Below are 57,671 nucleotides of genomic sequence, written 5' to 3'. Positions count from 1 at the left end.
CTTATGAGCGAACCGCCGAAGTCGATGCCCTTGCCCGTAATCACGCCGCTCCAGTCGTGCGTCAGCTTCTTGTACTGCCCAAACAGATAGCCCACTTCTCTTGCGCCTACGCCTATGTCGCCTGCCGGGATGTCAACCTCTGGACCGATGTATCTGTAAAGCTCGTTCATGAATGCTTGGCAGAATCGCATTATCTCGGCATCGCTCTTGCCTCTTGGCGAGAAGTCCGAGCCGCCTTTTCCTCCGCCCATCGGAAGGGTTGTGAGGGCATTCTTGAAAGTCTGTTCAAATCCTAAGAACTTCAGGATGGAGAGGTTTACCGAGCGGTGGAATCGTAGTCCGCCTTTGTAAGGACCTATCGCGCTGTTAAACTGAACGCGATAGCCTATGTTTACTTGTACTTCTCCCTTGTCGTCAACCCATGGAACTCTGAAAGTGATGATTCGTTCTGGTTCGACAAGTCGTTCAATTATTTTGGCTTTTTCAAATTCGGGGTGTTGGTTATAAACATCCTCAATAGAGAGAAGAACCTCTTCTACCGCCTGTAGATATTCTTTTTCGCCCTGATGCTTGGCTTCAAGCTCGGCCATTATCTTTTTGATATTCATAACTACAATTTTTATATAAGGTTTCGTATTTGCAATGATAATATGTAAAGCGTTTGGTTGCACTTTGTCATATATCGTTAATGCAAATATAATCTAAAAAAACGGAATATGCCAAAATAAAATGTAAGTAATTTTTATGTTTTACAACCGTTTCTATGGGGTGGCGATTGCAAAATGTAAGCAAAAGTGGGACTGTACGCTTATTTTTGATTGTCTTTTAAGATTCCACGGTAGTAATATCCGCAATAAACAGGATAATACAATGCTCTTGCTATTGCAACAAGATGTCTTTTTTCTTCGGTGTGAAACAGATAGTTTCGGTGTTTTACACAGAAGAATGAGAATTTTATCATGTTAAACAGACCTTTTTTCTGCTGATAGTGAGCCATCTCGATGGCTGTCTTTTTGTCAGCCGTGTTGAACGGAAGAGCCGAAAGCAACTCCTCGATGGCTGCAAAACGCTCTATGATGTGTTGCTTCAACGCATGTCTGTGCACAATGAGCATCAGCATCGTGCTCAGTTCCTTCTTCAGCCCGAATTTGCTGCTTGTAGGCTTTGTGGCGGTAGATGCGTCGGCGTGCCGGCGGAAGTTCACCAACACCTTATTTATATATACAATATCGTTGTTGGCGGCCGCAATCATTTGCAGTTGCCAGTCGTACATATATTTGTATTTCGGTTTTTCGCCCAAATAATCAAGTATTTTGCGGTTCACGAGCATCGTGTGTCCTGCAAGTTCGCCCAGATAGCAGAGGCGCAGGATGTGATAGTTTGGCTTTCGGCTGTCCCATATTACAGGAAATCCGTCTGAAGAGAAGGGCTTGCTCTGTCCCGAGCAAAGAAGGTGAGTGCCTATCGCCTGCATCTGCCACTCAATTTTCTCTGGTTCCCAGATGTCGTCTTGGTCGGCAATAGCAATAAATTCGCCCTCGGCTTTGTGCAAGGCAGAGAAAAAGTTGTTGTTTATGCCGTGCGCGCCGTCGTTGTGAATAAGTCTGATGACAGGATTATGCGCCGCATATTCGTTCACAATGTCGCAAGTGCCGTCGGTCGAGCCATCGTCTTGAACGATAATCTCGTGCAGCGGATAAGTCTGCCTTAGCAGCGACTCAATCTGCTCTCTGATGTAGCGCGCGCCGTTGTAGGTGCACATCACGACCGATACCTTCTTCATTTCTTTCTTATTTTTTGCATTGCGAACTCTATGCCTTCGTTCAGCTCAGGAATTCTGAAAATCCACAGCAGGGCAGCGTATGCCGATGCTCCTACTATTATCTTAACACCGAGCATTATGTATATGTTGCCAATGGCTATGCCCGAATAGTAGGCAACCGTCATGGCGATGGCTGCAAGCGCGAAGAACCGGCTTATGTCGCCAATCGTTCCCCAGAGCGGAAGTCCTATCTCGCGGTTTACAAAATGATGCCACACGAAAATCCATGCTATGTTTACGCAGATAAAGGCGTAGAGCATCACCTTCAGTCCCATAGGGTAGGTTATGAGTGCGATGCTCAGCTGCGTAACGCTTATGGCTATGGTGTTGTAGAGGAAGATGTCCGACTTGCCCTTTGTCACAATCAGGTTAGAATAAAGCGTGGTTATTGGGATGAACACACCGCCGATGCACAGAATCTGCATCATCTTTGCGCTCTCAGCCCACGCGCTTCCGATGGTAATCTCTATCAGCTCGGGCGCGATGATAGACAGACCGAGCATTGCCGGGCATGCAACGAAGGCGGCAAACCTCAGCATCTTTCTGAAGACACGTGCCTGACGCTCGTTGTCGCCCTCTACGCTGGCAAGGACAGGCTGCGCCACTTGGTTCATCATTCCGGTTATGAACGAGTGTCCCATAGTGTTCCATTTGTTTGCCTGAGTGTAGTTTCCTACTTCCTTGTCTGAATAGAACTTACCGAGAATTACCGTGAAGATGTTGTTGTTTATGTGATTGAAGATGTTGGTTAGCAGAATCTTACAGCTGAATCCAATCATCTTCTTCAACGGGCTGAAATCTATTCGGAACGACGGCATGAACTTGGCAAAATGCCATGCGAAAGCCGTGGTTATGCAGATGTAGATGATGTTCTGCGTAACGATTCCCCAATACGAAAATCCGCAGAAAGCCATCGTAACGCCAGAAATTCCCGAAACGACCATGGCGAAGAACGTGGCGATGGTGCGTTGCTTCACCATCAGATTTCTGAAAAGATAGGCGTAGTGCGCGGTGCTGAAACTGGCAATTACAAAGCTGATGAACGAATAGCGCGCCAGAGCTGTAAGTTCGGGCGTGTGGAAGAAATCGGCTATCAGCGGAGCGGCGGCAAACAGAATGGAGTAGATGACGATGCTCGTGAGGCAACTGAACCAGAACACGGCGTTGTAGTCCTCATGCTTTACTTCCTTCTTGTTCACGATGGCGGCAATGAATCCGCTTTCCTGAATGCTTCCGGCTATGAGCGAGAATATGGTGAGCATTCCCACCATTCCGTATTCCGATGGCGAGAGCAGTCGGCCGAGGAATATTCCGAACACCAGATTGAGCAGTTGCTGTATTCCATTGCTCAGTCCGCCCCAAAACAGACCTTTTGCTGTCTTTTCCTTTAGAGATTCCAATTATCTATATGTTTTCTGTATATTTATAATAGTAGATGGCAAAACTACAATTTTTTATTCTAAAAAGCATAAAAAACGTTCTTTTTTCGTGTGCTTCTCGTCTACAAAGCATTATCTTTGCAACGAAAAACAAAAAAAGCGATATTATGGAGCTGATATACCAACGCCCCGAACTGATGAAGGGCAAGACTATACTCTATGTTCACGGTTTTGCATCGTCGGGAGCTTCGGGCACAGTAAAGAACCTGCGCAACATGCTGCCAAACACGCGTATCGTTGCGCCCGACCTGCCTCTCAACGCACACGAGGCGATGGACTTGCTGCATAATATCTGCGAAACGGAAAAGCCCGACCTCATCATCGGAACATCTATGGGCGGAATGTATGCCGAGCAACTATATGGATTCGACCGTATTCTTGTAAACCCGGCGTTCCAGATAGGCGAGACGCTGAAGACTCTGCATGGAATGGGCAAGCAGAAATGGCTCAATCCGCGCGAGGACGGAGCAACTGAGTTCTTCGTAACCCAAGATGAGGCTGATGCCTTTAAGGAGGTGGCATCGCATTGCTTCGAGAATGTTGATGAGGAAGAGCGCAGAACGCGCGTCTACGGACTGTTCGGCGACAGAGACCCGGTGGTTCACACGTTCGATATGTTCGCCTCACATTATATAAACGGCATAATGTTCGATGGCGAGCATCGCCTTAACGACAGCGTGCTGATAAACTCGGTATTCCCGATAATCAACTGGATTGACGACAGACAGGAGGGGCGCAGCAAACCGGTTCTGTATATTGATATGGACGGCGTTCTTGCCGACTTCGACAACGGATGGCGCAAGATTAAGGACGAGACTCTGCTGGAGCAGTACAAGGGCAGGGTTTACGACATTCCGGGATTCTTTGCCAATCTCGACCCTATGCCGAGCGCGGTGAAGGCTTTCCGTTATCTGTCGGAGCATTACGACACATACATCCTCACGAGCCCGCCTTTCAGCAACCCAACGGCATGGTCTGACAAGCTGATGTGGGTGCAGAAGCATCTGGGAGTAGGTTCTTTCCGCCGCCTTATCGTGAGCCACCACAAGGAACTTAACTATGGCGACTATCTTATTGACGACCGCGATGTAAACGGAGCCGACAAGTTTATGGGCACGTTCATCAAGTTTGGCGAAGACCCTTTCAAAACGTGGGACGACATCATCGTCTTCTTCGAACGACTCGGCGGTCAGTAATACCTTAAGAAAACCAATAAACAAAACGCAAACATGATAGTAGAACGACTTATTATAGCAGATAATCAGCCTCTTACGGCATACGCTATCGAGGCTCTGAGCCGAAGCGTGGCACAGGAAATACATATCGACGACTTGGAGATTGCCTATGCGCAGAACAAAACGCAGTTGAACAATCTGCTTCGCGACGGCAAGAAAACGGCGGTTGTGGTAGATTATACTATGTTCGACTTCACCAATCAGGAGAACTTCACGATTGTGTGCGACCTTTATCAGAACACATCGTGCTGGCTACTTTTGTCAGAAGAACTTACGCCAAACTTCCTTCGCTATGTCGTTTATCAGACTCAGAACGTGGGTGTTGCCTACAAGGACGCATCGCTCGACAGTATGCGCGAGGCTCTTCACTATGTGATGACGGGCGTGCGCTACATCTCGCAGCAGGCAACCCAGATTCTGTTGCAGAAGGCAGCCGAGGCTGAGAACCGTCGCGACGAACTCACTCATACCGAACGCGAGATTCTGAAGGCCATAGCCCTTGGCAAAACGACGAAGGAAATCGCCGCCGACCGATTCTCGAGCGTACACACAATCAACTCGCACCGCAAGAATATCTTCCGCAAACTTGGCGTAAACTGCGTTCACGATGCAATCAAATACGCGCTTCGTGCCGGTCTTGTAGACGAGAGCGAGTTCTTCATCTAATCAGACTTTTCGTTTGCCTGCTTTTGCAAGGTAACTATTGAATACGGAAGAAGGAAGATAGGACGCAACACATCCATCTTCCTTCTTCCGCTTTTTTTCAAAAAATCACGCGAATTCGTGGTAAGGAAATGCGTTTTCTGTGTTAAGTTATTCGAACAAATCGCATTGTGCAAAAATATACAGATGAAAAATGAATCATCATACAGAAAGATAACAAAAAGTCCCTTTCTTGCTAGGTTGATAGTAAGGGGGTAGTAAGGGGATAGTAAGATGGTAGCAAGGGGGTAGCTTCATCATAGGTTCGACTAACGTATATTAATGCATCTTTTCCTGTATCATGAGATGATTATTTGGAATGACGCTGGATGCGTCACCTCTCAGTAACCGCAGCATCCGTAAGATCTGCGGACTAAAACGACACGAACATCATCTACCCTGAAAGTGGTCGCCCATTGCGGCAGGTGATGGAGCATTCTTACTGAGTGCATGCCGTTGATTGGAGTTTGCCGTAGGATTTATTCGGGATAGCTTCGGGTTCCGTTCGGGTTTTCAGAGCCTGTAATAAGTATAATCAACAGTCGGCAATGGTATCCCGAACTCGCAAAAATAATTTAATTCCAAATGATGAATTATGAATTCTGAATTGTCAATTGTCTCCCTACCCATAGAAAACCTTCATAAGATTTTAGACGAACCACCATCGAATCTTTTGTCTACCTTTTGAATTGTTTTCCTATTCCTTCCGGCTTGCTTGGATGTATCTTGGATGTATCTTGGACGTACCTTGGATGTACCTTGGACGTACCTTGCCACCATTTCGTATTTACCAAAAGACAAAAATGCCCCCCTTTCTATAATTTTGAATTATCAATTATGAATTTTGAATTATGATTTTTTCAATTTTCAATTTTCAACTTTCAAATCAGAATTGTCAATTGTTTCTTCAGCATACCATTTGCTATACATAACATAGTGCGAGGCAGTCGTCTTGTTCAGTTGCATCGTCTGTTCGGGGTCAATCTTCTTGATGAATTTCGCAGGGACACCGCCCCAAAGTTCATAGTCGCCCACCTTTGCGTTTTGCAGCACCAACGCGCCGGCAGCAACAATCGCCCCCTCGCCAATCTCCGCGTTGTCGAGAACCGTTGCACCCATTCCCACGAGGGCGAAATCCTTAATCTTGCAGCCGTGAAGCGTCACGTTGTGACCTATTGTCACGTCGTTACCTATTTCAATATAAGCCTTCTGGTATGCGGTGTGCAGACAACTGCCATCCTGAATATTAACGCGGTCGCCAATCTTGATGTAGTTCACATCGCCCCTCACAACAGCGTTGAACCATACCGAACATTCGTCGCCCATCGTAACGTCGCCGACAATTGTGGCGTTCTCAGAAAAATAACAGTCTTTGCCAAACTTAGGCGTAAGTCCTTTTATCGATTTTATTAGTGCCATATTTTTTTAGATTTTAGATGTTGCGTTTGCCAGCCATGCCTTCTCCTCGTCGTTGAGTAGCGGCGCGAGCTTGTCGTAAACCGTTTTGTGATAGTTGTTTATCCACTCAATCTCATCGACGGTTAGCATCTCTCTTACAATCGGCTTCTTGTCGATAGGGCATAGCGTCAGCGGTTCGAACTTCAGGAACTTGCCAAATTCAGTCTCCCTGTCGTCTGTAATCAGAAGAGTGTTCTCTATTCTGATGCCGTATTTGTCCTTCTTGTATATTCCCGGCTCGTCGGTTACGGTCATTCCCGCTTTCAGAACGGCAGGCATGTGGTTCATTCTAATCTGGTGAGGACCTTCGTGAACGTTGAGGTATGAGCCAACACCGTGTCCCGTGCCGTGCAGATAGTTTATGCCGTACTTCCACATAGCCGAGCGTGCCAGCGCGTCGAGCTGAGTGCCGCAGGTTCCTTCGGGGAAGACTGCCGAGCTGAGGGCAATGTGACCTTTCAGGACAAGCGTATAGTCGCGTTTCTGCTCGTCTGTTACTTCTCCGAGGGCGTATGTTCGGGTTATGTCGGTCGTACCGTCCTGATACTGTGCGCCCGAGTCAATAAGCAGCAGACCTTCGGGCTTTATCTCTGCGTCAGTCTCGGGAGTTGCCTCGTAATGGACTATTGCCCCGTGCGACTGATATGCCGCTATCGTGTCGAAACTTATCCCCTTGAACAAGTCCTGCCCGGCGCGGAGTGATGTCAGCTTCTCGTCAATGCTTATCTCCGTAAGATTGCCATTTGCAACATTCTCCTCGAGCCACATCTCGAACCTAACGAGAGCCACGCCGTCGCGAAGCATCGCGTTGTGGAATCCGTCCTGCTCCTGCTTTGTCTTTACTGCCTTCATCGGCGGCACGATAGGCGAGTTGTCGCCCCTCAGCAGACAAAAATTGGCTGAGATGTTGGTGATATAGTCGCGGACGGCATAGTTGCACGAGCCGTCGAGACAGACAGATGTCAGTCTGTCCGTTGGCAGATGAAAGTCGAATTTCAGAAAATCGGCATACTCATAACACTCAACGCCGCATTTTGCCAGATAACTCTCAACCTCGCCCGTAATCTTTCGTTTGTCGATAAATAGATTTGCCTTGCTCTGTGAGATAACAAGATAGCTGATGAAGACAGGATTGCAATGCACGTCGTTGCCTCTCAGATTCAGCGTCCATGCTATGTCGTCGAGTCTTGTCAGAACCGTTGCGTCGGCTCCTCTTTCCTTTAGGACAGTCCTTATTCTCGAAATCTTGCTTTCGGCAGACTCGCCGGCAAAATCCAGAGGCTGTATGACTACTTGGTCGAGCGGCAGTTCTGGTCTGCCTTCCCAAATCGTGTCGAATGGGTCGGAGGTAGCAACCGCGTTGAGGCTTGATGGGATGAAATCGCACGATGTGCAGCACCATCCGTCGAAGCCCACGTTGCTTCCCGGCTTCAGCTCTTTTGCCAGATATTCGGCTATGGTAGGAGTGGAGTCGAGCCCCGCTTTCATCAGTCTTATGCCTGTGCCTTCGAGCTGCTGCTCTGCTTGTATAAAATATCGTGAGTCTGTCCAAACGGCTGCATTACTGTTTGTTATGACGAATGTACCAGCCGAGCCCGTAAAGCCCGAAATCCATTTTCTTGCCTCCCAATGCTGTGGAACATATTCGCCATCGTGCGGATCTGTGCTCGGGACGACAAAAGCGTCGATTTCATTTTTTTTCATCCACGAGCGCAAAGCTTCAAGTCTTCTTTTTATCAACTCCATGTTACAAAATCGTTAGTTATAAAGTGCAAATATACAAATTTATGGAAAAAAGATGTTTTTCAACCGAAATATATTGGAATCATGCTCCAATGTTGTAAGGCTAATTTTATATATTTGCGTGAGAAATTAAAAACAAATAATTTAATATAACATGAATTTTCTTACAAACGAAAAATTAGTTATTGTTGGTGCCGGCGGTATGATCGGTTCTAATATGGTTCAGTCAGTACTTATGCTTGGTCTTACTCCAAACATTTGTCTTTATGATATCTTTGAACCGGGTGTTCACGGTGTAGCAGACGAGATGGCTCATTGCGCATTCCCTGGTGCAAACATCACTTGGACAGTCGATCCAAAGACTGCTTTCACAGGTGCTAAGTACATCATCTCTTCAGGTGGTGCTCCACGTAAGGAGGGTATGACTCGTGAGGATCTTCTCAAGGGTAACTGCCAGATTGCTGCTCAGTTCGGCGACTACATCAAGGAGTATTGCCCAGATGTAAAGCACGTTGTTGTTATCTTCAACCCAGCAGACGTAACAGCTCTTACTGCACTTATCCACTCAGGTTTGAAGCCAAACCAGTTGACTTCACTTGCAGCTCTCGACTCAACTCGTCTTCAGCAGCAGCTTGCTCAGGAGTTCGGCGTACAGCAGGATAAGGTAACAGGCGCTCACACTTACGGTGGTCACGGCGAGCAGATGGCTGTATTCGCTTCTAAGGTTAAGGTTGACGGCAAGCCACTTGCTGACCTTCCTCTTTCTGCAGAGCGTTGGGCTGAAATCAAGCACAACACTATCCAGGGTGGTTCAAACATCATCAAGCTTCGCGGTCGTTCATCATTCCAGAGCCCAGCATATCAGGCTGTAAAGATGATCGAGGGTGCTATGGGCGGCGAGCCTTTCACTCTTCCTGCTGGTTGCTACGTTAACAACGACAAGCTCGGTTACAAGAACGTGATGATGGCTATGCCTACAACTATCGACAAGGACGGCGTTCACTTCACAGAGCCAGAGGGTACTGCAGACGAGATGGCTGCTCTTCAGGCTTCTTACGAGCACCTTCAGAAGATGCGCGACGAGCTTGTAACTCTTGGCATCATCCCTGCAATCAAGGATTGGGGTACACTTAACCCAAACTTGTAATTCGAATCTGATTTTGATTTATAAACATACACAGGCTGTTGGCTACCCGCCGGCAGCCTGTTTTTTATTTAAAAATTTTGTTAAGTCGAAAACTATAAGTAATTTTGCGACCGCTAACAAAATATTTATTAACTAATTAAACAACAACATGATTGTAGTACCTGTAAAAGAAGGTGATAACATCGAAAAGGCTCTTAAGAAGTTTAAGAGAAAGTTTGAGAAGACTGGTGTAGTAAAAGAACTTAGAGCACGTCAGCAGTTCGACAAACCTTCTGTTTTGAACAGACTTAAGAGAGAAAAGGCTGTTTACGTACAGCAGCTAAAACGTAACGAGGAATAATAATTTTCGCCAATTTTCTTTGAATTGTGAATTTTTTTTCTTACTTTCGTTGCATAAAATAAAAGTGTAACGATTGTTTCTATGCTGGAAGATGCATTCTCAATATATCTGAAATATGAGAGGAATTACTCTCCGCTCACTGTTGATAGATATGCTGATGACTTGAGGCTGTTTCATTCCTTCTTCAAAAGCCAGCATCCAGAAATGGAGTGGCAAACCGTAACATCGGAAGCTGTAAGACAGTGGATGATGAGCATGATGGAAAAAGGAGGCAAGGCGACATCGGTTAACCGACGATTAAGTTCCTTGAGAACCTTCTTTAAATTCTTGCTGAGAAAGGAATACATAACAGAAGACCCTACGCTGAAAATCGTAGGCCCCAAGAAAGAAAAATACCTGCCAAGCTTCGTTAAAGAGTCGGACATGAACCGGCTTCTGGATTCTACCGAGTTTGGTTCGGGATTTAAGGCAAGTAGAGATAGACTGATTTTACTGATGTTCTATCTCACGGGAATGCGCCGCGCAGAACTTATCGGACTCGATGTCCGTGATGTGGATCTCTCGGCATCGCAGATAAAGGTAACAGGTAAACGCAACAAACAGCGGCTGATTCCTTTCGCGACAGAACTGAAAGATGCAATCTGCAAGTATCTGCAAGATAGAGACAGCATGTTTCCGGAAGCGCCAGAAGCATTCTTCTTAGATGACAAAGGCAAAAGGATTACGGAATATGCAGTAGGAAATATTGTCAAAATATATCTTTCTCAGGTCGTTACTCTGAAAAAGCGTACACCTCATGTCTTGAGGCACACTTTTGCGACTGCAATGCTAAACAACGATGCAGAACTCGAGGCTGTAAAACAGCTTTTAGGGCACGAAAGTCTTGCCACGACAGAGATATACACGCATACATCTTTTGAAGAGTTGAAAAAAGTTTATAAACAGGCTCATCCAAGAGCCTAAACTAAATTAAAGAAAGGAGATATTATGGAAGCAAAAATTCATGCAATTCATTTTGATGCGTCAGACCAGTTGCAGGCATTCATTGCAAAGAAGACTGCAAAGTTGGAGAAATTCAGCGAAGAAATAGGAAAGGTAGAGGTGTCATTGAAAGTTGTCAAGCCAGAAACATCACTAAATAAGTATGCTGGAATCAGAGTTTCAGTTCCCGGAGAGGATTTGTTTGCAGAGAAAATCTGCGACTCTTTTGAGGAGGCGGTGGACCTGAGCATTGACGCTTTGGTAAAACAAATACAGAAATATAAAGAAAAACAGCGTAGCAAGTAAAAAAAACTGCAAAAAATTTTTGTAGTTCAAAATATTTGACTACTTTTGCAACGCTTTTCGCATCAAGGGATGCTGAAGCGTTGCAAAATAAGCCTCTTTAGCTCAGTTGGCCAGAGCACGTGATTTGTAATCTCGGGGTCGTTGGTTCGAATCCGACAAGAGGCTCAAAAAGCTCGAAAAGAGTGCCGGGTAGGTAGGTAAGTGGTTAAAACGGGCAGACTGTAAATCTGTTGCCTTACGGCTTCGGCGGTTCGAATCCGTCCCTGCCCACTCTTTTTATTTGCGGAAGTAGCTCAGTTGATAGAGCACTAGCCTTCCAAGCTGGGGGTCGCGGGTTTGAGCCCCGTCTTCCGCTCCACTAATGTTGCTGTTATAGCTCAGTGGTAGAGCACTTCCTTGGTAAGGAAGAGGTCCCGAGTTCAACTCTCGGTAACAGCTCTCCACATTTTTTTTTTTAGACTGATTATTCATTAAATAAATAAAGTAAAGCTATGGCTAAAGAAAAATTTGAACGTACCAAACCCCATGTAAATATCGGTACTATCGGTCACGTTGACCACGGTAAGACTACTTTGACTGCAGCTATCTCTGCAGTTCTAAGTAAGAAGGGTTTCGGTAATCAGGAAGTTAAGTCATTCGATCAGATTGATAATGCTCCTGAGGAGAAAGAGCGTGGTATTACTATCAATACTGCTCACATTGAGTATGAGACTGCAAAGCGTCACTACGCACACGTAGACTGTCCGGGACACGCCGATTATGTAAAGAACATGGTTACTGGTGCTGCTCAGATGGATGGTGCTATCATCGTAGTTGCTGCTACTGATGGTCCTATGCCTCAGACTCGCGAGCACATCCTTTTGGCTCGTCAGGTAAACGTACCTCGCTTGGTTGTTTTCTTGAACAAGTGTGATATGGTTGACGATGAGGAGATGCTTGAGCTCGTTGAGATGGAGATGAAGGATCTTTTGACTACATATGAGTTCGAAGAGGATACTCCAATCATCCGCGGTTCTGCTCTTGGTGCTCTTAACGGTGTTGCTGAGTGGGAGGACAAGGTAATGGAGCTTATGGATGCTTGCGATACTTGGATTCAGGAGCCAGTTCGTGCTACAGATAAGCCATTCTTGATGCCAGTTGAGGACGTATTCTCAATCACTGGTCGTGGTACTGTTGCTACTGGTCGTATCGAGACAGGTGTTGTTAAGGTAGGTGATGAAGTTCAGATCCTTGGTCTTGGTGAGGATAAGAAGTCAGTTGTAACTGGTGTTGAGATGTTCCGTAAGCTTCTTGACGAAGGTGAGGCTGGTGATAACGTTGGTTTGTTGCTCCGTGGTATTGAGAAGACTGAGGTTAAGCGTGGTATGGTTATCACACACCCAGGAGTTATCACTCCACACAAGGGCTTCAAGGCTACAATCTACGTATTGAAGAAGGAAGAGGGTGGTCGTCACACTCCATTCAAGAACAAGTATCGTCCTCAGTTCTATCTCCGTACAATGGACTGTACTGGTGAGATCTCTTTGCCAGAAGGCGTTGAGATGGTAATGCCAGGTGATAACGTTGAGATTAAGGTTGAGTTGATCTACCCAGTTGCTTTGAACACAGGTCTTCGTTTTGCTATCCGTGAGGGTGGTAGAACAGTAGGTTCTGGTCAGATCACAGAGGTTTTTGACTAATTCAAACATCAATAATATTTTCCTACCTTCGTAATGGAGGTAGGAATTCTACGGGAATAGCTCAGTTGGTAGAGCACCGGTCTCCAAAACCGGGTGTCGGGAGTTCGAGCCTCTCTTCCCGTGCTAAATCAAATAATATGTTTGAGAAAATAAAAAATTATTGCGGAGAATCTTACAATGAACTTGTTCACCAAACTACTTGGCCAACACGTTCAGAACTTGTTAACAGCGCAGTTGTTGTTTTATATGCTTCCCTACTAATTGCGTTGGTTGTTTTCGCATATGATTGGCTATTCCAGCATTTGATGGAGATAGTCTACCCAAAATAATTCATACTTATGGCTGAGATTGAAAAAAGATGGTACGTTCTGCGTGCCGTTAGTGGTAAGGAAACCAAGGCTAAGGAATATCTCGAAGCAGAGATAAAAAACGGTAGTCTTGGCGGTTACGTGTCTCAAGTCTTGATTCCAACGGAAAAAGTAGTTCAGGTACAAAACGGTAAGCGTGTTGTAAAAGAGAGAAGTTATCTTCCGGGCTACGTTTTGGTTGAAGCTGCGCTTGTTGGTGAAATTGCTCACGAATTGCGCAACACTCCAAATATCATTGGTTTCCTTGGTGGAACTGACAAACCTGTTCCATTAAGACAGTCAGAAGTAAACAGAATTCTTGGAACTGTAGACTGTGTTGAGGACGCTGGAGAAGACTTTTCTGATGTTCCTTATGTTGTTGGAGAATCGGTAAAGGTTAACGATGGTCCATTCAGTGGCTTCAGCGGTATTATCGAGGAAGTCAATGGCGAAAAGAAGAAGCTGAAGGTAATGGTTAAGATCTTTGGACGTAAAACCCCATTGGAGCTTGGCTTTGGACAAGTTGAAAAGGAATAATGTTCTTGTTACAACATTATTCTAATAATTTATCTATATAATAATAAATTAAAATGGCTAAAGAAGTTGCTGGATTAATCAAATTACAGATTAAAGGAGGCGCTGCAAACCCATCACCACCAGTAGGCCCTGCTTTGGGTTCTAAGGGTATCAACATCATGGAGTTCTGCAAAGCTTTCAATGCCAAGACCCAGGATAGAGCAGGTCAGGTTTTACCTGTAATCATCACTTATTACACTGATAAGAGTTATGATTTTATAGTTAAGACTCCTCCTGTTGCAATTCAGCTCCTTGGTGCTACAAAGGCTAAGAAGGGTTCTGCCCAGCCTAACCGTACTAAGGTTGCAGAAATTACATGGGATCAGGTTCGTGCAATTGCTGAAACTAAGATGCCAGACTTGAATTGCTTTACAATTGAGTCAGCAATGAAGATGGTTGCCGGTACTGCACGAAGCATGGGTATTACAGTAAAAGGAGATTTCCCAGGTAAATAATTAAAAACTTCAATTTGAAATGAGTAAACTGACAAAAAATCAAAAGTTAGCTGCAGAGAAGATTGAAGCAGGGAAAGCATATTCTCTTAAGGAGGCTGCAGAGTTGGTAAAGGAGATTACCTTTACTAAGTTCGACGCTTCTTTGGATATAGACGTGCGCTTGGGTGTAGACCCACGTAAGGCTAACCAGATGGTTCGTGGCGTTGTTTCACTTCCTCACGGAACAGGTAAGGTTACACGAGTTCTATGTTTATGTACTCCTGATGCTGAAGCTGCTGCTAAAGAGGCTGGCGCAGACTATGTTGGTCTTGACGAGTATATCGAGAAGATCAAGGGTGGCTGGACCGATATTGATGTTATCATCACTATGCCTTCTATCATGGGTAAGATCGGTGCTTTGGGTCGTGTGCTTGGTCCTCGTGGACTTATGCCAAACCCAAAGAGTGGTACTGTTACTATGGATGTGGCTAAGGCTGTACGCGAAGTTAAGTCAGGTAAGATTGACTTTAAGGTTGACAAGAGCGGTATCGTTCATACTTCAATCGGTAAGGCATCTTTCACAGCTGAGCAGATTCGCGAGAATGCAAAGGCTTTCATGGATACTATCCAGAAGCTTAAGCCATCTTCTGCAAAGGGTACTTATGTTAAGAGTGTTTTCCTTTCAACTACAATGAGTAGTGGTATTAAGGTAGACATCAAGAGTATTGATGAAATCTAATTTGAACTATCATGAGAAAGGAAGATAAAAACATTGTTATTGGTCAGATTTCTGACAAGCTAAGTGAGTACGCACACTTCTACTTGGTAGATCTTACTGCACTTGATGCAGCTGCTACAAGTGAACTGAGAAGAAAATGTTTTGAGCAGAACATCACTTTGATGGTCGTTAAGAACAAACTTCTTCAGAAGGCGTTGGAGGCATCTGAGACTGATTTCTCTTCACTCTACGGCACACTTAAGGGTACAACAGCCGTTATGTTCTGTAACACAGCAAACGTACCTGCTAAGTTGCTTAAGAAGTATGCTAAGGATGGTGTTAACCCATCATTGAAGGCTGCTTATGCAGAGGAAGGCATCTATGTTGGTGCAAATCAGTTGGATGTACTTTCAGCTATCAAGAGCAAGAACGAGGTTATCGCAGACATTGTTGCTTTGCTTCAGTCTCCAGCGAAGAACGTTATCTCTGCTCTTCAGAGTGGTGGCAATACCATCCACGGCGTGTTGAAGACTTTGGGCGAGCGTCCTGAGTAATCAGACACACTTTTTTAATAATAATTATTTTTTATAGTATAAAACTTTTAAATTTTAAATAAAATGGCAGATTTGAAAGCTATTGCAGAAGAATTGGTAAATTTGACTGTTAAAGATGTAAACGAGTTGGCAACTATCCTTAAGGATGAGTACGGTATCGAGCCTGCTGCTGCAGCTGTTGCTGTTGCTGCTGGTCCTGCTGCTGCAGGTGAGGCTGCTGCAGAGAAGGATTCTTTCGATGTAGTTCTTACAAGCGCAGGTGCTGCTAAGCTTGGCGTTGTAAAGGCTGTTAAGGAGGCTTGTGGCCTTGGTTTGAAGGAGGCTAAGGATATCGTTGACGGTGTTCCTGCTACTGTAAAGGAGGGTCTTTCTAAGGCTGACGCTGAGGCTTTGAAGGCTACTCTTGAGGCTGCTGGCGCTTCAGTTGAGCTTAAGTAATTATCAGTATAATCTGAAATCATGGTTAAGAATCCTCAGTTTGAGGGTTCTTAACCTTTTTGCGTCTAAAAATATTCAAAAAAAGAATAATTTTTTCATAGCTGATGGCATCACAAACTATAAACAATCGTGTCAACTTTGCATCTATCAAGAATCCTGTGGCATTCCCAGACTTCTTGGATGTGCAGTTGAAGTCGTTCAGAGATTTCCTTCAGTTGGACACTCCACCAGAACTTCGAAAGAATGATGGTCTGTTCAAGGTGTTCTCTGAGAATTTCCCAATCGCTGACACAAGAAACAACTTCGTTCTTGAGTTTTTGGACTATTATATTGATCCACCTCGCTACTCTATAGCTGAGTGTCTGGAGCAGGGCTTGACTTACAGCGTTCCGTTGAAGGCTAAGCTGAAGCTTTACTGTACAGACCCAGACCACGAGGATTTCGACACAGTTATTCAGGACGTTTTCTTGGGTCCTATCCCTTACATGACAGATAATGGTACATTTGTCATCAACGGTGCTGAGCGCGTTGTCGTTTCTCAGTTGCACCGTTCACCGGGCGTATTCTTCGGCCAGAGCGTACATGCTAACGGTACCCAGCTCTATTCAGCTCGTATCATCCCATTCAAGGGTTCTTGGATAGAGTTTGCTACAGACATCAACAATGTGATGTACGCATACATCGACCGTAAGAAGAAGTTGCCTGTTACAACGCTTCTGCGTGCTATCGGTTATGAGAATGACAAGGACATTCTTGAGATATTCAACCTTGCCGAGGAGGTTAAGGTTAACAAGACAAACTTGAAGAAGCTGGTTGGCCGCAAGCTCGTTGCCCGTGTGCTTAAGAGCTGGACCGAGGACTTCGTTGATGAGGATACAGGTGAGGTTGTTTCTATCGAGCGTAACGAGGTTGTTATGGACCGCGAGACAGTTCTCGACGAGGACAACATCGAAATCATCCTCGACAGCGGCGTGCCTTCAATCCTTGTAAACCACGAGGATGCCAATGCTTCTGATTTCTCAATTATCTTCAACACCCTTCAGAAAGACCCAAGTAACTCTGAGAAGGAGGCTGTGCTTTATATCTACCGTCAGTTGAGAAGTGCTGACCCTGCTGATGAGGCAAGTGCCCGCGAGGTTATCCAGAACCTGTTCTTCTCTGACAAGCGTTACGATTTGGGCGAGGTTGGTCGCTACCGCATCAACCGCAAGTTGGGACTCGATACCGACATGGATGTTCGCGTTCTGACAAAGGAGGATATCATTGAGATTATCAAGTATCTTATTCAGCTGATTAACTCAAAGGCTGTTGTCGATGATATCGACCACCTGAGCAACCGTCGCGTTCGTACGGTAGGTGAGCAGTTGAGCAATCAGTTCGCTATAGGTCTTGCTCGTATGAGCAGAACAATACGCGAGCGCATGAACGTTCGCGACAATGAGGTGTTCACTCCAACTGATTTGATTAACGCCAAGACTATTTCGTCTGTTATCAATTCATTCTTCGGAACAAACGCTCTTTCACAGTTCATGGATCAGACAAACCCATTGGCTGAGGTAACTCACAAGCGTCGTCTTTCTGCCCTTGGTCCTGGTGGTCTTTCTCGTGAGCGTGCTGGTTTCGAGGTTCGAGATGTACACTACACTCACTACGGTCGTCTTTGCCCTATTGAGTCGCCTGAAGGTCCGAACATCGGTTTGATTTCTTCATTGTGCGTATATGCAAAGATTAACGACCTTGGTTTCATCGAGACTCCATACCGTAAGGTTGAGAACGGCGTCTGCAACGTAAACGAGATTGTCTACCTCACCGCAGAGGAGGAGGAGAACAAGATTATCGGTCAGGGAAATGCTCCACTCGACGAGAACGGAAACTTCTTGAGAGACAAGGTTAAGTGTCGTCAGGATGCTGATTACCCAGTTGTTGAGCCAACTCAGGTAGACCTTATGGATGTTGCTCCACAGCAGATTGCATCTATCGCTGCATCTCTTATCCCATTCTTGGAGCACGACGATGCTCACCGTGCGCTGATGGGTTCGAACATGATGAGACAGGCAGTTCCATTGCTCCGTACCGAGGCACCTATCGTAGGTACAGGTATCGAGAAGCAGGTTTGCGAGGATTCTCGTACAATGATTACTGCCGAGGGCGACGGTGTTATCGAGTTTGTTGATGCTACTACAATCCGCATTCTCTACGACAGAACAGAGGATGAGGAGTTCGTAAGCTTTGAGCCTGCACTTAAGGAGTACGTTATCCCTAAGTTCCGCAGAACAAACCAGAACATGACTATCGATATGCGTCCAATCTGCGAGGTTGGTCAGCGCGTTAAGGCTGGCGATATCCTTACAGAGGGTTACGCTACTGAGAACGGCGAGCTTGCATTGGGTAAGAACCTTCTCGTTGCATACATTCCTTGGAAGGGTTACAACTACGAGGATGCCATCGTGCTTAACGAACGCGTTGTTCGTGAAGACCTTCTTACATCTGTTCACGTTGAGGAGTTCTCTCTTGAGGTTCGCGAGACTAAGCGCGGTGCCGAGGAGTTGACAAGCGATATTCCTAACGTAAGCGAAGAGGCTACACACGATTTGGGCGAGAACGGTATCGTTCGTATCGGTGCAACAATCAAGCCGGGCGATATTCTTATTGGTAAGATTACTCCAAAGGGTGAGTCTGACCCAACTCCAGAAGAGAAGTTGCTTCGCGCTATCTTCGGCGACAAGGCCGGTGATGTTAAGGACGCTTCATTGAAGGCTTCTCCATCGTTGAGCGGTGTTGTTATCGACAGCAAACTGTTTGAGCGTGCCGTTAAGAACCGTAGCGAGAAGGCTGCCGACAAGCAGAAACTTGCTGCTCTCGACGAGGAGTTCGAGAAGGAGGCTGAGGCACTTCGCAAGATTCTCATCGACAAACTGATGGTTTTGACCGATGGCAGAGAGTCTGCTGGTGTTAAGGATTACATGAATACTGAGATTGTAAGCAAGGGAGCACACTTTACAAGAGGTACTTTTGCTGGTGTTGACTTCACTACAGTTCAGTTGTCTAAGTGGACTTCAGATGCACGCATCAACGGTATGATCCGCGACCTCGTGCTTAACTATATCAAGAAGTACAAGAAACTCGACGCTCAGTTGAAGCGTAAGAAGTTTGCAATCACTATCGGTGACGAGCTTCCATCAGGAATCTTGAAGATGGCTAAGGTTTACGTTGCCAAGAAGCGTAAGATTCAGGTAGGTGATAAGCTTGCCGGTCGTCACGGTAACAAGGGTATCGTATCTAAGATTGTTCGTCAGGAGGATATGCCATTCCTTCCAGATGGTACTCCGGTTGACTTGGTATTGAACCCACTGGGTGTGCCTTCTCGAATGAACCTTGGACAGATTTTCGAGGCCGTTCTTGGTTATGCAGGTAAGGAACTCGGCGTTAAGTTCGCTACTCCAATCTTCGACGGTGCTTCACTCGACGACTTGTGCGAGTGGACTGACAAGGCTGGTCTGCCACGCTACTGTTCAATGCACTTGTACGACGGTGGTACAGGTGAGATGTTCGACCAGGCTGCAACCGTAGGTATCACATACTTCTTGAAGTTAGGCCACATGGTTGAGGACAAGATGCATGCACGTTCTATCGGTCCTTACAGTTTGATTACTCAGCAGCCACTTGGTGGTAAGGCACAGTTCGGTGGTCAGCGTTTCGGAGAGATGGAGGTTTGGGCACTCGAGGCATTCGGTGCAGCCCATGTTCTTCAGGAAATCCTAACAATCAAGTCTGATGATGTGACAGGCCGTTCAAAGGCATACGAGGCAATCGTCAAGGGCGATCCAATGCCAACTCCGGGCATCCCAGAGTCTCTGAACGTGTTGCTGCACGAGTTGAGAGGTCTTGGCTTGAGCATCACATTAGATTAACAAACTCTTTACAATATAAAGAATTATGGCTTTTAGAAAAGATTTAAAGATAAAGAGTAATTTCACGAAGATTACCATCGGACTTGCTTCGCCTGAAGAAGTTCTGGAAAATTCGTTTGGTGAGGTGTTGAAGCCTGAAACCATCAACTACCGCACCTACAAGCCTGAGCGCGACGGTTTGTTCTGCGAGCGCATCTTCGGTCCTACAAAGGACTATGAGTGCCATTGCGGAAAGTACAAGCGTATCCGCTACAAAGGTATCGTCTGCGACCGATGCGGCGTTGAGGTTACCGAGAAGAAGGTTCGTCGCGAGCGTTCAGGACACATTCAGTTGGTTGTGCCAGTTGCTCACATCTGGTATTTCCGTTCACTGCCAAACAAGATTGGCTATCTTCTTGGTCTGCCAACCAAGAAACTTGATGCCATTATATATTACGAGCGCTACGTTGTAGTTCAGCCGGGTGTTATGAGCGAGAAGGTTCAGCAGAACGACTTGCTTACTGAGGAGGAATACCTCGACATCATGGACTCGCTTCCATCTGACAACCAGATGCTTGAGGACAACGATCCTAACAAGTTCATCGCCAAGATGGGTGCCGAGGCTATCTACGACTTGTTGCTCCGCATCGACCTCGACTCGTTGTCATACGAGTTGCGCGACCGTGCAAACAGCGACTCTTCTCAGCAGCGCAAGAACGAGGCTCTGAAGCGTCTTCAGGTTGTTGAATCATTCCGTGCAAGCCGCGGAAAGAACAAGCCTGAGTGGATGATTGTACGCAACGTGCCTGTCATTCCGCCAGAGTTGCGTCCGTTGGTTCCGCTTGATGGTGGACGTTTCGCAACATCTGATATCAACGACCTTTACCGTCGTGTCATCATCCGTAACAACCGTCTGAAGAGACTTATCGAGATTAAGGCTCCAGAGGTTATCTTGCGTAACGAGAAGCGTATGCTTCAGGAGGCTGTAGACAGTTTGTTCGACAACTCACGCAAGAGTAGCGCAGTTAAGACAGATTCTAACCGTCCGTTGAAGTCACTTTCTGACTCATTGAAGGGTAAGCAGGGACGTTTCCGTCAGAACTTGTTGGGTAAGCGTGTTGACTACTCTGCTCGTTCGGTAATCGTCGTTGGTCCTGAGCTGAAGATGGGCGAGTGCGGTCTGCCAAAGTTGATGGCTGCCGAGCTTTACAAGCCATTCATCATCCGTAAGCTGATTGAGAGAGGCATTGTAAAGACTGTTAAGTCTGCAAAGAAGATTGTAGACCGTCGCGACCCAGTTATCTGGGATATCCTTGAGTATGTAATGAAGGGTCACCCAGTGTTGCTGAACCGTGCCCCTACTCTTCACCGACTTGGTATTCAGGCATTCCAGCCTAAGATGATCGAGGGTAAGGCTATTCAGTTGCATCCACTTGCATGTACAGCGTTCAACGCCGACTTCGATGGTGACCAGATGGCGGTACACTTGCCATTGAGCAACGAGGCTATCCTTGAGGCTCAGTTGCTGATGCTTCAGGCACACAACATCCTGAACCCAGCCAACGGTGCTCCTATCACCGTTCCTTCACAGGATATGGTGCTCGGTTTGTACTATATTACAAAGCTTCGTAAGGGCGCAAAGGGCGAGGGACAGATTTTCTACGGTCCAGAGGAGGCTCTTATCGCATATCACGATGGCAAGGTTGATATCCACGCAATCGTTAAGGTTCTTGTAAACGACCTCGACGAGAACGGAAACATCGTTCCAATTATGCGCGAGACATCAGTTGGTCGTGTAATTGCCAATGAGGTTATTCCAGATGAGGTTGGATTCTTCAACGATATCATCTCTAAGAAGACACTTCGTGGCATCATCTCAGACGTTATCAAGGCAGTTGGTATGGCTCGTGCCTGCGAGTTCCTTGACGGTATCAAGAACCTTGGTTACCGCTTGGCATTCGAGGGTGGTCTGTCGTTCAACCTTTCAGATATCATCATTCCAAAGGAGAAGGAAGACATCATCAAGAAGGGTAACGAGGAGATTGAGCAGATTACCATGAACTATAACATGGGTTTCATCACCGACAGTGAGCGTTACAATCAGGTTATCGATACTTGGACACACGCAAACAACGACCTTAAGAAGGTGTTGATGAAGCAGATGACCGAGGCCGATCAGGGTTTCAACGCCGTGTTCATGATGTTGGATTCTGGAGCCCGTGGTTCTGCCGACCAGATTGCTCAGTTGGCGGGTATGCGTGGTCTGATGGCTAAGCCTCAGAAGGCTGGTGCCGAGGGCGCACAGATTATCGAGAACCCTATCCTTTCTAACTTTAAGGAAGGTATGTCAGTGCTCGAGTACTTCATCTCTACTCACGGTGCTCGTAAGGGTCTTGCCGATACTGCGTTGAAGACTGCCGATGCCGGATACCTTACTCGTCGTCTTGTCGATGTTTCTCACGATGTTATCATTAACGAGGACGACTGTGGTACTCTTCGCGGCCTTGTATGTACAGCCCTTAAGAACGGTGATGATGTTATCTCATCACTTTCGGAGCGAATCCTTGGTCGTGTATCGGTACACGATATTATACATCCAAGCACTGGTGAACTTCTTGTTGCATCGGGCGAGGAGATTACAGAAGAAATTGCTCAGAAGATTGAGAATTCTCCAATCGAGAGCGTCGAAATACGTTCAGTGCTCACTTGCGAGAGCAAGCACGGTGTTTGTAAGAAGTGTTACGGTCGTAACCTTGCTACAAGCCGAATGGTACAGAAGGGTGAGGCTGTCGGTGTCATCGCTGCACAGTCAATCGGTGAGCCGGGTACTCAGCTTACACTTCGTACATTCCACGCCGGTGGTGTCGCTGCCAATGCCGCAGCAAACGCTCGTATCGTAGCAAAGAACGCTTCTAAACTTGAGTTCGACGAACTTAGAACTGTTGATGTTGTTGAGGAGACAGGCGAGGCAGCTCGCGTAGTTGTTGGTCGTCTTGCCGAGTTGCGTTTCGTTGACGTAAATACAAATATCGTATTGTCAACAGTAAACGTGCCTTACGGTTCAACTCTGTATGCAACAGAAGGTCAGATTGTTGCCGTTGGTGATGTTATTGCTAAGTGGGATCCATTTAACGCAGTAATCGTTACCGAGACATCTGGTCGCATCCAGTTCGAAGACATGATTGAGGGTGTTACTTATCGTGTTGATAGCGATGAGACAACCGGTTTGCGCGAAATCATCATCACTGAGTCTAAGGACAAGACAAAGGTTCCAGTTGCTCACATCAACGATGAGAACGGCCAGTTGATACGTTCATACAGCTTCCCTGTGGGTGGTCACATCGCTGTTGAGGACGGTCAGTCTGTTAAGGCTGGTGACATCTTGGTTAAGATTCCTCGTGCCGCTGCCAAGGGTGGTGATATCACCGGAGGTCTTCCACGAGTAACCGAGTTGTTCGAGGCTCGTAACCCATCTAATCCAGCCGTTGTTTCTGAAATCGACGGTGAGATTACAATGGGTAAGGTTAAGCGTGGTAACCGTGAGATTACAGTAACATCTAAGTTGGGCGAGGAGAAGAAGTACATGATTCCGTTGTCAAAGCAGATTCTTGTTCAGGAGAACGACTACGTTCGTGCCGGTACTCCATTGTCTGATGGTGCAATCACTCCAGCCGACATCCTTGCCATCAAGGGTCCTACTGCCGTTCAGGAGTATATCGTAAACGAGGTTCAGGATGTGTACCGTTTGCAGGGTGTGAAGATTAACGATAAGCACTTCGAGGTTATCGTTCGTCAGATGATGCGCAAGGTACAGATTAACGAGCCGGGCGATACTCGCTTCCTTGAGTCGCAGATTGTAGATAAGCTCGACTTCATGGAGGAGAACGACCGCATCTGGGGCAAGAAGGTTGTAACTGACGCTGGCGACTCTACAGTATTGAAGAAGGGTCAGATTGTTACAGCACGTAAGCTCCGCGACGAGAATAGTATGCTTAAGCGCCGCGACTTGAAGACTGTTCAGGTTCGTGATGCTGTAGCTGCTACTTCTACTCAGATTCTTCAGGGTATCACCCGTGCAGCATTGCAGACTAAGAGTTTCATGTCGGCTGCTTCCTTCCAGGAGACAACCAAGGTGCTCAACGAGGCTGCAATCAACGGTAAGTCTGATAAACTTGAGGGTATGAAGGAGAACGTAATCTGCGGTCACTTGATTCCTGCGGGTACTGGTCTTCGCGAGTTCGAGAAGATTATCGTAAGCAACCGTGAGGATTACGAGCGCATGATGGCAAACCGCAAGGCTGTTATCGGCTATTCAGAGGACTAATAAATTTCCAAAATACTTAATTATAAGGTGATGCACATCAGGTTGCATCACCTTATTTTTTTGTTTTATCGTAATGATTTTCGGAGAAATATGATAGCTTAGAAATAAGGAAAATATACGAAAAAAGCGGACGTTCAAGATTTCGTTATCTGAACGTCCGCTGATTATTATTTGAAAAAAGGTTTAGTCTTTCCAGTTTGTGATTCTGCGGATGAATGGTACCAACTCCTCTGCCATGCACTTCTGCTGTCGTGCCGACGGATGACTGTGCGTTGCGTAGCCCAGCGAGCCGTCTTGTGGCGAGAAGTCGAGTCGGAAGATTTTTACGTCGCCGCTCTCGTTGGCTTCGAGAACAATCTTTGTTATTGCTCCCTGCACATCCTGAAGCGACTTGCCGTTAAGCATACATCCGTCTATGAGGATGATGTTTGTATCAGGATAGCGTGCTCTGACAAGTTTGTAGAGTTTGCGGAAACCATCCTCGAGAAGTTCTTTTTTGTATGTGCCTACGCTTGTGTCGTTTGTTCCGAGGTTTATGCAAACCACGTCGGGAACGTATGAGCCATAATCCCAGTTCTGCGAAGGGTCGCCGAAGTTTGTAAGCGGATAGATGTCAACCATCGCCTCCTTTGGATTTCCTGTTTCCGGACCGTTGTAGTTGCGGTAAACTCCGATGCCCGAGCGACAGACCGTTACGTACTGTGCGTTAAGTTGTCGGGCAGTCTCGGCTGCGTATGTATAGTAGAAATTCTCGGTCTTGTCGTAGAATTTGCTCTCCGTTCCGCTAACATCGTCGATGCCGTATCCGCATGTCTGCGAGTCACCGATGAACTCAAGTTTTCGTGTAGGGAGTTTGGGAGCGTTCTCTACCTGTCCGTCTATCACAAATCCATGAAATTCAGGAACTCTCTGATAGCCTTCGTAGCAGAGCGTTGCTGTTACGGTATGTTTGGTGTTTGGCATACCCTTTGCCAGTCCCACTTCGTTGATGCCTTCGCCGAACTCTATTTTGAACGGCAGGTTGTCATCAATCTTTATCATAAAGAATCCGCTGTTGGGCTTGCATTTCATCTTTATTTCAGTTCCGGTAAAACGCATGCTGATCTGCACACCCGGATATACGAACTTAGGTGTTGTTGGATCAGAATTGTTTATTCGTCCCATATATACGATTTCTGGGTTGTTTGCAGGAACGAAATTGCTATATTGCGCATAAGTTACGGCACTAAAGTTAAGAAGTGCTGCAAGTGCCAATAGTCTTAGATTTTTCATCCTTTGTATATATAAAATGAATTAATGTAGGCAAAGATAAGTAAAAAAAAAGAAATATTCTTGTATTTCTTAATAATTGTGCTATTTTTGCACGGATTTTTGTAAAGAACTTTAAAAAACCTATAAGACTATGTATTGGACTTTGGAATTGGCTTCTAAGTTGGAAGATGCCCCTTGGCCAGCAACAAGGGAGGAATTGATTGATTACGCACAGCGTTCGGGTGCTCCTCTTGAGGTTATAGAAAACCTGCAAGAGATTGAGGATGAAGGCGATATATATGAGAGCATTGAAGATGTATGGCCTGATTATCCTGCAAAAGAGGACTTTTTGTTCAACGAGGATGAGTATTAAACGGTAGAATAGTCTACCAATCAACTAATTATCAGCGAGACAAGCAAATACTATTTGTTTGTCTCGCTGATGTTTTGTGTTTGTTCTGAACCGCTCGGGAATTCCGAACAGTTCAGAACTTGCCCATTAGTTCATTATGCAGGACTTTGAACATAGAGTTTCCCCATCTTCATTTTGCAAGGCTGGCAACAACTGTGAGTTGCAAGCACGTTCCATAGTCTCCTCAATGGTGCAGCCAGAATCTTCAGTAATGTATTTCACCAACTCGCTTAGCGTGCAATATTTAGGTATATTGCTATTTAGTTTATTCATACGGTTTTGACTACTTATTCTATGTGAAAATCCTATTGCTCTCTGGGTGCAAAATAATACTTTCTGATCAAGAATTTATTCTTTCAGCGCATCAAGTTTCTTTTTGAACTCGGACAGGTTTTCGTCGTCGAGCCAATGGAGGTGATGCATATTGCCATGCTTGTCGAAAAGACGGTATGTTGGGTAGCCTGTCAGCCCGACATACTGCTCAACAGCATGCTGCTGGTCGGTAGGCAGGTTATAGTGAACACAATTTGGCTCCGTGAGATTATACTCCGCTATGACATTCTTCCACGACTTCTCTTGCGAACGATTTACCAGATAGAGATACACAATGTCGTAGTCCTTCAGTTTGGCCTTGAGTTCGTGCGCCTTGCTCAACTTGCGCTTGCATGGCGCACACCACGTTCCCCAGATGTCGAGATACACAATCTTTCCCCGATACGGCTCGATAATCTTGTCGATGATAGCCTTGCCGTCCGTGAGTCCTTCCACGTCTGATGACGGATGGATGACCGCATTCACAGCCTCTTCCTTTTCCTTCATTACTTGCTTGTAGTAGTCGTTCTTCCTGATGATGACATCCCTGAAGAGCGGTTCCTTGATGAGTGCGATGTAGGGTTCCAGTTCCTCTGGCAGTGCACATCTTTCGCGCTCAATATATTCGTTGAGTATCTGTGCATGGTGAATGCTGTTGACGAGTGGGTCGGTGACAAGCGAGTCGATGATGGCATTGGCAATACCTTGTTCGCCACCAGCGCACAGTGTTTTCACTGCCTTCTGGTATTCGTCACTCTCTTGGATTTTTCTGACAGCATCGATATACTTTGTGTATTTCTCCTGAATGCTGTTGATGGAATCTCTGAGCGTGCGGCGGTCTTTTATCTGAGAATACAGGGCATAGGTCTCTCTTCTCATTTTCTCAACCTGACTGATGGCGACATTATCCTTGTCGCTGAGTTGCAGCATACCTTTCGACGCGAGCCAAGGCAGGGCAGAGACTTCTCCCTGCAGCACATGTATTCGCGGGTCAGACTGTATATAGCACTCGCGCTGGTATCTCAACATCGAAGACATTCCGCTAATGAGATTGACAGGCAGTGAAGTGTCAACGGCAGAGTGCTCTTCTACCCACTGCATGATGTCGGCTGGCAATACGCGGCTATAGGTGGCATAATGCATCATCAGCAATGCGGAGCAGGCGTGTATGCGAGAATTCTCGCTTAGGTAGTCACGATAGCGTTTGCTCATGTTGGGGTGCTGAGCCAGGAAACCCTTGTACTTAGCCAGACACCGCTCATAGCTGTTTATCCACTTCTTTGCCATGACCCTTACAGAGTCATCGCTAACAGGGTTATCAATGTATCCCATATAATCCATGCTCGGACTCTCCGCCTGCAATTCGTTCTGCAGTCGCGCGTCATTGCCCATAAAGAGTGTCTGCGATGACTTAAAGTCTTTCAGCATGAAATACTTCTCGCCAGGAGTCAGTACAATGCTAACGCCATCGAAAACTTCATTCTTGCCGGTGGTTCGTATAAGCAGTGAAACTCCCTGTGTGCCAACGAGCGGAACATTCAATTCGAAGCGTCCCAAAGAGTCGGTTTGAGTAGAGAAATGAGCATAGTCATCAACTGCTACGTCACCATGAGATACCTCTACCGTCAGACTGTTCTTGAGAATCTCCTTAGGATACCTCAGCCAACCGCTCACAACGGCATTCCCTTCCTTCAACTCTGGGCTGAAGGCCGTATCGTCGGCCACAGGATAGTCGGTAACAGAGGTGGTGGTAATAGCAGCGAGCGTCAGCTTCTTATCGCCAATCTTGAATACGCGCTTGCCATCTTTTTCCTTACCGATAGTGATGGCTGTCTTCTCACCTCCGGAGGATAGCACAACCTTCTTGTCCGACTTCTTGTCATACTGCCAGACCTTACTGTCATATACGGCATAATCATTGAAAAGGCTGATAACCCATTCACCCGTCTCTACATTGCGCCAACTGCTGTTGAATAACAATGCCTGTTTCTTATATGCAGGGTCGGTGATGTCCCAAATCTTGAAATAGTTGTACGCATAGCCTTCAATAAGGTCAAACTGCTTGACATCTTGTGGCAATGGCTGAAAGTGGAGTGCCACGTCCGTCTTGCCAGATTCCGGAAGAGGGATATGCTTGTCAAGCGCAAGGTCTGTCTCGCCATCGCGTGTCTTATTTGCGCTGATGATGGGGTACGACTTGTCATCCTCCGTCTTTAGTACAGTGCTCTTGCCGAAAGAGAACCGGGCGTTAGGATGGTTTCTGACAGTGATGTGAAGCACCGTCTCGTCAGGACGGAACTCCACCTCGTTAACATCAAACTGGAATCCGTAAGGTGTGTTACGATAGCCCGGATTGTTCCAAACTTTCTGTGCCCATACGCTGACAATGGTAAGCATGAGCAATAATGTGGTGATGGTTTTCTTATTCATTGTTTTTTTTATTGTTTTTCACTATATATTAGACGTCGTAATCGCGGAAATGTGACACTACGGTATGTTAAATTTTCTTAATTTACAGGACATAAAAAACATGAACGCTTATCAATTCTCTGACAATTATTCCTTGAAACGTCCTACATTTCGAGTTTTTTGAATGATATAACTAACACCTTTCTTTCAATGTCTTTGAGTATCGTACTAATATGCACTGGTATGTTTAAGTTCGGAACTCACGGATTAGGGACACAAGACTTATGTGCTATAGAACAATGTGGAAAGTTGCTGGAACCTTAGTTATAAAAGGTAATGCTGGTATTGAATGGTGTTATTGGTGAGCACGGTAAATCTGTTGGAATATTTTTGTATGTAAATTTCCTTGTCTTTAATTTTTGTCTTCCACAATCATAATTCATTATTTTATCGTAAAACAATAAAATAATATTGTTTTTCTTTGCTGATTTAAATATTCTGTTTATTTTTGTACCGAAAATATTTATCGTTTAACAATAAAATAGAATAACTATGAACATCAATGCAAAGAAATACATTGTGCTGTGCGTTGTGTGGCTCGCTGTCTTGGTGGCAACGAACATACAGCATTGTAGTCGGCCGATGTCGGGAAGCAAAATTGGATTTGCCGAACTATCTTCTGGCTTCGTTTCGCGCGATTCGCTTGTTGGCGGTGTCGTAATTCCTTACGAGGCATTTCTTGCCCGACTTATAAACCTTGGATGTCAATGAATATAAACTTAATATGCTATGAACAAGAAACTTAGAAATTACATCACGCTGTTTGTTGCAGTGCTGATAGCCATTGTGCTGACTAATTTTGTCATTTTCGATAATGTAACCTACGCTTCTGTGCCCGATGAGAAAATGGAGATTGCCGATGTTCCGTCGTGGTATGCCAGTCGCGACACGCTCGACAATGGCGGAATTGTAACAAAACACTTTCCGACGATAAGTTACGAGGTGTATGTGAAGCCTAAGAATACGCAGAAAGTTCTGATGTCAAAGTTTGATAACCAGACGTATATGATTGAGATGCAGAAGGCTAAACTTATACAGCCTGCTTCCGATTCGCCACTCAAGAATTTTACGCTGGTTTATGCCATTGTTCTGCTTGCGCTCGAGGCGGTAGTTGTTGTGTGGATTCTGTGCATGGTCTTTAAACTTGTGCAAAGCATCCGCAAGGGCGAAGTGTTTGTTACAAAAGTCTCGAAATATCTCGAAACCACGGGAATTCTTCTCACAGTCCTTTATCTGTTCCAGTTTATAGGCTCGTATGTCATTATGCAGTATTTCATCAGAGAGGTAAGGTTGGCTGGCTATTATATCGTTTTCCGTAACGATTGCAACAGCATGTACATAATAACAGGTTTGGCTCTGATGATAATCTCGCAAATAATCCTGATGGGCAAGGACTTGAAGGATGAGCAGGATTTGACAATTTAATTAGACTGAAAGAAAATGAGTATAATTGTAAACGTAGATGTGATGATGGCAAAGCGGAAGATGTCATCGCAGGAACTTGCCGAGAAAATCGGCATCACTCAGGCAAACCTTTCCATCTTAAAGACAGGCAAGGCGAAGGCAATCAGATTCTCTACTCTCGAAGCCATCTGCAAGGCTCTCGACTGCCAGCCGGGCGACATTCTGGAATATCGCGAGGATTGATTTCCTGAGTGTTAATAAAAGTTAAATAACTATTCGTACACTTTGAAATATTAAAAATGTGCGTATATTTGTGATATCAAAATGATATCAATTTATTAAATCGTAAGAATATGGAAACAAAAGAATTTGAATTTAAAGGATTGGTAATGAACGGCTTCTTGATGCTGTTTGTTAACGCAATCATCTTGATTTTTGGAATTTTAAGTTTTATTTTCAGCGTTATTCAGCTCGACGATAGTCATGGCTCCGACGGTGGCTGGATAATGGGATTCTCGGTTCTGCTTATTCTCATAAACATAGTTATGTGGTGCGGACTGATGCAGCAAGAGCCAAACGAGGCGAGGGTAACGACATGGTTTGGAAAGTACAGCGGAACTTTTCAGAAGACAGGCTTCTTCTGGATTTGTCCTTTTTACAAGACAAAGAAGGTTTCGCTCCGCGCCCGAAATCTTGATGCCGACCCAATAAAGGTGAACGACAAGACTGGAAATCCGGTGATGATTGGTCTTGTGCTTGTGTGGAAACTGAGCGATACTTACAAGGCTCTTTTCGAGGTCGATTCTCAGACGATGGCGGCAAATCCTAACACTATAGGCTCTGATACCAAGGGGCTTATGAACGCTTTGGAGAACTTTGTCCGCGTGCAGAGCGATGCAGCCCTTCGTCAGGTGGCAGGACAGTATGCATACGACGATGAGGACAACAAGAGCGACGAGCCTACTCTGCGTTCGAGCGCAGACGAGATTAACGAGCAGTTGGAATTGAAACTGAACGAGCGTCTTGCTTTGGCAGGAATAGAGGTTGTTGAGGCTCGCATCAACTATCTGGCTTATGCCCCAGAGATTGCGGCAGTTATGCTTCGCCGTCAGCAGGCATCGGCTATAATCACCGCTCGCGAGAAGATTGTTGAGGGCGCAGTAGGCATGGTAAAGATGGCGCTCGATAAACTGTCTGGCGAGGAAATTGTAGAACTCGACGACGACAAGAAGGCAGCAATGGTAAGCAATCTGCTTGTTGTGCTCTGCGGCGACGAATCGGCACAGCCCGTTGTAAACACAGGAACGTTGAACCATTAACAGATGGCAGAAAAGAAGACGACAAAGAGTTTCATCCTTCGCGTAGACAGCGAGACGATGGATGCGATAGAGGCTTGGGCTGCGGACGAGTTCCGCAGCACAAACGGTCAGTTGCAGTGGATTATTACCGAGGCACTGCGAAAGGCAAAGCGTCTGCCCAAAAAGAAGAATTCTCAACCCAAAAATCAGGAAGAAAAAGATGATTAGAACATTATTCCATATAAAGAATCATTCCGCTCCAAGATTTTTGGCATGTCGTTTCATCGTTCGTCCAAGGATAAAACACATTTTTGTAATTGCCGTTTTGGTGATTCTGAGCACGGCTGTCTCTGCCCAGAACATCTCCGGCTCTTGGAATGGAGAACTGAAAGCCGGATTTCAGAAAATACCGATTGTGCTTAATCTGATATCCGATGGTAAATGTACGCTCGACAGTCCGTCGCAGGGAGCAAAAGGAATTTCCGCAGATGTCGAATTTCTCTCTGCCGATTCTGTTAGCATACGAGTGCCGATGATAGGGGCGGCTTATTCGGGACGGTTGAAGAATGGCGAGATAAAAGGTTTGTTTGTGCAGAACGGCTTCAGATTGCCGCTGACCTTAACGCCGGGCAAGACTGCCGAACTGAAACGGCCTCAGACTCCACAATTGCCGTATCCTTACCGAACAGAGGAGGTTTCGTTTACAAACTCAAAAGCCGGGGCAACCTTTTCGGGAACGCTTACTCTGCCGAAAAATGCAGGATGTGTGTTGCTGATGGTTACGGGCAGCGGAGCGCAGAATCGCGATGAGGAAGTCTTTGGACATAAGCCTTTTGCCGTAATTGCCGACCGCTTGGCTCGCGAGGGCATTGCCACCTTGCGTTATGACGATAGGGCAACGGTAAAGTCGGTTGGAGGAAATATCGAAGATGCCACCACAAGAGATTTTGCCGATGATGCCGCGGCTGGTGTAGAATGGCTCAGAAAGTCGGGACGATTCAAGAAGATAGGCGTTCTTGGGCATAGCGAGGGCGCAATAATCGGCTTTATGCTTTGTGCGCAGAATAAAGTAGATTTTGTTGTTAGTCTGGCTGGCACAGCCGTAAAAGGCGACAGCGTTCTTCTGGCTCAGAACAAGGCGATTGCCGGCGATGCAGCAAAAGACCTTACGATTGAGCAACTGCGTAAACAGTTGGGCGAAAGACAGAATCCGTGGATGCAATGGTTCGTAGACTACAATCCGCAGACGGACATAGAAAATGTAAAGTGCCCGGTGTTCGCTGCCTTCGGAAGCAAGGATTGTCAGGTCGTTTCCAGTCAGAATCTTACGGCTATGCGTCGCGTGCTTCCAAACGGCAAGCACAATCTTCTGAAGGAGTACGATGGACTGAATCATCTTTTTCAGCATTGCCATACCGGGTTGCCCGATGAATATGGACAGATAGAAGAGACTTTCTCGGAAGAGGTTATTGCCGATGTGGCACAGTGGATAAAATCTGTTTGGTAGAAAAACATAAAAATCGAAACAATGAATAACAACAATATCAACTTCAAGGTGTGCCGAACGAAAGAGAGCACGATTATAGAGATTGCCTGCGGACTGATTACGGTGGTTGCCATTGTCCTTAGCATTGTAATGTTGCGCCGCGATTCGGAGATTGGAAAGCAGATGCTTGCTGCAACCTTCAGCATTGGTTTCTGCACGTTTCTGATGCTTGTCTTGGCATACTGTCCAAGGACATTCAGCATTCCAGACGATGCCAATGCCGGAATGTTCGCCGTAACGGTGCGGTTTCTGCGAGTTCTCAGCGTCTGCCTCTCTCTGCTTATGATTGGCATTGTCGTTTCACTCTTTCTTGGCATATCTAAACAGCTGGTAACGATAGTCTTTAACATTCCGGTTGTCTGCACTTTTGTGTGGTATCTCATTGCCTACACAAAGGCTAAGCGAAACAAATAACAATAATCATAAAAAAATACAAAAACAAAATGAACAGAAAAAAAGCGATAACAATTCATGCGGTAGTTGAGTTTTTTATAATGTTTGCCGTTATTGCATTATTTGTCAGCAATGTAATCTCGGTAATTACTTTCGTTGCGATAGTTGCGTCGGTAGGACTTATTTCGGGAGCAGTTATGATTGTTATCTTTCGCAAATTTCCGCCTGCAGAGTGAGGGGCGATATGCTCTTTGTAGAGCATTAATATCAATAAAAATCTACCAAAAAGATGAAAAAAGTAAAATTCGGGTTGAGTCGTACAAAAGAAAGTACGATTGTTGAGTTTGTCTGCGCGCTGATGTTTGTTCTTGTAGTGATATTGGATATTATCATACTGCGTCGCGGAACAGAGACCTTCATGGATTTTTTTGCGAGGACAATAGTGAGCTTTATTTACGTGTTTATTATGCTCGAAAATGCTTATTGTAGTGAAATTCCAGAGAATGCCGATATGAGCAAGATTCCTTTTTATGCGCGTTGCTGCCGTATTTTGGCTGTTTTCGTGTCGTTGCTTACCCTTGTTTGGGTTGTGACCGTTTTTCTTGGGCTGACGCGATTCAAAATGTCGGCAATCGTAGGGCTTGTCGCGTTTGCTACCATTTTATGGAATATGTGGGCATTCCGAAGGCTGAGAAAGAAAAATTGAAAAATCGGCGAGATGAGTTTTTTTGTCCATCTCGCCGATTTTCATTCAAAAAAACAACTAAAATTTTGTCCGATAATATGTTCGTTGTAAATTTACAACCATTTTAAAGAAAAGACATAGTATGCGTATAAATAGATTTGCAAAAGATATTGTAGCTGGGCATCCGATGAGAAAGTCGTGTAGCACAGACCTTTATTATGCTAAGGTTTGTAACGAGTTGCTGCAATGTGTGATGTGGGTTACATCAGAAGAAGATATAGATGTCGGTGTCAAGGAAGATATTGCCATAACAGTAGCTCTTTATTTCGAAGATATAGTATCCGATAGCGGAATATGGCATTCGTTTGTAAAAAAGAACCGTGAGTTGTATGGCTTTTGGGTGCCGTTCTATGATGTTGATTATGCTGACTACATGCCTGATGAACCGCACGTAGAGGATATTCGCTTTCTGATTTGGCAGACATTGATTGCCGGAAGTGATGAATTGATAAATCCAGATTATCCGTTAGCTTATGTGTTGGCAGAACGATTGTACGAAATTCTTGACAAAGAATTCGAGAAAGCTCCTATAAACGACGAACTGAAGGAGTATTTTATTAAAGCATCGTTCACTGATGATTATATAAATCTTAGAAGTGTGCTCCTATGGGTATTCGATTCGTGTTATCTCGCGTATAACGTAGAACAGAAGGTTTCTCTTTTCCATACCGAGAGCAAAAGGCTATCACGCTATACGCCTGCCAATGATAGCATGGCTGCCAGTTACAATGTGCATGTTCAGTTTGCTTTTAAATACAAGGTTGGACCGTTGGCGCTGCTGCCGCAAGAGTGGCTCGCCATGATTTTGGAATTTAACCATAATGCAGAAAAGGCACGACTGGTGCGAAGCGTAGAATACCGTGATTTTGATATCTATCATACGGAAAGTGTCGATGACAAATACTTTTATTTCATAGGTTCGGATGGACTGAAAATTACTGTTGAAAAAAATGATTTTCAGGGAATTGGAGAAAAGAAAATTAAAAACTCCGACGGATGCGTAATGGCATGTGTAAAATTCGGCGATATGTGGCATCCTAACGGAATGTCGGTATGGGATACACGCAAAGAAAGTTTCGAAGAACAGCGCGACATAAAGAAGAATTACAGATCTGGCATTTCGAAAAAGAATTTCGATAGGCTTATGAAAATGTCGGGCGGTAGTCCGCTGTTCTATTTTCGCGACGGAAGGGAGTTACGCCGTTTTATGATAGACGATATGGGTTGTCCAGAGCATATTATAAAGGATTCGAAGGCAGACGATTGCGAGTTTATTGCATTTTGGATTCCTGCTTACGACGGTGATTTTTACATTCTCGATGAAGGTGCGCTCTGCATAAAAGATCCTCGCAATCCTTATTACGATGAGGCTAAGGCTCGCGAGGATGCCATTGAAATTGTGATGGGCTACGATTATGGAGAAGGGGATATGGTTAGCTATCTTATAAGTCATGGAATGTTGCCCGATGCGGCTTTCCCAAGTGCACTTGGCTATGAGGACGGTCGCCGTATGGCGCAAAATAACCTTGATTTTCTTGCCAGAATCAGCAAACTCGATAATTATTAGACACAAATATTAGAAGGTGATGTAACAACTGTTTCATCGCCTTCTTTATTGTGTAAATGCCGAGTGTTGTTTTCTGTTATTTTTTGTCCATCCTAACGTTTTTCTAAAAGATTACTTTTGGAAAGCGCTTCTTAATTTCGTTTTTCTCGGCATCGGTCATTTTGCCTTTTATGTAGAATTTGTCGATGGTTATGCGGTCGAGCCATTTGGGCAGCACAACCTTGTCGGTAAATTCGAGTTCCAAAAACTTGAGATGTTGGAAATTAGACAGAATCTCGGGAACTTCCTTTATGCGTATGCTGATGCCGCCACGCTCGTCGTTCTCCTTCTTCAGATATTTCAGAGAATCTTGTTCGGTTTCTGCCACGCGCACCTGCCAGCCTATTTTTGGGGCTAAAGATTTTGTCAGTGTGTCAACTTTGGCTCCGATGAAACCTGCGAATATTTCCATGTTTGTCTCTTTCAGAACAGAGCCGTTTGGGGCTAAAACCATGTATTTGAATCCGGTGCAGACGTATTCTTCGGGCATGCTCTGGCTTGCAGATATGCTGTCGCGCGTGTTTCCGTCTTTGTCGGGGAAGAATTTCAGAATCCATCCGTCAATCATTGTCGGTTTTGTGAGGCTGCAACCGCCTCGGTTCAGTTCGTCAATTTTCTTTTTCTTAACGATATTTTGCCAGAATTCTTGGCGAGGTTTGCCGTTCGAAGCCTTCAGAAATTCGTTCAGAATAGGTTCAAGTTCGTTTGTCCATTTCCCGATTTTGTACGATTGCAGATTTCTTGTCTTGTCAATCACGCGCTGCCAGTCGGCGGGTGTGCCTTCGATTGTGATGTTCGGTATTCCGCATTTTATGTAGATAACGGTATAATCAAAGTACGATTTTACGCTTTCCATCAGCGTTGTCTGCGATGCAATGCGCTCTGCCAGAGTAGTTGTGCTGAAGTCGGCTGTGATGGTTTTTGCGATGTCGGTTTTCGTGTTCTTTTCAATCTGACTCGAAAAATCGTTCATAAGTTTTTCCCAGTCGGCTTTGCCCGAGAAAAGGTCGTCTGACGTTTCTACAACCAAGTCAATCTTTCCGGAGTGGCTCACCAAGAGCGGACGCATTTCCTCGGCATGGGCATTAACGTATCTGCTGAATCCTTGGCTGATGAGGAGCCAAATCATGTCGGGTGACAGAGTGATGGGCTGATGCTTGGCGTATGCGTCTATGATGCACTTGTAAAAGGCGTCTTTTCCGTAGAAAAGAAGGTCTTTTTCGTTATCAAAGCTTGTGGCTATGATGCGGAGTTGCTCGTTTGCTATCGTTCCGTTTTTTACTAAGGCTTTTGCAATACTTTTGCCATTGCATGTTATGCGGTAGTTTCTGTCGTAGGTTGGATTCGCTTTTTCATATTCATCGAATGATGTATAGTATTTTCTGTCTGTTGGCTTTAGGTTTTCGTCTACAATAAATGTTATTTTGCCTTCCGATTTTAAAATAATCTTTTGGGCACAGGCAGTTTGTGTTGTCATTGCGAGAATGATAAACAAAATAGAAACGATGTTTTTCTTCATAAAGGCTTTAGAGTTTTGTTGTGTTCTGCAAAGATAGTTGATTTTTTGTTTTTTAGTACGATGGATTTCAGGAAAAACATCGTTTGAGATTTGTTTGTTTCTCAAACTGCACGAACTGAAACAGATATTCCGGTTGCTGTAACGATAATTGCGGAATTTTTAGTTGTTTTTATTTTTAAGTTTTATTTTTCCGCTCAGAATGCGGCGGCGCGTGCTTATTACGGCTGGCTTGTAAAAATCGGGCTCCATTGCGTCGAGAATACGCATCAGTTCGTCCATCAGTTCGGGATAGAACTGGCACATTCGGTAGGCGAGTTTCATGCTCACCGCCTGTATTGCCGAAAACTCGCCGACGTCGGTCATCTTGGCCATGCAGAAGTCCAGAAAATCGGTGCGCAAATCGTCCTCGTCCATCTTCAGCCGCTCGATTATGTTGAGAGATAATCGCCTTACCGACGGATTATCTGTCTGCATTGCAAGGTCTATAAATTCGTGCAGAATGTCGTTTAATTGCGCCAGTTCGTCGTCCGTAGCCTTGGTAAGCGTCCACAGCGCGATGCGTGCAACCCGATAGTCGGCATTGTGCATGAAACGCTGTGCAAATCCGTGGAAATCGCCCGCCTGCTTCACTTCGTTGTATATTGCCAGAGCCTCGCTTTCGCTGCCTGTAAGTCTGAGTTGTTCGTCGGTTATTGCCATTGAATATTGATTTTTCTGCAAAAATATGCTGAGTCGTGCAGTTGTGCAAGTTTTTGGGATATTCGGTGGTGTTTTGTGATGAATTGTGCGGTAGTTTTTGCCGATAGATAGAAAAATCTTATCTTTGTATCTCGAAAAATGCCATAAAATAAGTTTAGATGAAAAATACGATATACGATATTGTAAAAAATGCGGCAAGATACAGTTTTGCCGTTTTGTTTATCCTCGGAGTGCTTCAGCCGTTCGAGATTGACAAGGCCGACAGACGCCTCGTTCTTTTGTTCGGACTTGCCGTTATCGAGTTTGTTGCCATGGTTATAGTTCAGTTCATAACTGTGCTGATAAAAAGCACCAAGTGGCGCATCTTTACGCGCTATCTCTTGCATATGCCTCTGTTTTCGGCCATGGCGGTAACCTTCAATTCGTACTTCTACTTTGGCAGTTGCAAGGTGCTGTGGACGGGGCAGATGAATGGCGGCGACCCTAATGCGCTCGACCTCTGCTGCTTTCTGCAAATGTGCTTGTGGGTTCTGCTGGTAACGCTTCTCATTGCCGTGTACGACATTTATTATCACCGAAACAGCCGCCTCCGTCAGGAACTCGAGGAGGTTAGAGCCATAAACGCCCTTCTTGAGCAGCGCGCCAGTCGGGACGAGGCGGAGAGCGATGAGCCTGTTTCGGTATCTTCGGAGGAAGATGGTGACGAGGATGCCGAAAATTCGGTTTGCGCTATTAAGGGTAATGCCGTGAACGATTTGTTCGAAGTATCGCCAAAGGAGATTCTGTATATCGAATCGCTCTCTAACTATGCTGATATATGGTATTTGCACGAGGGCGAGAGGCTTCACCACATCATTCGCACAACCATGAAGCAGTTGCGCGAGCAGCTGGCAGAGGTCGACTATCTTATTTCGTGCCACCGCGCCTATATCATCAACATAAACTATGCCGTTTCGCTTACGTCGCGAACATCGGGCAACTATCAACTGCAAATGCTTGGAATAGACAAACTTATACCTGTTTCGCGTGCCAATACCGTAGAGATTAAAAAGGCTTTGCAGAAGTAGAATATCAAAAAAATAATGTTATATGAGGGTTAAATTTTTACTATTCTGTTTGTTGCTTTCGTTGGTAAACTACTCTGTCGCACAAAACAACAGCGAAGAGAATCAGTTAATCTCCGTAGAGGTTGCCGGCAAGTGGGGATATATTGACAAAACCGGCAAGATGGTTATCAAGCCACAGTTTGACGATGCGTTTAATTTCGAAGAAAATGACTGGGCACGTGTCAAGGTAAACGATAAGTACGGATATATAGACAAGTCGGGCAAAATGGTTATCGAACCGTGGTTCGAAGAGGTCGCAAGTTTTTCGTCTAATGGTCTTGCTCGTGTTAAGATAGACGGCAAATGGGGATATTTTGCACAAACTGGCAGTATTATTGTCGATCCAATGTATGACAATGCTTGCGATTTTTCATCCAACGGCTTGGCGGCAGTTTGTTTAAACGGCAAGTGGGGCTATATCGACGCAAGTGGCGAAATGTTTATCGGTTTGCAGTATGACAGAGCATGGAGTTTCGATGCCGAAGGTTTGGCTGTTGCCGAGGTTGATGACGAAATTGGATATATTCAGGAATCTGGCAAATGGGGCATCAAACCGCAGTTTGGCAGGGCTGGTGCTTTTATGGGCAAAGGATTGGCTCGCGTACAGCTTAACGAGGATAAATGGGGCTTTATCGACAGAACCGGTAAGATGGTTATCAGTCCGCGGTATGATGGAGCTTACGATTTCTCTGCCAACGGATTGTGCGTTGTTCAGTTAGATGAGAAATGGGGAGTTGTTGATACATCTGGAAAATTTGTAGTCGCTCCTCAGTTCGACAATGCTTGCGATTTCTCATCCAATGGTCTGGCAGCTGTTAGCTTGAATGGCAAGTGGGGCTATATCGATGCAACTGGCAAGATGGTTATCCTGCCTCAATTTGGTAATGCTTTGTCTTTCGCAGAAAATGGCTTGGCGGCTGTAATCCAGAACGGCAAATACGGAGTGATTGACAGCAAAGGAAAAATCGTGGTAAAACCAAGGTTCGAAGGAATTGAAATATACAGAGACATATTATTTGCCAAGGATGGTGGAAAATGGGGAATAATAGATAAAAAAGGAGCTTATATAGCCAAGCCCCAGTTTGACAGAGTTGGCTTGTATTAGTAATGCCGATGTTTTTTGTTTACGACCAGAAAATCTGTATATTTGCAAAAGCGTGAATAAATAACATTAAAATGAAAGTAAAACTCTTGTTAATCAGTTTCCTGTTTGCCACAGTCGGCATCTTTGCTCAGAGTGGTGACAATGAGAGCAAAAGTAAGTCCTGCGGTTTGGCTGCTGTTAAGTTGAATGGTAAGTGGGGCTATGTCGATGCAACAGGCAAAATGGTCATCGAGCCGCAGTTTGATAGTGCTTACGCCTTTAAATCAAAGGGTATAACAGTTGTTCTATCAAATGGCAAATATGGATGTATCGATACTTCTGGTAGGTTTGTCGTACAGCCAAGGTTTGATGGCGTTAAATTTATTTATAGCTCCGCATACGATGTTTTAGCAATTGTTGAAGAGAATCACAAATGGGGATTTATAAATGATAACGGCAAGTTTGTTGTAGAACCTCGTTTTGATTATATTGACCGTTTCTATATAAGTAATTTTTTTCTTGAAGTTTGGCAGAATGCTAAATGTGGAATTATTGATTTAAATGGCAATATTCTTGTCGAACCTAAGTTTGATAGAATATACGGATATTCAGCAAAAAATGTTTTGACCTTAGTTGTATTAAATGATAAATGTGGATTTATAGATAAGAACGGTAATGTTGTCATCGAACCTAAGTTTGATAGCGCTTCGAATTTTTCATCTATAGGCTTAGCAACTGTTAGGCAGAATGGTAAGTGTGGGTATATTGATACAACCGGAAAAGTTATCATCAAGCCGCAGTTTGATGCTGCTTATGAATTTTCTCAAAATGGTTTGGCGTGTGTCGAAGTAAATGGTAAATATGGTTTTATAGATAAAAGAGGAAAAATAGTTGTTAAACCCCAGTTTGATAATATCACAGATTTTCAATCAAATGATATGGCAGTCGTCAGACTAAATCGCAAATATGGACTTATCAATGAAAAAGGAATGATGGTTGTTAAACCCCAGTATGACGATATAAAAGAATTTTATAATGATTTTGCTATCATTAAATTAAATGGTAAATATGGATTTATTGATACAAAAGGTAGAGTTGTTGTAGAGCCCAAGTTTGATTTTATGTCGTTTTTTGGGCGAGATGGCATGGCAATGGTTGTATTAAATGGCAAGGGGGGTATTATTGACAAAACAGGTAATTTTGTTATTGAACCAAAGAATGAAAGTCTCTTTTTCCGTTTTTCTTCTATAGGTTTGGCAGTCGTTAGGCAGGATGGCAAATTTGGTTATATTGATAAAACAGGTAAGATGGTCATCGAGCCTCAATTTGACCTTGCTCGTAAATTTTCTCCCAACGGTTTGGCTGCTGTTAAGTTGAACGACAAGTGGGGCTATATCGATGCAACCGGCAAGATGGTTATCCAGCCTCAATTTGATAATGCTTTGTCTTTCGCAGAAAATGGGGAATAATAGATAAAAAAGGAGCTTATATAGCCAAGCCCCAGTTTGACAGAGTTGGCTTGTATTAGTAATGCGATAGCCTTGTACTGCTCGCCAATACCGTAGAGATAAAGAGGGCTTTGCAGAAATAAAAACAACACAAATTCGGAATATCAGATGAAAGCAATTTTATTATTGGCAAGTTTGTTGGGGCTGCTATTCAGTTTCTCAGCCTGTACGAGCGATAATGAAGACAAGGTACTAATTCCTGTTCAGGTCAATGAAAAATGGGGATATGTAGACAGAAACGGCAGTTGGTGTATAAGTCCGAAGTTTGGCTATGCTGGTTTCTTTCAAGACAATGGCTTGGCAGAAATCGAATTAGACGGAGAAAAAGGATTTATTGACAAATCTGGCAAGATTGTTATTAAGCCTCAGTTTGAAATGGTCGAATATTTTCAAGATAACGGTTTGGCAAATATCAGATTAAATGAGAAGTGGGGCTGCATTGATGCAACGGGAAAGCTTGTAGTCGAACCTCGGTATGACGATATTTGGGATTTCTCATCCAATGGTTTGGCTGATGTTAAGTTGAACGACAAGTGGGGCTATATCGATGCAACAGGCAAAAAGGTCATCGAGCCGCAGTTTGACTTTGCAAATTCTTTTAAAGACAATGCGTTGGCTGGAGTTAGGATTGACGGCAAGTGGGGCTTAATCGATGCAACGGGAAAGCTTGTTGTCGAACCTCAGTATGACGAAATATTTGACTTCTCATCCAACGGTTTGGCTGCCGTTAAGTTGAACAAGAAGTGGGGCTATATCAATGCAACGGGGAATTGGGTAATTGAGCCTCAGTTTGACTTTGCAACCTCTTTTGAAGACAACGGTTTGGCAGGTGTAGAATTGAATGGAAAATGGGGTTTTATAGACTCGTCAGGTAAGTTTGTAATAGAGCCCCAGTATGAATATGTTAGACATTTCTTAAAAAGTAAATTGTGCCCGGTACAAGTAAATGGTAAATGGGGGTATATTGATTCTGTTGGAAATTTTATGATAAAACCTCAGTTTGATATGGCATTAGATTTTCAATCCGAAAGTTTTGCTGCTGTCTGTATTAATGATAAATGGGGTTATATAGATAGAACAGGTAAGATTATCGCCAAACCACAGTTTGATGATGTAGAATTATGGAGTTATAGTAACATTGTAAGTGTATATAAAAATGAAGAATGTGGTTGCATAGACAAAACTGGCAAGGTAATAATCAAGCCTGAGTATAGTTCTGTTTCGATACACGAGAGTTTAGGTGTAATTATTGTTAGTGATTATGACAAAATGGGAGTGGTAAATATTCAAGGAAAAAATGTTGCTAATCCCAAAATAAATTGGATTTATTATCCATTGTCTTTCTGAAAATATTGCATCAACTTAATTTGTGAAAAAAGACCGTCACAACTTCAGTGGCGGTCTTTTTTTATGCTCGTATCTTTAGAACGATGCGTTTTTATTTCCTCTTCGCTTCAGTCTTCTCGCGAACTACCTTGTACATACGGTCTACAAAGTGAATTTGGTCGGCATTTGGCAGCGTAACGAGCGATGCTCCGTAACTGAACTGCATCGTTGTTGGCTTGCTCTCGTCGAACGCAGGCCAGTAAGGCAGTCCCTTGCCGTTAGGATTTCCGGTCTTTGCAAAATTAATCCAATATTGCTGTATGATTTCCGAAACTGCCGCCTCGTGCGGATATTTCTCGGGCTGAGTAAGGAATTCGCCGTTAAGATACAGAATGTCATCGGCATGGGCAACGCCGCGACGGCGAGGGTCGGGCGAGAAACTGCGCTGCGATGGCTGCGCCAAGAATGCCGAGTAAGCAGGCGACTTTCCATTCTGGTTCTGGAGTTTAGCCCAAGCGTATGACGGCCATGCAAAGCCAAGGTCGCGGAAGGCATCGCCAAACGAGTGGAAAGCGTCGTCGTTGTTGTTTGCAGGATAGTATTTGTATGCCTCTTCGGCAAACTCGCCCAGCATGGCTGTGCCCATCTGCTTGTACTGCTCGAGCGTGATGGTTGGCGGAGAGAAGAGTGCGCCCTCGTCGCTGTTTGTCATCACGATAACCGGAACGTCGTTGTATTTGCCCTGTTCGTAGAGGCGGTACTGGTCGTCAGCGATTACGTAGCCGTCAACGCAAGGCCAGAATCCGTCGAAGCCCAAGTCGCCTTTCGTTAGGTCGTACGCGCTCATCTTTCGCATCTGCTTGATTGACTTTTTGTTAAGATGCTTCAAGAAGGCAACGCCGTGCTGCTCTGCGCCCTTCTGAGATGCGCCGGTTAGCATAGAGCGGTTGCTGTCGTCCCAAGGCGCAAACGAGCCTCCGCTGTGGCTTATAACGCCGCAGAAGAGTCCTTTTGTAAGCGGAGAGGCGCACAGAATGCTGCAACTGATGGCGCCGGCACTCTCGCCGAAGATAGTAACCTTAGAAGGATTTCCGCCGAAGTTCTTGATGTTTCTCTGCACCCACTGAAGTGCGAAAATCTGGTCGAGGAGCCCGTAGTTGCCCGAATGTCCGTTCTTCGACTCCTTGGCAAGTTCGGGATGAGCCATAAATCCGAGTGCGCCGGTGCGATATTCAACACTCACAACCACAACGCCGCGCTTTGCCAGATGCTGCCATAGGTCGCCGCCATAGTGCTCGGTTCTGAATCCGCCGCCGTGAATCCACACCATTACAGGCAGATTGTCGTTGACAGATGTGGCTGGAGTGGCGATTCCCAGATAAAGGCAGTCCTCGCTCATCATGTCGCGGGTTAGTCCCGGGCGTTCGGGCTGAGGCGGCCACGGTCCGAACTTGTCAGTTTTCAGAACGCCCTGCCATGGCTTTGCCGGCTGAGGGTCTTTCCAGCGGAGGTCGCCAACCGGCGGTGCTGCATATGGAATGGCTTTGTAAACGCCGAGTCCGTTTTCTGCTACGCCCTCGATGTCGCCTGTTTCGACGTGCGTCTTAACCAAGGGCTGCGCTGTCGAAAGCGTAGTAAAAGCCCATAACGAAAGTAAGATAGTTACAATTTTCTTCATTTTTCTGTATTGGTATTAAATTAAAAATCGACGTGCAAGGTAGAAATTTATTCTGAGAAAAACAAGAGGCAATTCACAATTCATAATTCATAATTCAGAATTGACAATGGACAATGGACAATTCACAATTGACAATTCAGAATTCATAATTGTTTTTGGGGGATTATGGGGGGCGGCTAAGGCTTGGGGTTTTAAAAAAAAGGTTGATGCCTTTCGCGGAATCAACCTAAATGTTTTCTACTTAACCGGATAGCGTATAACCGTTTTGCATTTTGAAGCCTCGGTTTTGCGAGGGTCGGAAAGATAGATTTCGTGATGAAAACGGGTTGTGTTGTCGATGTCGGAGGTGCAGTTGTTCTGCTCGATAAACTCTTTCAGAAGTCCGATGGTTGCAGGCTCGTCGTCGTAACAGCCTATGTGCATTATCTGTGCGCAACGTCCTTCTTGCAGCGTCAGAAACTCAGCCTTTGAGCAGTCTGTTTTCTTCTTTCGAGAAGCTTCTGCCACCGCCCATTCAAATTCCGATTTTGTTACGAAATGGGGCAGGCGGATGAGGCTAATCCAATGCAGGCGTGACTTGTCGGTGTACGAGAATCCTTCGGCAGCCTTTCCGTCAACCTCTTCCCACCACAAGCCTTCGAGCGGCGGAACAACAAAGTCGAAATAGCCCTCGATGCGGTGGTCGCCCTTCTTGCTCATCTTAATGGTGTAGGCAATGCTGTAAAGAATCTGCACAGCGTTTGTGTATGCGCCATTTTCGTCGTTGGGGTTGCCCTCGCCACGTACGGCAATGTAGTTTGCCGGCGGCACATCAACAAACGCAGGCTTCTGTTTTGGAAGATAAAGCTCTTTGTATTCCTTTTTGAAATCGAATGGCATAATTTGCTGATTTTTAAGGGACTGCCGAACAGACAGCCCCTCTTTGTGAATTATTCTATCGGAATCTGAATTACCGACAGCCATTTCTCAGGGTCTTCCTGATTCCACGGACCGTCAATATAACTTGTGCGATGCTGACCGGCTATCTTGTAGCCGTTTTCCTCGATGTAGCGGAAGGCCTCGATAAACGAGTCGTAGAACTTTTCGTATGCGCCGATGTGCTTGATGCACAGAGCCTTCGGCACGGCTGGCAGACGTTTGAACTTGATGATGTTGCTGTCGGTGCCCATTTCCTCAACCTGTTCACAATACTCAATGTCTATGTTGGTTGGCGAGAATTCCTTGTTGTGCTCAATGGTAAAGCAGTAGCCGGGCAGCGGACATTTGCAGCCCAGACGCTGCATCTCGGGACCGATTTTCTCGTAGCACATTGGTCCTATGGCATCAAAATTCGGTATTACTTCGCGATGGCTTGCCACGATAATCTCGGGCAATGACTGAATGCTTATTTTCTTCATTGTGTCGATTTGTTTGCGAGAGTTCTGCCATTCGAGCAGGCGGTCGCGACGCGCAACGAGTTGCCGTAGGGCTATTTCGGTCTGCCTTATCTTCTCGGCAAGCTGGTCGGCTCCCGGAACGTGCGAGTCGTCTTCGTACAAGTCCTTTATCTCGTCGAGCGAGAAGCCTAGTTGCTGAAGGTCGCGAATCGCCCTCAGTTTCTGCATCTGACTTATGGAGTAGTAGCGGTAGCCCGTCCATTCGTCCACCTCATCGGGCATCAGCAGACCTTTCTGCTCGTAAAAGCGCAGCGTCTTTACGGTTATCTGCATCATCTGCGAGAACTCTCCGATTTTTAACTTTGTTTTACTCATTATCGTACGATTTTTTTCTTTTGCCTAAGCATTTGCAAAGTTATGGCATGACCTAAGGGACGAGTCAAGACTTTCGCGAAGTTTTTAACATTCTTTAACAGTTTAGCGAACAAAATCGGCACATTTGTTCAGCAGCTCGTTAAACTCGTGGCATTTTTTTAGTTGGGCGAGAGTGTTTGGCAGATAGTCTTTGCCGAGAACATCCTTCTTTGTTACGAACTGCGTGATTTCGAATGATTTAAGTCGGTAGTACTCGCTGTGCTTGTCGTCTGCGCCAAATCCTACGGGGAAACGCTTCAGGGCGTTGTCCCAGTTAAGGGCGAAGTCCTTTCCGCACGACTGCACCGCCTTGTGAAACGCATCGGGCTCGAGCATTATCTGCTCGCGGATGCTCTTCAGAACCTCTTTTGTTGGGTTGTACAGACCGCCGCACATAAGATAAGTGTCTGTTGCCGGCTCAAAGTGAATGTAATATCCCGCCATGCCCGATTTCTTTCCGCCCGGGCACACATATATGCCGAGCCAGTCTTTGTACGGCCGCTTGTCGGGCGAGAAGCGTATGTCGCGGTTTATGCGATAGGTGCAGTCCTTTGGCTGAAGGTTCTTGCATCGTGGGTCGAACAGGGCGACGCCCTTTATAAACTCTTCGGCAAGGGCGGTAGTCTTCTTCTTGATAACCTCGTATTCGGCTCGATGAGCATCGAACCAAGGCTTGTTGTTATTCTGCGACAGTTGCAGGTAAAAATCGAGTATTTCTTTCATATTTTTGTGTTTTAGTCGTGATAATCGCTTTCTTTCCATTCAAACTTAACCGTTTCTGGCACAAGATATTCGCCTATCTTGAAGTCGATATTAGCCTTGTGCGCCTGACTCAGCTGAAACCGCCTCGGCACGCGGAACATCTTTCCGTCCTTAACGAACCGTGCGCCCGTCTGATGAAAGCGGAAGGCAACATCTTTGGCTATGCATTGCTCTCTGAGGTCGAGAATCCAGTCGTAGTGGCACGGGCGGGCATCAAGTCCCGACTCTCCGCCAACCGCCACCTCGTCAATCGTTTTGTCGAGGTATTGTTCAAGGTTGATGGCGGTGAGCATTGGCGCAACAATTATGCTCTTGTGCTTTATGGGCAGCGAGCGGAATATGGGCAGGCGGTAATCAGCCATCGCCTGATTCTCTACCGTGCAGCCCACAATCACGTTGTCGTAGCCGTCGCCCCAGTCGTCGGGAATGCACTCCATAAACCTGTCAATCCGTTTGGTGAAAAAGAAGAACCAGAGGTCGCTCCGCTGCCTAATCATCTGCCAGCATTCGGGGCGCCACTCATCGGCATCTTTCAGCAGAAAGTCGGACGTGAAGCAGGTGAACACAATCTTTCCGCTCTCAATCTTCCACGATTTGTCGCGCCTGCGCTTTATAGGCAGATTGAAGTTGCCCGTCTTTCGGCATTCGCTGCTCGAGATGTCGCTGCCGTACATCTCGTCCTGACGGTAAACGTAGCAATATTTGCATCCGGGGCTGATTTTTGTGCATCCGTGCCACGGATTCCAGTCGGCATAAACAGTCCAGTTTTCTGACATCGTAGAATGGTGTTTGATGAGGCTGTGCCGTGTGGCACACGTCTCTTTGGCAAAGATATGAAAAAAGACTGACGTGCCGATGTTTTTGTTATATTCTGCATACGTATCTTATCCTGAAATGGCGAATAATCTGAAAAAATATGCGGAAAAATAAATGATGCAGAATGTTGTTGTACAAAACCATAGAAAAAGTACATCTTTTAGTCTTTTGGTGAATACAAAATTGTGGCAAGGTACGTCCAAGATACATCCAAGATACATCAAAGCAACATCCAAGGAATGTCAAAGGTCTATCCAAGGTAGGTGATGATTAACTTGAAAATTGAAAAAATCGCTCTAAGGACTTTCAAAATTTGCTTCAATTATTGACTGATTGTCCCCTCAAAATAAGCTGCCAGTCGTTTGTAAAATCCCGAACGAAACCCGAACGCATCCCGAAGGGGAATGGATTTCTTGCGTAATTCAGAATTGGAATTTTGAAAATACATAGTTGAAAAATAACAAGGCTTTGTGTTGCGTAGGAATAAAAAAGTTGTTATTTTTGTCGCATTACGACAAAGGGAATTCTTGCATAATGGCAAGCAACCATAGGTCGAATGCGGAGAAAATCGGCAGAATGTGTGGGAGTTAAAGCAATATTGCCTTTGAAGTAGAAAACCATTTAAATAATTTAATATCAGAAAAATATGTCAAATAGTATAATGAAAAGAATATATCTTATGTTTGGACTGATTCTTTTTTGTCAGTTCGCTTATTGCCAGGATTTTTATGCGATGCTGGACACAGCGTATGTTGAATTTTGTAAACATAAAGACCCTGACAATAAACTGATTTTTTTCAAAAACAGAAATTATCTTAACTATAATGGCAGCTACACTATAGCTAAACGGAAAAAAGGAAAGTTGTACAAAACATATTATGCAGAAAAGCATAAAAAGTTCTCAGGGAAATATTGTATTGATTATCCATCTGTATATTTTTCTGAAGATTCCATATACATTATAAATCATGATTTAGGGATAGATAATAAGGGATTCTGCTATGGATATAGCTACATTTCGTTGTTTACTTACGATAAGTTTAATAACAAATGGAATATTTCTAAAGGCTATGCTCCAAGCCTTGAATTCAGAAGTGAGTCTTCTGTGGATAAAATTGCGAAGCAATGTTTTCTGAAAGCTATAGACGCAATCAAGAATAAAGCAAACGGAAAGAGTATGTCAATTTACAGAATTGCAGACAATTGTGATGGCATGTTATACTTGACTGAGGCTGAAGATATCCCATGTGTACCATATGGAAAGAAATTGTCAGAATACAAGTCAAAAGCCGATTTTTTTATTGGGTACCCGGAAATGACATTGGATAAAGATGTTTTTGTCGTAAGCTTTAAGATTATCAAGTCTGAGCAAGTTGGGAAATCTTTTAAACTCGAAGATGCTCAAACAATATCGGTTAGCCATAAGATTAACGAACATTTGCTTTTATCAAATGCACAAACAATTTCAGAAGAAGTGATTAGACTTGAAGTTCTGGATAGATTTCAAGCGGAATGTTCTCCTATTTTGAAAAAAGTGAGTAGTGAAATTGTTGACGAGAATAAGATTAAAAAGATAATAAACTTATTGAATTCGGCAGAAAGGAAAGAAGACGTTTGTAAATCTACAGAAGATAAAGTTTATACGAGAACAACTATTGTATTTAAGAATGATAGTTCAACAGTCTTAAAATCGTATCCCGACGGAAACCTATGTTTAGGCGATAAATGGTATTTTTCTAAAGATTTATACAAATCCTTGCGTTCTATTAACATGTCTGAATGGATAGAAAAAAATAGACTTCAGAAATAATCCATAGACCAATGAGAAATGTATTTGTTTTATGCATGATGCTCTTATGTCTTGGCATCCATGCTCAAGAAGGCGTTGTAACAGACGGACGATTTTGTGGAAATGCTGGTGACTATGTGATATACACAAGATTAACCGAACCCCAAATTCGCGAATTTGCATTTCATAGGGGCAGAAGTTTAAGTGGAGACCATTTTGAACCAATATATCTGCAAGGAGTACGTCTGCTTGTCCCAAAGGAAAGCATAGAGCTTTACAAAAGGGAATGGGGAAAATATGTTGAAGAGGTGTTTGCCATAGAAGATGAAGAATACTGTGAAAGTAAGATTGTTGAAAACAAGCAAATTGTAAATTCTTCTGAATCATCTTTTACAGTCAAGAAAGTGAAGAAACTGAAGAATGACGTTTATGTGATATATGCGAATAGGAATGATTCCATATTCAAAATTGTCAGCTACTATGACAAAAAAAATAAACGCGGCAAGAAACTGACAAAAGGTATGCGGTTTGAAGTTTCATTACAATCTGTTTTTGGAGATTTTGAAAGAGAGTACAAAATTATCCAACCATGTAATTTGTCGATGGAGTTTCATGGCGTTGCTGTTGGAAAGGAACTGGAAAATGGCATAGATGATGTTTGGTTCTGTGAAGAATTGAATGGTCCATATCTCACAAGAGTGGAAACGAGGAATTCCTCCAATGCTTATAAAAGATAATAACCCCATAAATTATTAAACAAAAACTATGAGAGAAGCAATTCTGTTTATTATGTTGATGTGTTGCGGTGTGGTATATCCGCAACATGTAGAGCATATAAAAGAGAAACATTTTGAGGGATACATATTTTCGAAAGAATGTTCTTTCTGTGGCTTTCCTCCGGGAGATAATCGTTTTACGCCTTCAGTTGAAGATGTGAAAAAAGCAGAACAAATGATACATGAAAATGCCGACACAATAGTAGGGGAGAGCAGAAGATTTTTTTTGAAAAGAGATGCAGTAAAAAAAAGGAGACTAAAAAAGTATAAACGTCAATATTGGGGTGAAATATCTCCTAACGGTGATTATATTCTTTGTATTACTTTCCAATGTGGGCTTTTTGATTTAGCAATAGAACGTTGTGAAATAACCACTGTGCTTGATGGGGGAACTTGCTTTTTCGAATTAGATATCGATATGAAAAGAAACAAAATTATAAAAATCGCAATAAATGGCGTTGCCTAAATGCTCGTCTGTCGTTCTCCCGTTCAGCCGAATTTCCGAATTCGGCTGAGAGAAAAATCGGGAATTTGTAATTCCCACCGCTGAAAAAATTGTGTTGCGCAATAACAAATACTTTTGTCGCTCTGCGACAATGGGAATTCTTGCGTCCCTTTGGTAGCAAGCGACCATAGGTCGAGCGCGGAAATTCGGCAAAACGTGGTGCTTCTGTTTATGACGCTTATTCCGCAGGTCGTTCCAACCTACGGTTATTAAGCGGAGACGTTTTCTGCGTCTTTCTGAAAATCATTTCATAAAGCAAAAAGGCTGTCGTGTTTCTTCAATAACTCTCCCGAGTTTGTGTTTTTGTTTTGTGTAGAATGAAAAAATATAGGGATTGATTTTATGTCGATGTTTTCAGTTAGATGCTATTTACAAAATAACGTATTCTTTTGGCTTGAAGTTGTCCTCGATGCACCAAACGTGAGCCTTTCCGTGAGTCATGCGGAACACCTTCAGGAAGTTGAAGAAAGCCTCGTCGCCCTGCTGCTCTCTCCAAGGCTGCAAGAACTTGCGCGATGGGTGGTTTACTATTTCCTCCTTCAGAGCCATGTCCTCAACAAGTTCGAACTTGCCCTCAACCCTAACCTGATATTTTCCGCAGGCAAAGCACACCTCGGCGCGAGGGTCGGCAACAAGCTGGCGGTAAAAATCCTTTGTCGTTCCGGTGTGGAACACAATTCCGCTGTCGTCTGCCTTGTACATCAGAATGCCGCGCACGCGTGGCTGACCGTTGTCGTTGGTTGCAACGTACATTACAGGATGTGCGTTCAGCATCTTTAAGATTTCTTCTTTAGTCATTGTGTCAAATATTTAAATTTTTGGTTTGCTCGATTTTTCTGACGGCAAAGATACGCATCGGCATCGGCTTTTACAAGTTTCTGGGACAGACGGTTGGATTTTGTGACGAATGGAAGTGGCTTGCCGCTTGTAACAGTCGGATTTGAAGGCGGTTAGACTCTATGCGCGAAAAAAGAAGCGAAAAGGTAGCCCGAATCAGAAATTTTCGTATTTTTGCCATCGTAACCTAAACATTTTTATATGAAAAAAATCATCATTACAAATCTTTTGCTTGCCCTTATTGTGTCCGCGGCATTGGCTCAGACAAAGGTTAAGGGCAGAATCGTGAACGAACGCGGAAAAGGCGTTGAGTATGTAACCATCGGTCTTGAGAACGACAGCATCGGCGTGGTTTCAGATTCCGACGGAAAATTCAGCATTACCGTTCCGCAAGGGCGGAAGGGCAATCTGGTGTTTATGCACGTCTCTTATCAGACCGCCGTAGTGCCGTTTTCAAGTTACGGCAGCGGCGAGGTAGAGGTGGTTATGAAGGACAAGGTTGTTCAGCTTGCCGAGGTTGTGGTGGGCAAGAAGAACAAGAAAATCACGCTCTCGGGAAAGTCGTGGATAACCGTCGGCGACTGCGTGGAGAGGGGCGATTTAAACAGTAACAAGCACTCGGAGATAGGACCGTCATTCAGCAACAGCAAGGACTGCGTTCTTTCCGACATTCAACTGGGTGTAAAGAAGTGTACCTTTCAGTCGTGTACCATCAGTTTCAACGTGTATAAGATGGATGGCGAAAAATTCGAGAACATACTAAACCGCCCCATCTATCTTAAAATATCGCCGGCAGACAACGGGCAGAAAAAGACTGTCTCTTTGTCGGAATACATCAGGCTCAAAGCCAAGCAGAAATACTACGTAAGCATTTGCATTGTTGATGTGGAAGGCAGCGGAATAGCGGCGTTTCCGCTGTGTGCCAAAGGTGCGTATGTGCGAAATGCTATTGGCTGGATAAAACACGTACCTGTTTGTCCCGAAATAGTTGTTAAGGGCTACGAGGCAGAATGGCATACTACCGACGGAACGGAGGCTGCCATTGACTAACACAGTCTTGCGACCGATGTCATGGGGCATCATCGGCGCAGTATGATGAAAAGTCGAGGTTGCTGGGTGCAAGTCCCTGCGAGTGATATCTCAGTTCAGGATAAGAAGTGCTTTTTCATTTTTGCGTGCCTCCTCGTGAAGAATGGCTTGTTTTTTGTGTTGTATTAATATCTAAACGAGGGTGTACCTTTTGGTTCGGCATACCCTCGTTTTTTTATGCTTTGTGATAATCTCCTCGAAGCTCTTTCAGATAGTTGGCTTCCTGGAGTTCTTCCACTCTGTCCGTTGGAACTCTTCCTGTATAGCACACAAATTGCGACATCATCTTTTCAACATGTGGATGGTCTAGTTGTCCCTCATTGGTCAGATTCTCCATTGTGTCCACGTCCAGTGAGCGTATTTGCTGGAAATCGACAAGCAGCAGCGGTGCATCGATGACTGGATTCGGGTCAAGGAAGAAGTATCGGCTTACATTCTTGTTGTGAATGAAGGTCTTCAGATAATCGACAAACGAATCCCACGATTTCCTTGACAGCCCATTCCCTTCGTCGGCGCTTGCCACCTTTGCCTTGTATTCCTTGGTTGCCATCAAGGTTTCCTTGGCGGGGATGAGCGCTGCGACAATTAGGAATCCCAGTTTGTCGTGCTCAAAATCACAGGCGTTTGACAAGACGATGCTCAATACGGGATTGTTCTCGCCTTTGCCCCAATCTACACCATCTACGATGCTTCCCTGCGTGATGTTTTCTTTTGCGTCAATAACCCACTGCATGTCAATAGTCCACTTCTATAATCTCACCGACACTCTTGTTCTCATAAGTCCTCTTGAACCATTCAGATTTTGCCATTTGGGCATAACGCTCACGAAAGCTCTTCTTGTCAGGGTTCGTATAACGGGTCTCTTGCACATACGTGGCAGAATAATCGTAAGTCTGTTCTGTTGCGACGCTGGCAAGAACCTGCTCTTCGCGTGCATAGGCGGAGGCTGTTGTCATTGACAATGCCCCTGCTAAGGCGGCAACCATCAAAAATGAGTTCTGGCTGCTGCTTGTCATTGTGTTCTGTTCCTTACCGTTTGTCATTTTCAATCAGTTTTAATACGATTTTTTCCTCTATGGTGCGGGTCGAGTCATCTATAAGGGTTTCGGCCTCTTCCCGTGTTGGCAATCCGTTCAGTATTTGATTGTGATGGTGGTTGATGTTGGCAAATATGCCGTCTCTGATGCCGCGACGTGGCTCAATCTCAACATTCGCCATCTGGGTTTCATCAATTCCTATTCTCAAATTCAGCTTGCTGCACATTTGCAAAGAACATGGCAGTGCTGGGTTGATGAAATGTTTCCATAACCATACTTCTGGACTTTCTTCAATTTCTGTCCATTGATATTCGCTGTTGATGCCGAATGAGGAAAAACGAAGCCCGGAAACTCTTTTTTCAATCTCAGGTTTGATTGCTTCTATATAGTTTAGCAGGCACTCCTTGTCTTTTGCCTTTATGACAAGTCTTGTCGGTCCTAATACGATCATAGGGAAGGGCTTGTTTTCTATAGCTACGACAAATCCTTCTGGAGTAAAACCACAGAAGGTGTCGTATGGCTGCCCGAACAAATCTTTTGCAAATCTGTTGTCAAAGTTGGGCAATACCTCTAATGGTTTCTCCCAGACCCCTACAAAGGATATGCTGAAACTTGTCTTTTTCATCTATTTTTTATTTGATAATTTCTTGCAAAGATATTTTTTTTTTTGTAATTTTTATTCATCAAGGTCTTTTTTTTTAAAAAAAAAGAATTTTGCGACGTTTTTTCGTAAATTTGGGAAAAACACAGGTCTTGTCGAATTCGGAAATTCGGCAGAACGTGGTGCTACGAGAATCCCCTCCCAGTTTCATAAAAAAACGGGAAGGGATTTTCAAACACACATCAAAGAAAAACGATATCAATTGCTTGCCATGCGCTGCTGAACAGATTTTCCTGCTCCTGTGCCCTTGTAATGGCTGTTGGATGCGTTGAAGCTGTATCGCAGCGAGATGTCCAGACGATGATTGTTGCGAGTGGTTTTCTGCATTCCGTAGAAGAAGCCGCAGTCTTGCGCAACGTCCTGAACGCTGCGTTTCAGCACATCGCTGATGCTTGCTCTTAGGCAGAGCGCGTCGTTCTTAAGCCAGCATTTCTGAACCGCGAAGCGAAGGTTGTAAGATGGCGATAACATTCTGAAATTTATCACGTCGCCCTTGGTCATGATGTTCATGTTTGCCTCGAACTGCCAGCTGTGTTTCAGACGGAAAGTATTGTTGAGGTCGATGAAGTAAATTGGCTTGTTGAAACTTACTTCAACCTTACCGTCAGCCTCGCGAGGGTCGTCGAAAGTCATTGTGTTCCAGAACTTTTGTCTGCCTACGGTCCACGATGGACTGTAGATGCCCCATGTAGGGTTGCCCGAGATGAAGATGGCAAGGTTGCGTACTGGGTTCTGCAAATTGCTCTGTTTCAGAAGCATGATGCCTTCGTCGTTGTATGGCATAGGCAACTGTGTAATAGTGTTGTCGCGACGCTCGTAGGCGGCAAACAGGTTTATCCACTTCCAGCGCGCATTGATGCTAACCTCCTGCATGGTAGCGTTTTTCAGTTTAGAGTCGCCCTGTATCAGCGAGTATGAGTTAAGATAGACGATGCGGTCGTCAAGCGAGCTATAGTTTGGTCGGATGGTCTTCATGCAATAGGCAACGGCTGTCTGAACATTGCCAAACTGCTTCGACCACGACAGGTTAGGGAAGAACTCGTCTTGATTGCGCGACATTGAGCGGTCGGCATACAGATTGTCGGTGTAGTCGAAGCCCACATGTTCGTATCTCACGCCTGCGCTTATGTTTCCTAAGTCCTTCAGATTTGCGCTGTACGATACGAAGGCGGCAATGTTCTTCTCGTCAACATCAGAGTCTGACGATGGCAGAGGATAGTTTGTTATAGACGAGTTGCTTGCGCGGTTCACGAAGCTCATCTCTGTTCCAGCTTGAACCATGCCTTTCAGTATCGGATAGCTCAACACAAGCTTGGCTGCCCACAGGTTTGTAGACTGACTGTTGTCCTGCTGCATCTGCTGACGGCTGCCGCTATCGTGCAACTCGTTTATCTGGCTCACTTTGTCTCCCTTAGTCGAAATAAAATCGATGTTCAAGTCGATGTCCATCTTGCCTATTTTTCCGTTGTAGTATGCGTTGCTCTCCCAGCTGTACGGAACGTGTTCGTCTTCGCGCTGCGTTGAGTTGTTGCTCTCGGCATACAGAAGTCCTCCGCCTATGCGGTGATGCTCAACGTCGGTCTTGCATCGCATATCGTTGTAAGTCTTGAACTTGTCGTGTCGTTCTATGCGCATTCCCAGCGAGTGCTTTTCGTTTATCTGCCAGTTAAAGCCGAGGTTGTAGTTCAGTCCCTGTCCGTGCCAGTCGTAGCGAGTGTCGATGTCTTGACGTATGTCTTTTATGCCTCCGTCGGCTTTCAGAATGGTCGATTCGGTAAGATTGATATCGCCAACGCTTTCCCACTTCCAGTAGTTAAGCAGTCCGAAGAGTTCGATGTCGTTGTGGCGATAGTGAAGGTTGGCAGTTGCCGAAGGGTCGCTGTAACCGAAGATGAGGTCTTGGTTGTTGCTCGCAGCGAGGTCGAATCCGAAGCCGTCGCCCTTTCGGCGCACCGTCTTTATTCTTACAACTGCCGAAACTGTGGCATCGTACTGTGCGCCCGGATTGGTAATTACCTCAACGCTCTGTATCTCTTCAGAGCGCAGACGCTTCAGCTCGTCCTTATCTTGCATCTTTCTGCCGTTGATGTAGAAGATAGGCTTGCCCTTGCCAAGCACCTCCAGCTCGTCGTCTTTCATCGCCATTCCCGGAATCTTCGGAAGCATCTCTAATGCCGTGCCCGACTTGCCCAGCACCGTGCCCTGAACGGTTGTGAGCATGGAGCAGCCCGTTAGTCTTGTTTTCGGAAGCAGACCCTTTACGGTTACTTCGCTAAGCGTCTGCGCGTCGTCGTTCATGGCAGTTGTGCCGATGTTTGCGTCCTTCACATCGATATATTTAGTCTGAAATCCGACGTACGAAAGCCTTAGGATACAGCCATCTTCGGGAGACTGGATAAGGAATTTGCCTTCTATGTCGCTCGTTGTTCCTTGAATGAAGGTCGAATCGGACGACAGCAGCGAGATGTTTACGAAAGCCAGAGGCTCGCCCTTGGTGTTGGTAATCTTTCCGTTCACCTCTTGCGATTTGTTCTTTGCCTGAGCCGATGCAGCCGTAAGAATAAGTGCGACTGCCAAAAGTTTCTTTCTTAAAAGGGTGCAAACATAGTTGCGATTGATAACATTTTTCATATTCTCTTGTTTCTATTTTCTGAGCGTTAGACGCGGCAGATGCCTGAATATGTTGCGTTTGCACACCGTTTTGGGATAATCTGCAAGTTTCTGTGACGAACGGCAAGGATTTTTGTCGTAAAAGAATGATGTGGCAATTTTTGTAGCGTGAACCGATGGATTTAAGGCTTAGAATCGACATCTGCGCAGCCCTTGAGGGTGTGTCAAAATAGGCACATCCTTTTTTTATATCAAAGCCCCGACTTTCTCAAGCCAGGGCTTCGTTATGTCGTAAAGTTTTCGTATCTTTACAACATGCAATATAAAATGCAACAAAGATACCACTTTCGTCCGTATTCTCCAAATCAGACGATACTTTTTCCTCAGAGAATCGACAAGGACATTGCCCAGGACGACCCAGTCCGTCTTGTGAGCAGCGTAGTTAACAGTTTGGACTTGAGCGGTCTTCGCAAGCTGTACAAGGAGCGTGGCCGCAGCCCTTACGACCCG

At 45.0% G+C, this 57,671-nt stretch carries 54 protein-coding genes, 5 tRNA genes and 1 pseudogene (1 of these 60 running past the window's edge); 40 read left to right on the top strand and 20 right to left on the bottom strand.

Annotation, left to right across the window (positions count from 1 at the left end):
* From gdhA to T538_RS0105485, 3 genes are all read right to left on the bottom strand, one after another.
* Nucleotides 1-608, bottom strand: partial view of an NADP-specific glutamate dehydrogenase gene (gene gdhA / locus T538_RS0105495; protein ID WP_031532563.1) — the start only. Its footprint begins 730 nt before the window's first position; the window shows 608 of its 1,338 coding nt (coding positions 1-608); the start codon lies at nt 606-608; the stop codon falls past the left edge of the window.
* Nucleotides 609-808: 200 nt separating this feature from the next.
* The gene (locus T538_RS17050) at nt 809-1,783 is read right to left on the bottom strand and encodes a glycosyltransferase (protein ID WP_031532564.1); all 975 of its coding nucleotides are present in this window, start codon (nt 1,781-1,783) and stop codon (nt 809-811) included.
* Entirely contained in the window at nt 1,780-3,222 is a 1,443-nt protein-coding gene (locus tag T538_RS0105485; protein WP_031532565.1) for a lipopolysaccharide biosynthesis protein, read from the bottom strand. Before T538_RS0105485 ends, T538_RS17050 begins: the two co-directional genes overlap by 4 nt.
* A 146-nt stretch (nt 3,223-3,368) precedes the next feature.
* Between T538_RS0105485 and T538_RS0105480 the strand changes: the two genes are divergently transcribed.
* Together T538_RS0105480 and T538_RS0105475 are read left to right on the top strand one after the other, a co-directional pair.
* The gene (locus T538_RS0105480) at nt 3,369-4,457 is read left to right on the top strand and encodes a 5' nucleotidase, NT5C type (protein ID WP_031532566.1); all 1,089 of its coding nucleotides are present in this window, start codon (nt 3,369-3,371) and stop codon (nt 4,455-4,457) included.
* 33 nt (nt 4,458-4,490) lie between these two features.
* Entirely contained in the window at nt 4,491-5,162 is a 672-nt protein-coding gene (locus tag T538_RS0105475; protein ID WP_031532567.1) for a response regulator transcription factor, read from the top strand.
* 903 nt (nt 5,163-6,065) lie between these two features.
* Here the strand turns inward: T538_RS0105475 and T538_RS0105460 are convergent.
* Together T538_RS0105460 and T538_RS0105455 are read right to left on the bottom strand one after the other, a co-directional pair.
* On the bottom strand, nt 6,066-6,617 hold the full coding sequence (locus tag T538_RS0105460) for a gamma carbonic anhydrase family protein (RefSeq protein ID WP_031532568.1): 552 nt from the start codon (nt 6,615-6,617) through the stop codon (nt 6,066-6,068).
* 6 nt (nt 6,618-6,623) lie between these two features.
* Nucleotides 6,624-8,402 (bottom strand): aminopeptidase P family protein, encoded by a 1,779-nt coding sequence (locus T538_RS0105455; RefSeq protein WP_031532569.1) that lies wholly within the window; start codon nt 8,400-8,402, stop codon nt 6,624-6,626.
* Nucleotides 8,403-8,553: 151 nt separating this feature from the next.
* Between T538_RS0105455 and T538_RS0105450 the strand changes: the two genes are divergently transcribed.
* The 18 genes from T538_RS0105450 to rpoC all read left to right on the top strand — a co-directional run bounded on the left by T538_RS0105450 (nt 8,554) and on the right by rpoC (nt 24,133).
* Complete coding sequence (locus T538_RS0105450) at nt 8,554-9,546, top strand: malate dehydrogenase (RefSeq protein WP_031532570.1); 993 nt, start codon at nt 8,554-8,556, stop codon at nt 9,544-9,546.
* Between the two features lie 148 nt (nt 9,547-9,694).
* Nucleotides 9,695-9,886, top strand: coding sequence for a 30S ribosomal protein S21 (gene rpsU, locus T538_RS0105445; protein ID WP_031532571.1), 192 nt, complete (start codon nt 9,695-9,697; stop codon nt 9,884-9,886).
* 81 nt (nt 9,887-9,967) lie between these two features.
* Entirely contained in the window at nt 9,968-10,849 is an 882-nt protein-coding gene (locus T538_RS0105440; protein ID WP_031532572.1) for a tyrosine-type recombinase/integrase, read from the top strand.
* Nucleotides 10,850-10,873: 24 nt separating this feature from the next.
* Complete coding sequence (gene hpf / locus T538_RS0105435; RefSeq protein ID WP_031532573.1) at nt 10,874-11,173, top strand: ribosome hibernation-promoting factor, HPF/YfiA family; 300 nt, start codon at nt 10,874-10,876, stop codon at nt 11,171-11,173.
* Between the two features lie 91 nt (nt 11,174-11,264).
* Nucleotides 11,265-11,338: transfer RNA gene (locus T538_RS0105430), tRNA-Thr, on the top strand.
* Between the two features lie 22 nt (nt 11,339-11,360).
* Nucleotides 11,361-11,443, top strand: a tRNA-Tyr gene (locus T538_RS0105425).
* Nucleotides 11,444-11,455: 12 nt separating this feature from the next.
* Nucleotides 11,456-11,531, top strand: a tRNA-Gly gene (locus tag T538_RS0105420).
* An 8-nt stretch (nt 11,532-11,539) separates the two neighbouring features.
* Nucleotides 11,540-11,611, top strand: a tRNA-Thr gene (locus tag T538_RS0105415).
* A gap of 53 nt (nt 11,612-11,664) precedes the next feature.
* Nucleotides 11,665-12,852 (top strand): elongation factor Tu, encoded by a 1,188-nt coding sequence (gene tuf, locus T538_RS0105410; protein WP_031532574.1) that lies wholly within the window; start codon nt 11,665-11,667, stop codon nt 12,850-12,852.
* Between the two features lie 50 nt (nt 12,853-12,902).
* Nucleotides 12,903-12,975 (top strand) — tRNA-Trp (locus tag T538_RS0105405).
* A gap of 14 nt (nt 12,976-12,989) precedes the next feature.
* Nucleotides 12,990-13,181, top strand: coding sequence for a preprotein translocase subunit SecE (gene secE / locus T538_RS19200; RefSeq protein ID WP_081834873.1), 192 nt, complete (start codon nt 12,990-12,992; stop codon nt 13,179-13,181).
* 9 nt (nt 13,182-13,190) lie between these two features.
* Nucleotides 13,191-13,736: a transcription termination/antitermination protein NusG gene (gene nusG / locus T538_RS0105400; protein ID WP_031532575.1), complete on the top strand. Its 546-nt coding sequence runs from the start codon at nt 13,191-13,193 to the stop codon at nt 13,734-13,736.
* Nucleotides 13,737-13,789: 53 nt separating this feature from the next.
* Nucleotides 13,790-14,230, top strand: a complete 441-nt coding sequence (rplK, locus tag T538_RS0105395; protein ID WP_031532576.1) for a 50S ribosomal protein L11 — start codon at nt 13,790-13,792, stop codon at nt 14,228-14,230.
* A gap of 19 nt (nt 14,231-14,249) precedes the next feature.
* Nucleotides 14,250-14,948: a 50S ribosomal protein L1 gene (gene rplA, locus T538_RS0105390; RefSeq protein ID WP_031532577.1), complete on the top strand. Its 699-nt coding sequence runs from the start codon at nt 14,250-14,252 to the stop codon at nt 14,946-14,948.
* Between the two features lie 11 nt (nt 14,949-14,959).
* On the top strand, nt 14,960-15,481 hold the full coding sequence (gene rplJ, locus T538_RS0105385; RefSeq protein WP_031532578.1) for a 50S ribosomal protein L10: 522 nt from the start codon (nt 14,960-14,962) through the stop codon (nt 15,479-15,481).
* A 63-nt stretch (nt 15,482-15,544) separates the two neighbouring features.
* A complete protein-coding gene (gene rplL, locus T538_RS0105380) occupies nt 15,545-15,919 on the top strand; it encodes a 50S ribosomal protein L7/L12 (RefSeq protein ID WP_031532579.1) in 375 nt (124 codons plus the stop codon).
* 104 nt (nt 15,920-16,023) lie between these two features.
* Nucleotides 16,024-19,830 (top strand): DNA-directed RNA polymerase subunit beta, encoded by a 3,807-nt coding sequence (gene rpoB / locus T538_RS0105375; protein ID WP_031532580.1) that lies wholly within the window; start codon nt 16,024-16,026, stop codon nt 19,828-19,830.
* Nucleotides 19,831-19,855: 25 nt separating this feature from the next.
* On the top strand, nt 19,856-24,133 hold the full coding sequence (rpoC, locus tag T538_RS0105370) for a DNA-directed RNA polymerase subunit beta' (protein ID WP_031532581.1): 4,278 nt from the start codon (nt 19,856-19,858) through the stop codon (nt 24,131-24,133).
* A gap of 183 nt (nt 24,134-24,316) precedes the next feature.
* Here the strand turns inward: rpoC and T538_RS0105365 are convergent, their stop codons facing one another.
* Complete coding sequence (locus T538_RS0105365) at nt 24,317-25,405, bottom strand: SGNH/GDSL hydrolase family protein (protein WP_031532582.1); 1,089 nt, start codon at nt 25,403-25,405, stop codon at nt 24,317-24,319.
* Nucleotides 25,406-25,535: 130 nt separating this feature from the next.
* Here T538_RS0105365 and T538_RS0105360 point away from each other — a divergent pair, with 130 nt between their 5' ends.
* A complete protein-coding gene (locus T538_RS0105360; RefSeq protein WP_031532583.1) occupies nt 25,536-25,757 on the top strand; it encodes a DUF2795 domain-containing protein in 222 nt (73 codons plus the stop codon).
* 126 nt (nt 25,758-25,883) lie between these two features.
* On the opposite strand, the gene T538_RS18345 is transcribed toward T538_RS0105360, so the two are convergent.
* Entirely contained in the window at nt 25,884-26,069 is a 186-nt protein-coding gene (locus T538_RS18345; protein WP_155993011.1) for a hypothetical protein, read from the bottom strand.
* A gap of 75 nt (nt 26,070-26,144) precedes the next feature.
* A complete protein-coding gene (locus T538_RS0105355) occupies nt 26,145-28,538 on the bottom strand; it encodes a thioredoxin-like domain-containing protein (RefSeq protein ID WP_031532584.1) in 2,394 nt (797 codons plus the stop codon).
* A 531-nt stretch (nt 28,539-29,069) separates the two neighbouring features.
* Between T538_RS0105355 and T538_RS0105350 the strand changes: the two genes are divergently transcribed.
* From T538_RS0105350 to T538_RS0105305, 10 genes are all read left to right on the top strand, one after another.
* Nucleotides 29,070-29,288 (top strand): hypothetical protein, encoded by a 219-nt coding sequence (locus T538_RS0105350; protein ID WP_031532585.1) that lies wholly within the window; start codon nt 29,070-29,072, stop codon nt 29,286-29,288.
* A gap of 18 nt (nt 29,289-29,306) precedes the next feature.
* On the top strand, nt 29,307-30,002 hold the full coding sequence (locus T538_RS0105345; RefSeq protein ID WP_031532586.1) for a DUF2975 domain-containing protein: 696 nt from the start codon (nt 29,307-29,309) through the stop codon (nt 30,000-30,002).
* Between the two features lie 15 nt (nt 30,003-30,017).
* Nucleotides 30,018-30,224 carry a helix-turn-helix domain-containing protein gene (locus T538_RS0105340; RefSeq protein ID WP_031532587.1) on the top strand — a complete coding sequence of 69 codons (207 nt, stop codon included), beginning with the start codon at nt 30,018-30,020 and terminating at the stop codon, nt 30,222-30,224.
* Between the two features lie 110 nt (nt 30,225-30,334).
* Nucleotides 30,335-31,300 carry an SPFH domain-containing protein gene (locus T538_RS0105335; protein ID WP_031532588.1) on the top strand — a complete coding sequence of 322 codons (966 nt, stop codon included), beginning with the start codon at nt 30,335-30,337 and terminating at the stop codon, nt 31,298-31,300.
* A gap of 3 nt (nt 31,301-31,303) precedes the next feature.
* Entirely contained in the window at nt 31,304-31,507 is a 204-nt protein-coding gene (locus T538_RS0105330; RefSeq protein WP_031532589.1) for a type II toxin-antitoxin system antitoxin, read from the top strand.
* Entirely contained in the window at nt 31,500-32,786 is a 1,287-nt protein-coding gene (locus tag T538_RS0105325) for an alpha/beta hydrolase family protein (RefSeq protein ID WP_155993009.1), read from the top strand. Before T538_RS0105330 ends, T538_RS0105325 begins: the two co-directional genes overlap by 8 nt.
* 21 nt (nt 32,787-32,807) lie before the next feature.
* Nucleotides 32,808-33,239, top strand: a complete 432-nt coding sequence (locus T538_RS0105320; RefSeq protein WP_031532592.1) for a hypothetical protein — start codon at nt 32,808-32,810, stop codon at nt 33,237-33,239.
* 29 nt (nt 33,240-33,268) lie between these two features.
* A complete protein-coding gene (locus T538_RS18340) occupies nt 33,269-33,454 on the top strand; it encodes a hypothetical protein (protein WP_031532593.1) in 186 nt (61 codons plus the stop codon).
* A 53-nt stretch (nt 33,455-33,507) separates the two neighbouring features.
* Nucleotides 33,508-33,924, top strand: coding sequence for a hypothetical protein (locus T538_RS0105310; protein WP_031532594.1), 417 nt, complete (start codon nt 33,508-33,510; stop codon nt 33,922-33,924).
* Nucleotides 33,925-34,045: 121 nt separating this feature from the next.
* Nucleotides 34,046-35,530 (top strand): DUF3843 family protein, encoded by a 1,485-nt coding sequence (locus tag T538_RS0105305; protein WP_081834874.1) that lies wholly within the window; start codon nt 34,046-34,048, stop codon nt 35,528-35,530.
* Between the two features lie 103 nt (nt 35,531-35,633).
* Here the strand turns inward: T538_RS0105305 and T538_RS0105300 are convergent, their stop codons facing one another.
* Together T538_RS0105300 and T538_RS0105295 are read right to left on the bottom strand one after the other, a co-directional pair.
* Entirely contained in the window at nt 35,634-37,088 is a 1,455-nt protein-coding gene (locus T538_RS0105300; RefSeq protein ID WP_051655895.1) for a DUF4419 domain-containing protein, read from the bottom strand.
* A gap of 159 nt (nt 37,089-37,247) precedes the next feature.
* Nucleotides 37,248-37,787, bottom strand: coding sequence for a hypothetical protein (locus tag T538_RS0105295; RefSeq protein WP_031532597.1), 540 nt, complete (start codon nt 37,785-37,787; stop codon nt 37,248-37,250).
* Nucleotides 37,788-37,945: 158 nt separating this feature from the next.
* Between T538_RS0105295 and T538_RS0105290 the strand changes: the two genes are divergently transcribed.
* From T538_RS0105290 to T538_RS17045, 4 genes are all read left to right on the top strand, one after another.
* Nucleotides 37,946-38,854, top strand: a complete 909-nt coding sequence (locus T538_RS0105290) for a LytTR family DNA-binding domain-containing protein (RefSeq protein ID WP_031532598.1) — start codon at nt 37,946-37,948, stop codon at nt 38,852-38,854.
* A 22-nt stretch (nt 38,855-38,876) separates the two neighbouring features.
* The gene (locus T538_RS0105285) at nt 38,877-39,998 is read left to right on the top strand and encodes a WG repeat-containing protein (protein WP_081834875.1); all 1,122 of its coding nucleotides are present in this window, start codon (nt 38,877-38,879) and stop codon (nt 39,996-39,998) included.
* Between the two features lie 71 nt (nt 39,999-40,069).
* On the top strand, nt 40,070-41,446 hold the full coding sequence (locus T538_RS0105280) for a WG repeat-containing protein (RefSeq protein WP_051655893.1): 1,377 nt from the start codon (nt 40,070-40,072) through the stop codon (nt 41,444-41,446).
* A gap of 147 nt (nt 41,447-41,593) precedes the next feature.
* Entirely contained in the window at nt 41,594-42,832 is a 1,239-nt protein-coding gene (locus T538_RS17045) for a WG repeat-containing protein (protein WP_051655892.1), read from the top strand.
* Between the two features lie 91 nt (nt 42,833-42,923).
* Here the strand turns inward: T538_RS17045 and T538_RS0105270 are convergent, their stop codons facing one another.
* The 5 genes from T538_RS0105270 to T538_RS0105245 form a co-directional block, all read right to left on the bottom strand.
* Complete coding sequence (locus T538_RS0105270; protein ID WP_051655891.1) at nt 42,924-44,489, bottom strand: carboxylesterase/lipase family protein; 1,566 nt, start codon at nt 44,487-44,489, stop codon at nt 42,924-42,926.
* A gap of 237 nt (nt 44,490-44,726) precedes the next feature.
* Complete coding sequence (locus T538_RS0105260) at nt 44,727-45,368, bottom strand: GyrI-like domain-containing protein (protein WP_031532603.1); 642 nt, start codon at nt 45,366-45,368, stop codon at nt 44,727-44,729.
* Between the two features lie 50 nt (nt 45,369-45,418).
* Nucleotides 45,419-46,240 carry a MerR family transcriptional regulator gene (locus T538_RS0105255; protein WP_051655890.1) on the bottom strand — a complete coding sequence of 274 codons (822 nt, stop codon included), beginning with the start codon at nt 46,238-46,240 and terminating at the stop codon, nt 45,419-45,421.
* 102 nt (nt 46,241-46,342) lie between these two features.
* Nucleotides 46,343-47,002, bottom strand: a complete 660-nt coding sequence (locus tag T538_RS0105250; RefSeq protein ID WP_031532605.1) for a DUF2461 domain-containing protein — start codon at nt 47,000-47,002, stop codon at nt 46,343-46,345.
* Between the two features lie 11 nt (nt 47,003-47,013).
* Nucleotides 47,014-47,817, bottom strand: a complete 804-nt coding sequence (locus T538_RS0105245; protein ID WP_051655889.1) for a DUF5131 family protein — start codon at nt 47,815-47,817, stop codon at nt 47,014-47,016.
* Nucleotides 47,818-48,536: 719 nt separating this feature from the next.
* On the opposite strand from T538_RS0105245, the gene T538_RS0105240 reads away from it, so the two are divergent.
* From T538_RS0105240 to T538_RS0105230, 3 genes are read left to right on the top strand one after another with little or no spacing between them, the layout of a single operon-like run.
* Nucleotides 48,537-49,667 carry a hypothetical protein gene (locus T538_RS0105240; protein WP_155993007.1) on the top strand — a complete coding sequence of 377 codons (1,131 nt, stop codon included), beginning with the start codon at nt 48,537-48,539 and terminating at the stop codon, nt 49,665-49,667.
* Nucleotides 49,668-49,678: 11 nt separating this feature from the next.
* A complete protein-coding gene (locus T538_RS0105235) occupies nt 49,679-50,383 on the top strand; it encodes a hypothetical protein (RefSeq protein WP_031532608.1) in 705 nt (234 codons plus the stop codon).
* Between the two features lie 28 nt (nt 50,384-50,411).
* Nucleotides 50,412-50,888, top strand: coding sequence for a hypothetical protein (locus tag T538_RS0105230; RefSeq protein ID WP_031532609.1), 477 nt, complete (start codon nt 50,412-50,414; stop codon nt 50,886-50,888).
* 408 nt (nt 50,889-51,296) lie between these two features.
* Here T538_RS0105230 and T538_RS0105225 read toward each other — a convergent pair whose 3' ends face one another.
* Nucleotides 51,297-51,725 carry a pyridoxamine 5'-phosphate oxidase family protein gene (locus T538_RS0105225; RefSeq protein WP_031532610.1) on the bottom strand — a complete coding sequence of 143 codons (429 nt, stop codon included), beginning with the start codon at nt 51,723-51,725 and terminating at the stop codon, nt 51,297-51,299.
* 240 nt (nt 51,726-51,965) lie between these two features.
* Between T538_RS0105225 and T538_RS0105220 the strand changes: the two genes are divergently transcribed.
* The gene (locus T538_RS0105220) at nt 51,966-52,814 is read left to right on the top strand and encodes a carboxypeptidase-like regulatory domain-containing protein (RefSeq protein ID WP_031540876.1); all 849 of its coding nucleotides are present in this window, start codon (nt 51,966-51,968) and stop codon (nt 52,812-52,814) included.
* Between the two features lie 214 nt (nt 52,815-53,028).
* On the opposite strand, the gene T538_RS0105215 is transcribed toward T538_RS0105220, so the two are convergent.
* The 4 genes from T538_RS0105215 to T538_RS0105200 all read right to left on the bottom strand — a co-directional run bounded on the left by T538_RS0105215 (nt 53,029) and on the right by T538_RS0105200 (nt 57,182).
* Nucleotides 53,029-53,586: a hypothetical protein gene (locus T538_RS0105215; protein ID WP_031532612.1), complete on the bottom strand. Its 558-nt coding sequence runs from the start codon at nt 53,584-53,586 to the stop codon at nt 53,029-53,031.
* Between the two features lies 1 nt (nt 53,587).
* The gene (locus T538_RS0105210) at nt 53,588-53,896 is read right to left on the bottom strand and encodes a hypothetical protein (RefSeq protein ID WP_031532613.1); all 309 of its coding nucleotides are present in this window, start codon (nt 53,894-53,896) and stop codon (nt 53,588-53,590) included.
* Nucleotides 53,883-54,515 (bottom strand): hypothetical protein, encoded by a 633-nt coding sequence (locus tag T538_RS0105205; protein ID WP_031532614.1) that lies wholly within the window; start codon nt 54,513-54,515, stop codon nt 53,883-53,885. The genes T538_RS0105210 and T538_RS0105205 overlap by 14 nt, the downstream gene beginning before the upstream one ends.
* Nucleotides 54,516-54,749: 234 nt before the next feature.
* On the bottom strand, nt 54,750-57,182 hold the full coding sequence (locus T538_RS0105200) for an outer membrane beta-barrel family protein (protein WP_031532615.1): 2,433 nt from the start codon (nt 57,180-57,182) through the stop codon (nt 54,750-54,752).
* Between the two features lie 306 nt (nt 57,183-57,488).
* On the opposite strand from T538_RS0105200, the pseudogene T538_RS18335 reads away from it, so the two are divergent.
* Nucleotides 57,489-57,671, top strand: a pseudogene (locus tag T538_RS18335) (IS5/IS1182 family transposase); the annotation flags it as partial.

The organism is Bacteroides sp. Ga6A2 (genome assembly GCF_000702225.1).
In the GTDB taxonomy this organism is placed as follows: Bacteria; Bacteroidota; Bacteroidia; order Bacteroidales; family Bacteroidaceae; genus Ga6A1.
Note: the sequence above shows the minus strand (reverse complement) of the source record. Positions and strands in the feature narration are given on the sequence as shown.

Excerpts from the sequence above, each read along its gene's own strand:
- T538_RS17050 (WP_031532564.1), bottom strand. The coding sequence starts at position 1,783 with ATGAAGAAGGTATCGGTCGTGATGTGCACCTACAACGGCGCGCGCTAC.
- T538_RS0105480 (WP_031532566.1), top strand. The coding sequence starts at position 3,369 with ATGGAGCTGATATACCAACGCCCCGAACTGATGAAGGGCAAGACTATA.
- T538_RS0105475 (WP_031532567.1), top strand. The coding sequence starts at position 4,491 with ATGATAGTAGAACGACTTATTATAGCAGATAATCAGCCTCTTACGGCA.
- T538_RS0105460 (WP_031532568.1), bottom strand. The coding sequence starts at position 6,617 with ATGGCACTAATAAAATCGATAAAAGGACTTACGCCTAAGTTTGGCAAA.
- T538_RS0105455 (WP_031532569.1), bottom strand. The coding sequence starts at position 8,402 with ATGGAGTTGATAAAAAGAAGACTTGAAGCTTTGCGCTCGTGGATGAAA.
- T538_RS0105450 (WP_031532570.1), top strand. The coding sequence starts at position 8,554 with ATGAATTTTCTTACAAACGAAAAATTAGTTATTGTTGGTGCCGGCGGT.
- rpsU (WP_031532571.1), top strand. The coding sequence starts at position 9,695 with ATGATTGTAGTACCTGTAAAAGAAGGTGATAACATCGAAAAGGCTCTT.
- T538_RS0105440 (WP_031532572.1), top strand. The coding sequence starts at position 9,968 with ATGCTGGAAGATGCATTCTCAATATATCTGAAATATGAGAGGAATTAC.
- hpf (WP_031532573.1), top strand. The coding sequence starts at position 10,874 with ATGGAAGCAAAAATTCATGCAATTCATTTTGATGCGTCAGACCAGTTG.
- tuf (WP_031532574.1), top strand. The coding sequence starts at position 11,665 with ATGGCTAAAGAAAAATTTGAACGTACCAAACCCCATGTAAATATCGGT.
- secE (WP_081834873.1), top strand. The coding sequence starts at position 12,990 with ATGTTTGAGAAAATAAAAAATTATTGCGGAGAATCTTACAATGAACTT.
- nusG (WP_031532575.1), top strand. The coding sequence starts at position 13,191 with ATGGCTGAGATTGAAAAAAGATGGTACGTTCTGCGTGCCGTTAGTGGT.
- rplK (WP_031532576.1), top strand. The coding sequence starts at position 13,790 with ATGGCTAAAGAAGTTGCTGGATTAATCAAATTACAGATTAAAGGAGGC.
- rplA (WP_031532577.1), top strand. The coding sequence starts at position 14,250 with ATGAGTAAACTGACAAAAAATCAAAAGTTAGCTGCAGAGAAGATTGAA.
- rplJ (WP_031532578.1), top strand. The coding sequence starts at position 14,960 with ATGAGAAAGGAAGATAAAAACATTGTTATTGGTCAGATTTCTGACAAG.
- rplL (WP_031532579.1), top strand. The coding sequence starts at position 15,545 with ATGGCAGATTTGAAAGCTATTGCAGAAGAATTGGTAAATTTGACTGTT.
- rpoB (WP_031532580.1), top strand. The coding sequence starts at position 16,024 with ATGGCATCACAAACTATAAACAATCGTGTCAACTTTGCATCTATCAAG.
- rpoC (WP_031532581.1), top strand. The coding sequence starts at position 19,856 with ATGGCTTTTAGAAAAGATTTAAAGATAAAGAGTAATTTCACGAAGATT.
- T538_RS0105365 (WP_031532582.1), bottom strand. The coding sequence starts at position 25,405 with ATGAAAAATCTAAGACTATTGGCACTTGCAGCACTTCTTAACTTTAGT.
- T538_RS0105360 (WP_031532583.1), top strand. The coding sequence starts at position 25,536 with ATGTATTGGACTTTGGAATTGGCTTCTAAGTTGGAAGATGCCCCTTGG.
- T538_RS18345 (WP_155993011.1), bottom strand. The coding sequence starts at position 26,069 with ATGAATAAACTAAATAGCAATATACCTAAATATTGCACGCTAAGCGAG.
- T538_RS0105355 (WP_031532584.1), bottom strand. The coding sequence starts at position 28,538 with ATGAATAAGAAAACCATCACCACATTATTGCTCATGCTTACCATTGTC.
- T538_RS0105350 (WP_031532585.1), top strand. The coding sequence starts at position 29,070 with ATGAACATCAATGCAAAGAAATACATTGTGCTGTGCGTTGTGTGGCTC.
- T538_RS0105345 (WP_031532586.1), top strand. The coding sequence starts at position 29,307 with ATGAACAAGAAACTTAGAAATTACATCACGCTGTTTGTTGCAGTGCTG.
- T538_RS0105340 (WP_031532587.1), top strand. The coding sequence starts at position 30,018 with ATGAGTATAATTGTAAACGTAGATGTGATGATGGCAAAGCGGAAGATG.
- T538_RS0105335 (WP_031532588.1), top strand. The coding sequence starts at position 30,335 with ATGGAAACAAAAGAATTTGAATTTAAAGGATTGGTAATGAACGGCTTC.
- T538_RS0105330 (WP_031532589.1), top strand. The coding sequence starts at position 31,304 with ATGGCAGAAAAGAAGACGACAAAGAGTTTCATCCTTCGCGTAGACAGC.
- T538_RS0105325 (WP_155993009.1), top strand. The coding sequence starts at position 31,500 with ATGATTAGAACATTATTCCATATAAAGAATCATTCCGCTCCAAGATTT.
- T538_RS0105320 (WP_031532592.1), top strand. The coding sequence starts at position 32,808 with ATGAATAACAACAATATCAACTTCAAGGTGTGCCGAACGAAAGAGAGC.
- T538_RS18340 (WP_031532593.1), top strand. The coding sequence starts at position 33,269 with ATGAACAGAAAAAAAGCGATAACAATTCATGCGGTAGTTGAGTTTTTT.
- T538_RS0105310 (WP_031532594.1), top strand. The coding sequence starts at position 33,508 with ATGAAAAAAGTAAAATTCGGGTTGAGTCGTACAAAAGAAAGTACGATT.
- T538_RS0105305 (WP_081834874.1), top strand. The coding sequence starts at position 34,046 with ATGCGTATAAATAGATTTGCAAAAGATATTGTAGCTGGGCATCCGATG.
- T538_RS0105300 (WP_051655895.1), bottom strand. The coding sequence starts at position 37,088 with ATGAAGAAAAACATCGTTTCTATTTTGTTTATCATTCTCGCAATGACA.
- T538_RS0105295 (WP_031532597.1), bottom strand. The coding sequence starts at position 37,787 with ATGGCAATAACCGACGAACAACTCAGACTTACAGGCAGCGAAAGCGAG.
- T538_RS0105290 (WP_031532598.1), top strand. The coding sequence starts at position 37,946 with ATGAAAAATACGATATACGATATTGTAAAAAATGCGGCAAGATACAGT.
- T538_RS0105285 (WP_081834875.1), top strand. The coding sequence starts at position 38,877 with ATGAGGGTTAAATTTTTACTATTCTGTTTGTTGCTTTCGTTGGTAAAC.
- T538_RS0105280 (WP_051655893.1), top strand. The coding sequence starts at position 40,070 with ATGAAAGTAAAACTCTTGTTAATCAGTTTCCTGTTTGCCACAGTCGGC.
- T538_RS17045 (WP_051655892.1), top strand. The coding sequence starts at position 41,594 with ATGAAAGCAATTTTATTATTGGCAAGTTTGTTGGGGCTGCTATTCAGT.
- T538_RS0105270 (WP_051655891.1), bottom strand. The coding sequence starts at position 44,489 with ATGAAGAAAATTGTAACTATCTTACTTTCGTTATGGGCTTTTACTACG.
- T538_RS0105260 (WP_031532603.1), bottom strand. The coding sequence starts at position 45,368 with ATGCCATTCGATTTCAAAAAGGAATACAAAGAGCTTTATCTTCCAAAA.
- T538_RS0105255 (WP_051655890.1), bottom strand. The coding sequence starts at position 46,240 with ATGAGTAAAACAAAGTTAAAAATCGGAGAGTTCTCGCAGATGATGCAG.
- T538_RS0105250 (WP_031532605.1), bottom strand. The coding sequence starts at position 47,002 with ATGAAAGAAATACTCGATTTTTACCTGCAACTGTCGCAGAATAACAAC.
- T538_RS0105245 (WP_051655889.1), bottom strand. The coding sequence starts at position 47,817 with ATGTCAGAAAACTGGACTGTTTATGCCGACTGGAATCCGTGGCACGGA.
- T538_RS0105240 (WP_155993007.1), top strand. The coding sequence starts at position 48,537 with ATGTTTGGACTGATTCTTTTTTGTCAGTTCGCTTATTGCCAGGATTTT.
- T538_RS0105235 (WP_031532608.1), top strand. The coding sequence starts at position 49,679 with ATGAGAAATGTATTTGTTTTATGCATGATGCTCTTATGTCTTGGCATC.
- T538_RS0105230 (WP_031532609.1), top strand. The coding sequence starts at position 50,412 with ATGAGAGAAGCAATTCTGTTTATTATGTTGATGTGTTGCGGTGTGGTA.
- T538_RS0105225 (WP_031532610.1), bottom strand. The coding sequence starts at position 51,725 with ATGACTAAAGAAGAAATCTTAAAGATGCTGAACGCACATCCTGTAATG.
- T538_RS0105220 (WP_031540876.1), top strand. The coding sequence starts at position 51,966 with ATGAAAAAAATCATCATTACAAATCTTTTGCTTGCCCTTATTGTGTCC.
- T538_RS0105215 (WP_031532612.1), bottom strand. The coding sequence starts at position 53,586 with ATGCAGTGGGTTATTGACGCAAAAGAAAACATCACGCAGGGAAGCATC.
- T538_RS0105210 (WP_031532613.1), bottom strand. The coding sequence starts at position 53,896 with ATGACAAACGGTAAGGAACAGAACACAATGACAAGCAGCAGCCAGAAC.
- T538_RS0105205 (WP_031532614.1), bottom strand. The coding sequence starts at position 54,515 with ATGAAAAAGACAAGTTTCAGCATATCCTTTGTAGGGGTCTGGGAGAAA.
- T538_RS0105200 (WP_031532615.1), bottom strand. The coding sequence starts at position 57,182 with ATGAAAAATGTTATCAATCGCAACTATGTTTGCACCCTTTTAAGAAAG.